The following is a 57,323-nucleotide window of genomic DNA, read 5'->3' as shown; positions in this document are numbered from 1 at the left end:
GGGCGCCCGGCAGTTCGGCCGGCGCCTGGCGGCGCAGCACCGCGTGAATGCGCGCGACCAGTTCGCGCGGGTTGAACGGCTTCGGCAGGTAATCGTCGGCGCCCATCTCGAGGCCGACGATGCGATCGACGTCCTCGCCCTTCGCGGTGAGCATGATGATCGGCGTGCGGTCGTTGCTGCCGCGCAGCCGGCGGCAGATCGACAGGCCGTCCTCGCCGGGCAGCATCAGGTCGAGCACGAGCAGGTCGAAACGCTCGCGCACCCAGAGCTTGTTCATCGCGGTCGCGTTTTCCGCGACGTAGACGTTGAAACCCTGTTCGCCGAGATAGCGGCGCAGCAGATCGCGCAGGCGAGGGTCGTCGTCGACGACGAGAATCTTGGAGGGGTTTTTCGTTTCCATGATCGGCATCTTATCGCGAATGGGAATTGACGCACGGCCGGGGATTTTCGTGCGTTACAGTCGGTTACAAAATTTACCCGTAGTGTCGCGCCGAGTAAAGGCAGGCTATAGAGATTCCTTTACTCGAAGCCGAAATTCGGTAGATACTCCCCTGCACTCCATCTTTCATCTTTGTACACCCGAATTCCGCAGGGTTTTTCAAGTACCAGAGGTAACCGGTTGCCGCGTGACGAAGGGAACAAATCGACCAAAGAAGCGAGGACGGTCATGCGATCTGCCCGGATTGCACTGATGCTGACGATCGCGCTTGCCGGTCCGTATGCGTCGAACTTCGCGTATGCGCAGCGCCCCGAGCAGGGCGCATCGTCGCGCAAGCTGCCGCGCGGCAAAGCGCCGCAGCCCGATCGCGCCGCCGATATGACGGTCCGTTCCGCCGTGCCTCCCGATCTCGAACAGCGCCGCCGCGACGGGCACATGACGCCCGAAGAGCGGCACCTGTTACGCCAGCACATCGAAGACGCCGTTCGCGAGTTGTACAAGCGCTGACGCGTGCCGTCGTTCGCCTTGCGCGGAAATCTCCGCGCGGAAAGAATTCGTAGCACTTTTTCCGTCAACTTTCGGCTGCCGAATGCCGTTGTACGGGCATCCGCACCGCCGGTGCGTTCCGGGAGTCCATGACGATGAAAGCGAACGCTGCCGCACCGGCGCCGTCGCCTGCCATGCAGTCGCCGCTCGATGCCGACGACGCGCTGTTTTTCCTGAGTCGCACCGGTTTCTCTCCCGCGCCCGCCGAGGTCGCGCGCATCGTCGGCATGACGCGCGCGCAGGTCGTGGCCGACACGCTCGGCAGCGCGCGACACGAACCCGTCACGACGTGGCCCGACTGGCTCGCCGAGCCGCCGCCCACGCGCGCGCAGCGTCAGGCGCTGACGCCCGACATGCGGCGCGACGAGCAGCGCGAGCGCAATCGCCGCTACGATGCGTTGCGGGCGGCCTGGGTCAACGAGATGGTCGCGACGCCGTCGCCGCTCACCGAACGCATGACACTGTTCTGGCATGGGCATTTCACGTCGGGGCAGGACAAGGTGCCGTACCCGCAGACGATGGCCGCGCAGAACGCGCTGTTTCGCCGCGAGGCGCTCGGCAACTTCGGCACGCTGCTGCATGCGGTCGCGAAGGACCCGGCGATGCTCCAGTATCTCGACGGCGCGAGCAATCGCAAGGGGCGGCCGAACGAGAATTTCGCGCGCGAGGTGATGGAGCTGTTCACGCTCGGCGAAGGGCACTACACGCAATACGACGTGACCGAAGCCGCGCGCGCGATGACGGGCTGGACCGTCGATCCCGACACGCTGCGCTTCGTGGTGCGGCCCGAATGGCACGATGCCGGCGACAAGACCATCCTCGGCGAAACCGGGCCGTTCGACGGCGACGACTTTCTCGACATCCTGCTGAAGCGGCCGGGCACCGCGCGCTTCATCGCCGGCAAGCTGTGGCGCGAGTTCGTGTCCGATACGCCGGAGCCCGGCACGCTCGATGCGGTGGCCGAACGGTTTCGCGCGAGCGGCTACGACATTCGCGCGGCGCTCGCCGCGCTGTGGTCGACCGACGCGTTCTGGGATCCGCGCAACCGCGGCGTGCTGGTCAAGTCGCCGGCGGAATTCGTCGTCGGGTCGGTGCGGCTGTTCGACGTGGCGTACGGCGATCCGCAGATGCTCGCGGACACCGTGCGCACGCTCGGGCAGAACCTGTTCTATCCGCCGAACGTGAAGGGCTGGCCGGGCGGCGCGCTGTGGATCAACAGCACCACGCTGCTGTCGCGCAAGCAGTTCGTCGAGCAGCTGTTCCGCGCGACCGAGACGGCCGGGATGCGACCGCCGGCTCGTACGATCGCGCCGCCGCCGAACGCGCGTGCGCATGCGATGCCGGTGGCCGACGCGGCGTCCGGCGCCGGCCCGCGCGGCACGCCCGCGAAGCCCGCGCGCGGCGGACTGCGTTTCGACCTCGAGCGCTGGCTGGCCCAGTATCGGGCGCGGCCGCAGGCGATCGCGGGATTGTCGACCGAACTGCAGTTGCAGCACGCGGTGCTGCAACTCTCGCCGGTCGCGGCGATCGACACGGATTCGACCGGCAGCGCGTATCTCGAGGCGCTGCTGATGGATCCGGCCTATCAACTGAAATGATGCGAACGACGACGAAGCGGACAGTCGCCGCGGCCAACGCGCCGGGCGGCGAACCAGAGGATGTGCGATGAACCGACGTGATTTTCTGACGCTGACGGGCGCCGCGGCGGCGGCCGGTGTGTCGATGTGGCAAGCGCCCGCGATGGCGGCCGCCGCGACGCAGGCGGGGCGCAAGGCCGCGGCCGGGTATGCGAACGTGCTGATCCTCGTCGAGCTGAAGGGCGGCAACGACGGCCTCAACACGGTGGTGCCGTATGCCGACCCGCTGTACTACCAGTTCCGGCGCAGCATCGGCATCAAGCGCGAGCAGGTGCTGCAGCTCGACGCGCAGACGGGGCTGCACCCGTCGCTCGCGCCGCTGATGCCGCTGTGGCGCGACGGACAGGTCGCGATCGTGCAGGGTGTCGGCTATCCGCAGCCGAACCTGTCGCATTTCCGTTCGATCGAGATCTGGGACACCGCATCGCGCTCGGATCAGTACCTGCACGAAGGCTGGCTCACGCGCACGTTCGCGCAGGCGCCCGTGCCGCCCGGTTTCGCCGCGGACGGCGTCGTGCTCGGCAGCGCCGAGATGGGACCGCTGTCGAACGGCGCGCGCGCGATCGCACTCGTCAATCCCGCGCAGTTCATCCGCGCGGCCCGGCTCGCCGAGCCGTCGTCGCTGCGCGAGCAGAACCCGGCGCTCGCGCACATCATCGACGTCGAGAACGACATCGTGAAGGCGGCCGACCGGCTGCGCCCGCGCGGCGGGATGCGGGAATTCAGGACGGCCTTTCCGGCTGGCGCGTTCGGCACGTCGGTCAAGACCGCGATGCAGGTGCTGGCCGCGTGCGAAGCGTCCGGGCCCGGCGCGCAGGATGGGGTCGCGGTGCTGCGCCTGACGCTCAACGGTTTCGACACACACCAGAACCAGCCGGGGCAGCAGGCCGCGCTGCTCAAGCAGTTCGCGGAAGGGATGAGCGCGATGCGCGCGGCGTTGATCGAACTCGGGCGCTGGAACGAGACGCTCGTGATGACGTATGCGGAATTCGGGCGGCGCGTGCGCGAGAACCAGAGCAACGGCACCGATCACGGCACGGCCGCGCCGCATTTCGTGATGGGCGGCCGCGTGTCGGGCGGACTGTACGGCGCGCCGCCGGCGCTCGGGCGGCTCGACGGCAACGGCAACCTGCCGGTCGCGGTCGATTTTCGCCAGCTTTACGCGACCGTGCTTGGGTCCTGGTGGGGGCTCGATGCGACGCGCGTGCTGCAGCAGCGTTTCGACACGCTGCCGCTGCTGAAGGCGTGATGCGGGCCGCTCAGCGGCGACGCGCGGCGCGCCACGCGATCCACAGCTTGCGGATCGGCGTGAGCGCGATGCGCTGGTGCAGCACCTGGTAGCCGTCGCGCGCGATTTCGTCGAGCAGCGCGCCGGCCAGCGCGATTTGTGCCCGCAGTGTGCGCTGCGCGCGGCGTTCGGTGGCGGGAATCGCCGCATCGGCCGCCGCGAGCGCGTCGCGCGCGCGGGTCGTCTGGAATTGCAGCAATTCGGTGAAGGCCGGACTGTAGCGGCGGTTCAGCAGATCGGCCGCGGTCACGTTGTAGCGCTGCAGTTCGTCGATCGGCAGATAGATGCGGCCGTGGCGCGCGTCGTTGCCGAGCTCCTGCACGAATTGCGCGAGCATCAGCGCGCGGCCGACGTCCGCTGCCCACGGCTGCGGGTCGGCCGGGTTCGCCGAGCTGGCGCGCGCGACCAGCGACGCGAAGGTGCCGCCGACCTGCGCGATATAGCGCTGCAGGTTCGCGAAGTCGAGGTAGCGCGCCTGTTCGAGGTCCATCCCGTAACCGTTGACGAGCGTGCGCAGTGCGTCGGCTTCGGCGGCGATCGCCGGATGATGCTGCGCGAGCGCCTTCGTGACCGGGTGCGACGGCTGCCCGTCGGCCAGTGCGGCGAGTTCCTTGTGCCACCACGCGAGCTTCGTGTGTCCGACGGTCGGATCGCTGGTTTCCTTGACGGTTTCCTCGAGTTCGCGGCGCAGCGCGAACAGCGCGGTCAGGCGCGGCTGCGTGGCGAGCGGCGCCTGGCGCAGCGCGTAGTAGACGCTCGAGCCGGCGGGGGCGGCCTTTTGCTGACAGTAGTCGTCGAAGTTCACGGGCGAGATCGGGTGGGGCAGGTTCGGGGGACGCGCGGCGGCGCGCTGCCGAAACGTCGAGCGCGGCATTCTAGCACCGCGGCACGATGGGCGCCGGCGGGGCGAGACAACGCCGCACGGATCGGGTAGAATCTCGCGCTCGCCTGATCGGGCGTGCCGGTTTTCGGGCCGGCGTGAAGTCCCGGGCGCGTGGAGCACGCATCTTGCGTCCCGCGCGATCAGGCGACGGAAATGCGCGTGAGTGGCGAAATTGGTAGACGCACCAGGTTTAGGTCCTGACGCCCGCAAGGGTGTGCCGGTTCGAGTCCGGCCTCACGCACCAGAAGTCGAACGTACCCTGTCAGGGGCCGTTCGCGAAAAAGCGCTGCCGGTCGGCTGACCGCAGCGCTTTTTTGTTGATGCCGGCTTCCTCGCCACACATCCGGACCTCGTCCGAGCAATCGGCCGCGTGTAATATCGTGCTCGCTTTTCATACAAGCAGCACGACGACACCGAGGGGCCACCGATGCAACACACCTTCCGTATCCCGATTTCCATTCTGGCGCTGATGCTGGCCGCGCCGGCCTTCGCCAATACGCCTGCCGACAATATCGCGTGGAGCGCCAAACCCGTGAAGACGGTCGCATCGTCGTCGGCATGCACCGCGTACTCGGGGCGCCCAATATCGGGCAACGGCCAGCCGCTGTCGACCGAGGGCGTGCTGAAAACGCTCGGCACGTTGGCGGCCGGCGCCGCGCTGGGTGCCGTCGCCGGCGGATATCAGGGCGCAGCCCCGAATCCGTGTCCGCTGCCTGGCCTGTGATTCGCTGGCAAGCGGATCGCGGAGCGCGCCGCTTCAGCTGAAGCAAACACGATACGAAGCGCCGCGCGTTGCCTGACCGCGGCGCTTCGTCGTGCCCGGTGCGCCTATTCCCAGAAGCTGCGGATCGCGACGGCCACGATCACCGGTACCGAGAACACCAGCGGAATCGCGAAATACTGCGCTTCGCGATCGACGACCCAGCTGTAGATCACCCACGCCGCACCGATCGCGAACGTGATGAGCCCGACCGTCACGGCGGCGATGTTCAGGACCAGCTTCGACGGCTGGCGGCGCGTTTTGGTGTTGTCGTTGTCGCGCGGGGACGATTTCATCGGAAGAGTGCGGCCTCGTGCCGGAACAGGGGTAAAGACACAGGAAACCCCATCCGCACGGATCGCGCAAGGGCCGGCGCGGGCCGGCCCCGTCACGTCCGTTCCCGCGCGTTACAACCCGAACGACGCGGCCAGTTCGTCGAGCAGTGCGCGCTGGAACGCAACGAACCGCGCGCCCGGCTGCTGCGCGATCGCCAGGTCGAGCATCGGATCGGTGACCGCGGTGCGGATGCCGGCCAGTTCCTCGACGATCGCGAGCCCGCAGAACGGCACGTACGCCTCCGAATAGCCGCCTTCGTGAACGATCACGAGCCGCCCGCCGCAATGGCGCTGCGCGGCCTCCTTTACCGCGCGCGTCATGAACCGGTAGCTGTCGGTATGCAACTGCATGCGCGCGAGCGGATCGACCGCGCTCGCATCGAGGCCGCTCGCGATGACGATCAGCTCGGGGCGGAAACGCGCGAGCGCCGGCAGCACGATTCGCTCGAACGCATACCGGTACGCGTCGTCGCCGCTGCCCGCGAGCAGCGGCACGTTCAGGTTCGCGCTGATGCCCGCGCCTTCGCCGCGATCGTCCGCGCCGCTGTAGCCGGGCGGGAAGCAGCGATCCTGGTGCAGCGAGATCGTCAGCGTATCGGGATCGTCGTAGTAGATCGACTGCGTGCCGTTGCCGTGATGCACGTCCCAGTCGATCACCGCGACGCGCTCGATGCCGTGCTTCGCGCGCGCGGCCTCGATCGCGACCGGGATGTTCGCGAGCATGCAGAAGCCCATCGGGCGGTCGCGCAGGCAGTGATGGCCGGGCGGCCGCGACAGCGAGAACGCATTCGCCGCGCGCTCGCCGACGACCGCATCGACCGCCACGATCGCGAGACCGGCCGACAGCGCGGCGATCTCGTAGCTGCCCTTGCCGAATGGCGCGAGATCGCCGAGGTCGCCACCGTTCGCGTCGCTCAGCGCGCGAAATGCATCGAGATAGTGCGCCGGATGAATGCGCAGCAGGTCGGCCGTCGTCGCGGGCTCGGCGCCACGCAGGTCGAGTTGCGCGGCCAGGCCCGACGCCTGCACGAGCGACAGGAAGCGGCGTTTCGAATCGGGCGATTCCGCGTAGCCCGCGCTCGACGGCGGCTGGACCCAGCCTCCGACTGGGAAGAACAGCGCGTGCGTGCCGCCGGTATGCCAGAAAGTGCGTTCGTCGGTGAAGAAGGCAGTGCGATTCATGGATGCGTGACCTGTCACGGTTGGGAGGAAACGGAAGAGCGCGCGCGGCGATCGATGTGGCGCAGCGCGGCGAACGACACGATCGCGACGGCCGTCGCGGCCACGAACAGCGCGCGCATCGAGCCGCCGGCGTCGAGCATCAGGCCGGCCAGCAGCGGGCCGGCGGCGAGCCCCGCGCCGATCACGAAATTGAGCGTCGCGACGAGGCGGCCCGACGTGTCGATCTGCGCGACTGTCGCGAGGATGAACGGCAGCACGAAGGTCCACGCGAACTTGAACGCGAAGATCGCCGCGCCGTAGCCGCCGGTGTCACGCATCGCGGCGAGCGCGACGAGCGATGCCGCGAGCAGCGCGTAACCGGCCGCCAGCATCGCGCGCCGCGCGAGCCGGCCGCCCGCGCACGACGCGAGCGCCGCGCCGGCGATGCCCATCACGCTCGCGATCGCGAGCACGTTGCCGGTCGTCTGCGGGTCGAGCCCGGCCTCGGCCGCCGCGCGGCTCGCGAACGTCCACACGCTGCCGATCGCGAGATAGAACGTCAGCACCGCGCCGATGGCGAGCACGACGAAGGGTCGCGGCGTGGGCGGCGCGTCGCCGCGCGCGGTATGCGCGGCTGCCGTCCGCGTGCCGAGCGACGACGGAAAGCCGCGCGACAGCGGCGCCGCGAGCAGCGCGAGCCCGGCGAGCGCGACATACAGCGCGCGCAGCCCGAACGCGGCGAACACGTGCGGCAACACGAACAGGCCGATCGCGCCCGCGATCAACTGGCCGACGACCCACAGGCCGTATACGCGGTCGCTGTTCTGGCTCGTCGCCGCGCTCGTCATGCAGAGCACCATCAGCGAGCCGCCGCCGAGCGCGGTGACGGCGCGCAGCGCGAGCAGCGCGGCGAAGCCCGGCATCCACAGCGCGGTCAGCAGGTTGCCCGCGCCGAACAGCACGACGGCGAACGCGGCGACGCGGCGCGCGTCGATGCGGCCGAGCCACAGGTACGACGGCGCGGTCGCGAGGCTGAACGCGCCGAGTTCCACGAAGAAGTAGGTGCCGATCTGCGACGCGGACAAGCCGAGCTGCGTCGCGAGCTGACCGGCAACGGCGGGCGCCACGAGCAGCAACAGCGGCGTGATGGCCGCGAACACGACGAGCGCGACCAGCGTCGAGCGCGCGAACGTCGACGCGCGGCCGTCGGGTGAGAGTGAGGCATCCGGGGACAGGGTCTTCATGGCGGGGTCTCGTTGAGTGAATCAGAACAGGTGGTACATGCCGACCATCGCGCCGAACTGCGACGCGCCGGCGAGCGGCGTGGGGTCGTATTCGTAGACGGTCTGCGAACTCTGGCCGCTGTTGCGCGCATAGCCGAGGTTCACGTAGGCGACGGTGCGTTTCGACAGTGCATACGTGGTGCTTGCGATGAACAGCGTCGGATGGCCGATCGCCGGCGTGTGCGAATCGGTGTGGTAGACGCCCGCGTTCAGGCCGATTCCGTTCGACGTCAGGTAGCGCGCGCCGCCCCAGACGATCGTGCGGGCCGCGTCGAGGTCGCCGGTCAGGCGCTCGACGCCTGCATAGACGGTGAGCGGCAGCGTGGCGAACGCATAGCGCGCGGCGAGCGTGCCGAGTTCGCGACGCCGCGCGGACACATCGTCGGCCGCCGATACGTCGCCGTGCGCCTGGTGCAGCACCGCGCCGACCGATAGGCCGTTGCTCGTGTACTGGCCGCCGAGCTCGAGCACGCGTCCGGCGCGCGTATTGCCGGCGACGCCGGCAGTCGCGGCGAGCGCCTCGACGTCGAAGCCGGCGAACGTCGGCGACTGGTATTTGACCGAATGGTCGATGAAGTTCGCGTTCATCGGCACGAGCACGCCCTGGCCGCTGTACGACCCGTACCAGAGCGGGTCGTAGAACAGCGTCTTGTCGAACAGCACGCTGAACTGGCGGCCGAGCGTGACGGTGCCGACCGGCCCCGCGATGCCGACGTATGCGCCGCGGAAGAACGCGTAGCCGGGCACGGTCGCGGTGCCGTCGTTGAGGTTGAGGCCCTGTTCGAGCTTGAACAGCGCGCGCCAGCTGCCGCCGAGATCCTCGTGACCCTTGATCCCGACCTGTGAAGGCAGGATGCCGTAGTTCTGCAACCGCACGGTCGAACGATGCCCGTCGGCGTGCGTCAGGTATTGCACGCCGGCGTCGAGCGCGCCGTACAGCGTGAGGGCGGACTGCGCGTGCGCGGCGGCGCCGCATGCGGCCAGCGTCGCGGCGGCCGCGGCCGTGCGGATGAAGCGGGGTGTCGTCACGTCGGGTTCTCCATACCGTGCTGCATCGGTTTGTCGTTGGTGTTGTCGCGACGCAGTGTCCGCAGCGGGAAAACCGTCGAACAGTCGTCCAGATGAACGGTGCGGAAAACCCGCGGTGCCCGGCATGAACGCGGCGCAATGGCGCCGTGCACCGTGCTGCGCAGCAGCAACGTGCGGCGCACCGTTCAAATGGATGGGGCTGGCGAGCGTTCCGGCGCCGTGGCCCGCCAAAAAAGCTGCTGGCTATAATCGGCCGGTGTCGTTGCGCATATCGGCAGCCCGACCGGGCAGGGGAGCGGAAAGTGAGGATCACGACGGATATCGGGCAGGATCTCGACGCGCTGCGCGACGTGCCGGCCGCCATCGTCCTCGACGAATTCGCGTGGCCGCCGCGGCCGTCCCGGCGTGCCGATTTCGACGGCGTCGCGCGCGGCGACGCGCCGCGGCGCGAACTCGGGCTGATGCTGCTCGATCTGTATGCGGTAGCCGCGCAGTCCGCCATCGGCGAATTCGAATGCCGGTTCTTTTCGCTGCTGCAGGCGCTCTTTCCGTTCGATGCCGCGTGGACCGGCGTCGCGACCCACGTGCCGACCGGTCCGGTGATGCACAACAGCTTTTTGTACCGGTTGCCGCACGCGTTCTTCACCGACTGGAAGCGCGTGCGGGATTGCGATCCGCTCGCGCACCGCACGTTGCACGGCGCGCACGGCCGCGCGGTGCGGCTGACGGTCGTCGAGCCGGGGCTCGATGCGCGGTTTCGCGACTGGTGCGTGAAGTACGGGCTCGCGCAATTGATGTGCGTGTGTACGCTCGATCGCCGCTTCGGCCTGACGACGTTCATGTCGATCTATCGCCAGGGCCTGAACCGGCCGTTCAGCGACGACGACGCGCGGTGTTTCGAGGAAGTGATCCCGCATCTGGCCGCCGCGCTGACGATCAATCGCGCGGCCCAACTCACGCGCGAGCGCGCCGACACGGTCGCGCCGGCGGCGCGTGCGCTGTGCGACAACTTCGGGGTGCTGCACCATGCCGATCACGGTTTCGACGACGTGCTGCGCACCGAATGGCCGTCGTGGGCCGGCGCGCGCGTGCCGGAGCCGCTCGTCGCGCACCTGCGGCGCCAGTCGGGCCAACCGTTCGTCGGCGACGCGCTGCGCATCCAGTGCGTGCCGGTCGCGGGGCTATTCCAGATCGAGGCGCGGCCGCGCTCGCTGCTCGACCGGCTGAGCCCGCGCGAACTCGCGGCGATCCGCTATTACGGCGCCGGGCGTTCGCACAAGGAGGTCGCGCAGCAGATGGCGATCTCGCCGACGACCGTGCGTCACTACCTGCGCTGCGCGTACCGCAAGCTCGGCATGCACGACAAGAGCCAGATCGCCGGCGTGCTGGGCGCGACGGGTGGCGCGACCGACGACGAGGCGATGGAAGCCGGCAGCATGCCGCGCTGAGGCCCACGAACGCACGAACGGATACGGCGCGATGCGCATTGCGTTGCCGGATTGGTTGTGTCCGCAACCATTGAGCGTTATGCTCGTCAGCTTCCAGGAGACGGAATGCCATCATGAACGACACGAATTCAGGGTCGGTGCGCGCGGCGGTGGTTGGCGTCGGCGCGATCGGCGGATTGCTCGCGGCCGCGCTGTCGAGAGCCGGCATGACCGTGAGCGCGTACGCACGGGGCACGACGCTCGACGCGCTGAATACGCACGGCGTGCGCGTGATCGACGAGGCGGGTGCAACCTCGTCGGTGCCGGTGCGGGCAAGCGACGATGCAGCCGCGCTCGGCGTGCAGGACTACGTGGTGATCGCGCTGAAGGCGCAGGCGCTGCCGGCGCTGGCCGCCCGTATTGCGCCGCTGGTCGGCCCCGATACGGTGATCGTCGCGGCGATGAACGGGCTGCCGTGGTGGTTCACGCACGGGCTGGAAGGGGCGATCGACGGCGTGCCGCTCGATGCGGTCGATCCGGCCGGCGCGGTGTCGGCCGCATTGCCGCCCGCGCAGGCGATCGGCTGCGTCGTGCACCTGTCGTCGAGTACCGACGCGCCGGGCGTCGTGCGTCGCGGGCGCGGCAACCGGCTGATCGTCGGCACGCCCGATCCGCGGCTCGACGTGGCCACCGCGCGGTTCGCCGCGGCGCTCGCGGCCGGCGGTTTCGACGTCGAGTCGACGCCCGCGATCCGGGCCGAGATCTGGACGAAGCTGTGGGGCAACATGAACATGAACCCGCTGAGCGCGCTGACCGGTTCGACGGCCGAACAGTTGCTCGACGATCCGTTCACGCAGGATCTCGCACTGCGGATGATGGAGGAGGCGGCTGCGATCGGCGCGAAGCTCGGGCTATCCACGGGAATGAGCGGCCCCGAGCGGATCGCGGTCACGCGCAAGCTCGGCGCATTCAAGACATCGATGCTGCAGGATTTCGAAGCGGGGCGCTCGCTCGAGATCGGGCCGATCCTCGGCGTGTTTCCGGAGCTCGGCCGCAAGCTTGGCGTGCCGACCCCGTACTGCGACGCGGTGCTCGGACTATTGCGTCAGCGCGCGGCGAACAGCGGGTTGTAGCGCGTTGCCGGCTGCCGCATACGCGCAGCCGGCAACGCGGCGGTGCGTGCTTCACGCGATGCCGCCGCATGATGCAAAACGGGTCGCCCGAATCGCGCGTGACGCGACTCGGGCGACCCGTCTGATTCGTCGGATCAATGCTGCCCGCGACACTCGGCCGTCCGGCGATGCCGGGGCCGACGCGCGGCTCAGTCGTCGCGCTCGGTTGCGTGCGCGACCACCTTGTCGAGCAGCCGCTCGAACGTCTGGCGTTCGCTGTCGGACAGGCACGCGAGCAAGCCGTCGTTCCACTTGCGCACGATCGGCATGATCTTGCGATGCAGCGCGCGGCCGTCGGTGGTCAGTGCGATCAGCACGATCCGGCCGTCTTCGTCGCTCGCGTTGCGCTCGAGCAGCCCCTGGCGCAGCAGCGCTTCGGCTGCGCGACTGGCCTGACTTTTGTCGAGATTGGTATGGCGCGCGAGATCCATGATCGAGAACGGGCCGAATGCGCCGACGGCGGCGATCACGCGCGCCTCGGGCAGCGAGATGTCGAGCTTGTGCCGGTACACCTCGCCGATCCCGCGGTCGGAGCGCTTCGTGAGCGCATGGAGGCGATAGGTTAGAAACTGATCGAGCCCGGCTTGACGGCCTTTCATGTCGAATCCTGAAGAAAAAGGGCGGGCCCGATTGTTCCTGTATCGCGCGCTCGGGTCAACGGTCAGTGTGCACCGTACTTCAGGCGTGTCAACTGTTCTGCTTCGTTCGCGAGCAGGTTGGCCGCGTCGCGGATCGCGACGTCGAGCGTGATCGGCCCGGGAGCCGGCGAAAAGCAGCCGGAGAAATGCTCGGACAGGCGCGGCAGCGCGGCCGGGTCGATCGCGCCGGACAGCAGCGACGCGCTCACACCGGCGGCCCGCGCGTGCCGGCAGGCGATGAACGGCGCCTTGCCGTGCAGCGTCTGCACGTCCGAGCGGCCTTCGCCGGTGATCAGCCACTCGGCGCCGGCCAGTGCGGCGTCGAGCCCGACCTGGCGCGCCACTACTTCGGCACCGGCCTCGAAGCGTGCGCCGAGCATGTGCAGCGCGAAACCGAGGCCGCCGGCGGCGCCTGCGCCCGGCAGCTCGCGGCCGCGGCGGTCGAGTGCGGCTTCGAGCAGGTCGGCGAAGCGGGCGAGGGCCGCATCGAGCGTCGCGACCTGTGCGGCCGTCACGCCCTTTTGCGGGCCGAACACGGCGGTCGCGCCATGCGCGCCCGTCAGCGGATTGTCGACGTCGGACATGCCGACGAATTCCGTTTCCTTCAGGCGCGGGTCGAGCCCCGACGCGTCGATGCGCGCGATGTCGGCGAGCCGCGACGGCACCGGCTCGACCGGCTGGCCGTCGGCGTCGAAGCACTGCAGGCCGAGGCCCGCGAGCAGCCCGGCACCGGCGTCGTTGGTGCTGCTGCCGCCGAGCGCGACGAAGAAGCGGCGCACGCCGTCGTCGAGCAGCGCGCGGATCGCCTCGCCCATCCCGCGCGTGCTGCGCGCGTCGACCGGCACGCTCATGCCGACCGGGTCGGTAATCCCGACGATCTCGGCCGTCTCGACGATCGCGGTGCGCGCATCGATCACGCCGACCGCCGCATCGCGTGCCGCCAGCGACGCGCCGGCCACCCGCAACGTGCGCCGCGTGCCGCCGCCCGCCAGCATCGCGTCGAGCGTGCCTTCGCCGCCGTCCGCCATCGGGCAGCACCGCACGACCGCGTCGGGCCGGGCGCGGCGAATGCCGGTGGCGATCGCGTCCGCGACCTGCTCGGCGGAAAGCGAGCCTTTGAACGAATCGGGCGCGATGACGACGACAGGCGCGGACGGGTGGTGCGGCATGGTGTCTCCGGAAGGCGTGATTGGTGTGAAGAATAAGTGGTCGAGCCACGAGGGTGGCTCATACGCTATCGGAGCTTACAGGATGGCGGGCCCGGGGTGGATACGCCGTTCGGCATAGCCGCGATCCGCGCGCATGGCCGTGCATCGGGCCGTCGGCAGGGCGGGGACACATGCGTGTCGTGCTGATCTGGCGGTACGAGGAAAATTGTTTGCTAGAATAGTCGATTCTTCCGGCCAAAGCCGTGCTCCGAGCCGCTTGCGCTAGCCATCCGGCGCGTGCAGGGATGGCGTGGCGCTCCGGCGCGGCGTGTGAGTGTGCGCACCTCACGCTGCAGGCAGGCACGGCAAGGAAAACCCGATTCGCTCGAATAATTTTAGGACGATTGAAGCCATGGCTAACGTTGTTGAGAATCTCGGCAAGCTTGAACGCCGTGTGACGATTTCTTTGCCGAAAGACACCGTGCAGAAGGAAATCGATGCCCGCATCCAGAAACTCGCGAAGACCGTGCGCATGCCGGGTTTCCGCCCGGGCAAGGTGCCGCTGAAGATGGTCGCCCAGCAATACGCGGGTCAGGTCGAAGCCGAAGTGCTGAGCGACAAGATCGGCCAGGAATTCTTCACGGTCAGCCGCGCGGAGAACCTGCGCGTCGCCGGCCAGCCGAGCTTCGAGCCGAAGCAGGAGCAAGCCGAGGACGCGTACGCGTTCGACGCGACGTTCGAGGTCTACCCGGAAGTGAAGATCGGCGATCTGGCGACGGCTGAAGTCGAGCGCTCGACCACGTCGATCGGCGACGCCGAAATCGACCGCACGCTGGACATCCTGCGCAAGCAGCGCGTGCACTACCACGCACGCGGCGAAGCCGGCGAGCACGGCGACGGCGGCGCGGACACCGCAGCGAAGAACGGCGACCGCGTGACGGTCGACTTCGTCGGCAAGATCGAGGACGTCGCGTTCCAGGGCGGCACGGCCGAAGATTTCCCGTTCGTGCTCGGCGAAGGCCGCATGCTGCCGGAATTCGAAACGGCGGCGCTGGGCCTGAAGGTCGGCGAACAGCGTACGTTCGACCTCAAGTTCCCGGATGACTACCACGGCAAGGACGTCGCCGGCAAAACGGCGCAGTTCACGGTCACGATGAAGAAGATCGAGTGGCCGCACCTGCCGGAAATCGACGCGGAATTCGCGAAGTCGCTCGGCATCGAAGACGGCGACCTCACGAAGATGCGTGCCGAGATCAAGGAAAACCTCGAGCGCGAAGCGAAGCGTCGCACGCAGTCGATCGTCAAGAACCAGGTGATGGACGCGCTGCTGAAGATTTCCGAACTCGACGTGCCGAAGGCGCTGATCGAGCAGGACCAGCAACGTCTCGTCGAAATGGCTCGCCAGGATCTGGCGCAGCGCGGCGTGCCGAACGCGAAGGACGCCCCGATCCCGGCCGAAATGTTCGCCGAGCAGGCAGAGCGCCGCGTGAAGCTGGGCCTCGTGCTAGCTGAACTCGTGAAGGCGAACGGCCTCGAAGCGAAGCCGGAACAGATCCGCGCGGAAGTCGACGAGTTCGCGAAGAGCTACGAAGACCCGAAGGAAGTGGTCCGCTGGTATTATTCCAACCAGCAGCGCCTCGCCGAGATGGAAGCGTTCGTCGTTGAAAGCAACGTCGTCGATTTCGTGCTGGGCAAGGCCAAGGTGACGGACAAGGAAGTGAGCTTCGAGGCACTCGCGAGCGCATCGGCGCAAGCGTAAGTGTCGCTCTAGCGGCGTGCCGGCTGTCGGAGCGACGGCCCGCACGCCGTTTTTACGTCAAGCGCACGGTTGCCATTAATATGGCGATTGAGCGGGCGGCTTCCTTCCGTTCAATTTTCCATTCGAACAAGGTTCATTGAATGATCACTCGCGCTGAATTGCTGGACATGCTTGCTTCGAACGCGCCGCAGGGTTTCGAGGCGCAAGCGCTGGGGCTGGTGCCGATCGTCGTCGAAACGAGCGGCCGCGGCGAGCGTTCGTACGATATCTATTCGCGTCTCCTGAAGGAGCGCCTGGTGTTCATGGTCGGCGAAGTGAACGACCAGACCGCCAACCTCGTGGTCGCGCAATTGCTGTTCCTCGAGAGCGAGAATCCCGACAAGGACATCAGCCTCTACATCAACAGCCCGGGCGGCTCGGTGTCGGCCGGGATGGCGATCTACGACACGATGCAGTTCATCAAGCCGGACGTGTCGACCCTGTGCATGGGCCTCGCGGCCAGCATGGGCGCGTTCCTGCTCGCGTCGGGTGCGAAGGGCAAGCGCTTCGCGCTGCCGAATTCGCGCGTGATGATTCACCAGCCGCTCGGCGGCGCGCGCGGCCAGGCATCCGACATCGAGATCCAGGCACGCGAGATCCTCTACCTGAAGGAACGGCTGAACAACCTGCTCGCGCAACACACGGGCCAGGACGTCGAACGCATCGCGCGCGACACCGACCGTGATAACTTCATGTCGAGCGAGGACGCGAAGGCGTACGGGCTGATCGACCAGGTGTTGTTGAAGCGCCCGTGAGTTTAAACGGGGTGCCGCCCCGATTCGGGCCGGCGCCCTCAAACGTCCCGAGTGCCCTGAGCATCTGCGGCAAGCGCATCCAGCCGGCTCCGGTCGCGCCCTAGGCGCGGCGTCCGGAGCAATCGGCGTATCATGTCATTTACCTGTCCGGAGGCTCTACATTCATGGCGGACAAAAAAGGTTCGAACAGCGAGAAGCTGTTGTATTGCTCGTTTTGCGGGAAAAGCCAGCATGAGGTGAAAAAACTCATCGCGGGCCCGTCGGTGTTCATCTGCGATGAATGTATCGACCTCTGCAACGAAATCATTCGCGACGAGGCGGCTGCCGCCGGCGTCGAGGCCAGCCTGTCCCGGTCGGATCTGCCGAGCCCGCAGGAAATTCGCGACATCCTCGATCAGTACGTGATCGGCCAGGAGCGCGCGAAGAAAATCCTCGCGGTGGCCGTGTACAACCACTACAAGCGCCTGAAGCATCTCGACAAGAAGGACGACGTCGAGCTGTCGAAGAGCAACATCCTGCTGATCGGCCCGACGGGCTCCGGCAAGACGCTGCTCGCGCAGACGCTCGCGCGGTTGCTCAACGTGCCGTTCGTGATCGCCGACGCGACGACGCTGACCGAAGCCGGCTACGTCGGCGAGGACGTCGAGAACATCATCCAGAAGCTGTTGCAGAACTGCAACTACGAGGTCGACAAGGCCCAGCGCGGGATCGTCTACATCGACGAAATCGACAAGATCAGCCGCAAGTCGGACAACCCGTCGATCACGCGCGACGTGTCGGGCGAGGGCGTCCAGCAGGCGCTGCTGAAGCTCGTCGAGGGCACGATGGCGTCGGTGCCGCCGCAGGGCGGCCGCAAGCACCCGAACCAGGATTTCATCCAGGTCGACACGACCAACATCCTGTTCATCTGCGGCGGCGCGTTCGACGGCCTCGAAAAGGTGATCACCGATCGTACCGAGAAGACCGGCATCGGTTTCGGCGCGACGGTCAAGAGCAAGCAGGAACGCGACGCGGGCGAGGTGCTGCGCGAAACGGAACCGGAAGACCTGATCAAATTCGGTCTGATCCCCGAATTGATCGGCCGTCTGCCGGTGGTCGCGACGCTCGGCAAGCTCGACGAAGCTGCGCTGATGAAGATCCTGGTCGAGCCGAAGAATGCGCTCGTCAAGCAGTATCACAAGCTGTTCGCGATGGAGCGCGTCGAGCTGGAGATCCGGCCGGGCGCGTTGCAGGCAGTCGCCCGCAAGGCGATCCGCCGCAAGACCGGCGCGCGCGGTTTGCGTTCGATCATCGAACAGGCATTGCTCGACGTGATGTACGAGCTGCCGACGATGAAAGGGGTCAGCAAGGTCATCATCGACGAGAACGTCATCGATGGGGACGGCAAGCCCTTGCTGATCTACGTGGACACGCCGAAGGTGGCGGGTTCGAACTGACCGGCTTGCCGACGATGTTCAGCGAAAAAGGCCGTTCATGAGTCCGTGGGCGGCTTTTTTTCGTTTATCTTGTGGGTAACTCTGACTCGACACGCGGTGGTTACTTTCTTACCGAATATTTCCCGCACTTGAAGGCTTGCAATTCGTTGTGGCGGCCTCAATTACCGAACAATTGATTCCACTCATGGGGAAATGAAATGTCAGGCACCCAACTTCTCCCGCCGGAACGCATCACGCTCCCGCTGCTGCCGCTGCGGGACGTCGTCGTTTTCCCGCACATGGTCATTCCGCTCTTCGTGGGCCGGCCGAAATCGATCAAGGCCCTCGAAGCAGCGATGGAAGGCGGCAAGCACATCATGCTCGTCGCCCAGAAAACCGCGGCCAAGGACGAACCGACCGAAAAGGACATGTACGAGGTCGGTTGTATCGCCAACATTCTGCAGATGCTGAAGCTGCCGGACGGCACCGTGAAGGTGCTCGTCGAGGGCCTGCAGCGCGCGAAGGCATTGTCCATCGAAGAACAGGAGACGCAGTTCTCCTGCGAAGTGATGCCGCTCGAGCCCGATCATGCGGATAGCGCCGAAACGGAAGCGCTGCGCCGTGCGATCGTGTCGCAGTTCGACCAGTACGTGAAGCTGAACAAGAAGATCCCGCCGGAAATTCTTACGTCGCTGTCGGGCATCGATGAAGCAGGCCGTCTCGCCGACATGATCGCCGAGCGCCTGCCGCTGAAGCTCGACCAGAAGCAGCACATCCTCGAGATGTTCCCGGTCATCGAGCGCCTCGAGCACCTGCTCGCGCAGCTCGAAGCCGAGATCGACATCCTGCAGGTCGAAAAGCGCATCCGCGGGCGCGTGAAGCGCCAGATGGAAAAGAGCCAGCGCGAGTACTACCTGAACGAACAGGTCAAGGCGATCCAGAAGGAACTGGGCGAAGGCGAGGAGGGTGCGGATCTCGAGGAACTCGAGAAGCGCATCAACGCCGCGCGCATGCCGAAGGAAGCCAAGAAGAAGGCCGACGCCGAGCTGAAGAAGCTGAAGCTGATGTCGCCGATGTCGGCGGAAGCGACCGTCGTGCGCAACTACATCGACACGCTGATCGGCCTGCCGTGGCGCAAGAAGAGCAAGGTCAACAACGACCTGTCGAACGCCGAGCAGGTGCTCGACGAGGATCACTTCGGCCTCGAGAAGGTCAAGGAACGGATCCTCGAGTATCTCGCGGTGCAACAGCGCGTGGACAAGGTCAAGGCGCCGATCCTGTGCCTCGTCGGGCCTCCGGGTGTCGGCAAGACCTCGCTCGGCCAGTCGATCGCCCGTGCGACGAACCGCAAGTTCGTCCGCATGGCGCTCGGCGGCGTGCGTGACGAAGCCGAGATCCGCGGTCACCGCCGTACGTACATCGGTTCGATGCCGGGCAAGATCCTGCAAAGCCTCGCGAAGGTCGGCGTGCGCAATCCGCTCTTCCTGCTCGACGAAGTCGACAAGATGGGCATGGATTTCCGCGGCGATCCGTCGTCGGCGCTGCTCGAAGTGCTCGATCCGGAACAGAACCACACGTTCGCCGACCACTACATCGAAGTCGACTTCGACCTGTCGGACGTGATGTTCGTCGCGACGTCGAACTCGCTGAACATCCCGCCGCCGCTGCTCGACCGGATGGAAGTGATCCGTCTGTCGGGCTACACGGAAGACGAGAAGGTCAGCATTGCCCAGCGTTACCTGCTGCCGAAGCAGAAGAAGAACAACGGGCTGAAGGACGGCGAGATCGAGGTCACCGAGCAGGCGATCCGCGACATCATCCGCTACTACACGCGCGAAGCCGGTGTGCGTTCGCTCGAGCGGGAAGTGTCGAAGATCTGCCGCAAGGTCGTGAAGATGCTGCTGCTGAAGAAGGCATCGGGCGCGATCAAGGTCGATGGCGAGAACCTCGACACGTTCCTCGGCGTGCGCAAGTACGACTTCGGCCTCGCGGCGAAGGAAAACCAGGTCGGTCAGGTGACGGGCCTCGCGTGGACGGAAGTCGGCGGCGACCTGCTGACGATCGAAGCCGCGGTGATGCCGGGCAAGGGCAACGTGATCCGTACGGGTTCGCTCGGCGACGTGATGAAGGAGTCGGTCGAGGCTGCGCGTTCGGTCGTGCGCTCGCGTTCGCGTCGTCTCGGCATCAAGGACGAAGCGTTCGAGAAGCAGGACATCCACATCCACGTGCCGGAAGGCGCGACGCCGAAGGACGGTCCGTCCGCCGGCGGTGCGATGACGACCGCGCTGGTGTCGGTGCTGACGGGTATTCCCGTGCGGGCCGACGTCGCGATGACGGGCGAAATCACGTTGCGTGGCGAAGTGCTGCCGATCGGCGGGCTGAAGGAAAAGCTGCTGGCTGCGCATCGCGGCGGCATCAAGCTCGTGCTGATTCCGGAAGAGAACGTGAAGGATCTCGCGGACATTCCGGACAACGTGAAGAACGCGATCGAGATCGTGCCGGTCCGCTGGATCGACAAGGTGCTGGAGCTCGCGCTCGAGCGTTCGCCGACGCCGCTGCCGCCGGAAGAAGAAGCGAAGGCTGCGGCGCCGGTCGGTGAGGCGGCGAAGGATGCCGGCTCGACGGAAGTCGTCAAGCACTGACCCTGAGCACCGTCGTTGCTGACGGTCGTTCACGAAACCCGCGGCGATGTCCGCGGGTTTTTTTTATGCGCAGCACAATCGTGCGAGCGCGTGGGTTAAAAAAAATTCACGCGCAGGCTTGGCAAAATGATCGGGGATGAATTAAACTTGCGGGCTCGCTGATTGTTGATGCGCAAACGCAGATCGCAGTCAGAACGAATCGGAAACGGGTGCTTAGCTCAGCTGGTAGAGCGGCGCCCTTACAAGGCGTAGGTCGGGGGTTCGAACCCCTCAGCACCCACCAGTTTCCCGATTCAGCCAGACCAAGGAGCGGTAGTTCAGTCGGTTAGAATACCGGCCTGTCACGCCGGGGGTCGCGGGTTCGAGTCCCGTCCGCTCCGCCAAACAAACAACAATGCCCGCCTTGTGCGGGCATTGTTGTTTGTGCGTTCGGTTTGCGCCCGCTGCCGGGCGCGTAACTGCGGAGCGGAGGAAGCCGCCTGCTCGGCTTCCGGCGGGACGAGAAGGGCTGCGCTTGCAAGCGCAGCTGCGGCCTGCGGGAGGTAGGCGAGTCCCGTCCACTCCGCCAGAAAATGAAAAAGCCCGCCTTGTGCGGGCTTTTTCATTTGTATCGTCGTGATTCCACTCCGCGCTCGAGCACAGCATTGCCTGCGTTTTATCCCGTCCCACCCCGTATGTTGTAATATCGGTCGTTTTGTCCAATTTACCCGTCACGCATGCTCGATTTCTTCCGTAATCACCAGCGCCTGATGATGGCGCTCCTGCTCCTGATCGTGTTGCCGGGGCTGGGTTTCGTCGGGATCCAAGGTTTCCGCGGTTTCTTCGACGACAGTGCGAACGTCGCGGCAGTCAACGGGCACAAGATCACGCGGGTCGAATTCGACGGCGCGTTCCGCCAGCAGATCGACCAGGCGCGCCAGGCGCTCGGCGGGCAGTTCGACATCAAGATGTTCGACACGCCCGAACATCGCAAGCAGGTGCTCGACGGCCTGATCCAGCAACGCGTGCTGGCCGACGAGACGCAGCGTCTGCACCTGACCGCATCCGACAACGCGGTGCGCGACGCGCTGATGAGCGACCCGATGATCGCGTCGCTGAAGAAGCCCGACGGCACGATCGACGTCGAACGCTATGCGCAGCTGCTGTCGTTCCAGGGGATGACGCCCGAGCAGTACCAGGAGCGCGTGCGCTACAGCCTGTCGCTGCAGCAGATTCCGGCCAGCATCGTGTCGAGCGCGTTCACGCCGAAGAGCCTCGCGCAACGCCTGTCCGAACTCGCCGCGCAGCAGCGTGAAGTGCAGGCGCTCGTGTTGAAGACGAGCGACTTCGCAGCGAAGGTCCAGCCGACCGACGCGCAGCTCACCGCGTACTACGACGCGCACAAGCAGAGCTTCGCGACGCCGGAAACCGCGACGATCCAGTACCTCGTCTATTCGCCGGCCGCCGCGGCCGCGAGCGCGCAGCCGACCGAAGCGGACATCAAGAAGTTTTACGACGACAACCCGACGCACTTCCGTACCGAAGCGCAGGTGCGCGTGAGCCACATCTTCATCGCCGCGCCGGGCAGCGCCAGCGCGGCCGACAAGGCAGCAGCAAAGGCGAAGGCCGAGCAACTGCTGGCCGACGTGAAGGCGCATCCGGACCAGTTCGCGCAGATTGCACAGAAGAGCTCGCAGGACGCGCCGTCGGCGGCGAAGGGCGGCGACCTCGGCTTCATCACGCGCGGCTCGACCGCGGGCGGCAAGGCGTTCGACGATGCCGCGTTCTCGCTCAAGCAGGGCGACGTGAGCGGTATCGTGCAGTCGGATCTCGGTTTTCACATCCTGAAGGCGACCGAAGTGAAGCCGGCGATCGTCAAGCCGTTCGCGGAAGTGAAGGACCAGATCGCGGTCGACCTGAAGCAGCAGTACGCATCGAAGGCGTTCTCGGACAACGCGGAGGGCTTCACGTCGACCGTCTACGAAAAGGCGAAGACGCTGCAGCCGGCCGCGGACAAGTACAAGCTGACGATTCAGACGGCCACCGTCACGCCGACGCCGAATCCGCAACTGCCGCCGACGAGTCCGTTGAACAATCCGAAGTTCCTGGCCGCCGTGTTCGCGAACGACGCGGTGAAGAACCAGAACAACACGCAGGCGATCGACGTCGGCAACAACACGCTAATCTCGGCGCGCGTGACCGAGCACAAGCCGGCCGCGGTGCCCGCGCTCGACGCGATCAAGGACGTCGTGCGCCAGAAGGTCATCGCCGAGCAGGCCGCGGAACTCGCGAAGAAGGACGGTGCAGCGAAGCTGGCCGAGCTGCAGAAGTCGAAGTCGACCGACGGGTTCGCGGCTGCGCAGAAGGTGTCGCGCACGCAATCGCAGGGCCTGACGCCGGCTGCGCTGAGCGCCGTCTACAAGGTTGATGCGAAGACACTGCCGGCTTACGTCGGGGTCGATCTCGGCGCGGACGGTTATGCGATCTATCGCGTGAACGCGGTGATCCCGGGTTCGGCGGTCGATCCGCAGCAACTGGCGGCCGCGCAGCAGCAGATGGCGCAGGTCGATGCGCAGAGCGAAGGCGAAGCGTACCTCGCCGCGCTGCGCGATCGTTCGAAGGTGAAGCTGTACGGCAGCACGACGGCCAGCCAGCAGCAGGACGGCGACAACTGAGCCTCGTTTCGCCCGCAACCATCAAAAAGCCCCGCTCGAAGCGGGGCTTTTTGTTTTCCGACGCTCGGCTGCGATCAGCCGTGCGGCTTGCCGAGCAGCGGCTTCAGTGCAGGCCACACATTGTCGAGCAGGATGCCCTGCGCCTGCTGCGCGGGATGCATCTGGTCGGCCTGGAACAGCTCGGGCTTGTTCTCGATGCCGGCCAGCAGGAACGGCACGAGCGGCACGCCGAGGTCTTTCGACAGCCGTGTATAGACTGCGTGGAACTTCTGCGTGTAGTCCGGGCCGTAATTGGGTGGCACGTACATACCGACCAGCACGACCTTCGCCCGCGCGCGCTGGGCGCTCGCGATGATGTCGCGCAGGTTCTGCTCGGTCGTCGCGAGCGGTACGCCGCGCAGCGCGTCGTTCGAGCCGAGTTCGACGACGACGATCGACGGCTTGAGCCGCTGCAGCACCGCGGGCAGCCGCGCACGGCCGCCGCTCGTGGTGTCGCCGCTGACGCTGGCGTTCGCGACGCTATAATCGATTCGCTCGGTCGTGAGCCGTTGCCGCAGCAGTGCCACCCAGCCGGTGTCGCGCGGCAAGCCGTATTCGGCCGAGAGACTGTCGCCGAGCACGACGATCACGGGCGGGCCCGATGCGGGCGCCGTCGCGGCGCGCGCGGGCACGGTGACGGCCAGCAGGGTGCCCAGCAGCGCGGCGGCCGCCGCGCGTCTTTTCCAGCGAAATGTCGTGTCCATGTTCAAGATTACCGATCCGATCATCGAAGTCCATGACGTGTGCAAGCGGGTTGCCGATGCAACGGGCGAGCTGACGATCCTCGACGGCATCACGCTCGCCGTGCAGCCGGGCAGCAGCCTCGCGATCGTCGGCGCGTCGGGGTCGGGCAAATCGACGCTGCTTGGCCTGCTTGCAGGGTTGGACAGCGCGACGAGCGGCACGGTTCGCCTGCTCGGCCGCGCGCTCGACCAGCTCGACGAGGACGAACGCGCGGCGCTGCGCAACGGCGCGGTCGGCTTCGTGTTCCAGTCGTTCCAGTTGATGCCGCATCTGACGGCGCTCGAGAACGTGATGCTGCCGCTCGAACTGCAGGGCGGCATCAGCGCGCGCGATGCGGCCGACCGCGCGCGGGCGCTGCTCGTGCAGGTCGGTCTCGGCGAACGCACCGCGCATTATCCGAGACTGCTGTCGGGCGGCGAACAGCAGCGTGTCGCGCTCGCCCGCGCGTTCGTCACGCGCCCGGCGATCCTGTTCGCCGACGAGCCGACCGGCAGTCTCGACGCGGCCACCGGCCACGCGGTCATCGACCTGATGTTCGAGTTGAACCGCACGCACGGCGCGACGCTCGTGCTCGTCACGCACGATGCCGAACTCGCGCGCCGCTGCGCGACGACCGTCACCATCGATGCCGGGCGCATCGTCGCGCCGCATGCGGCTTCGCGCGACGCATGAAGGTTCGTGCCGGCCGCGCGGCGTGGATCGCGCGGCCGGCACGGGCATGACGCCGTTGCGTCAGTGCTTCAACGCTTGAGCGCCGCGCGGGCGCGCTCGATCAGCGCCGTGGTCGACGAGTCGTGCTTCGCCGGATCGACCGATTCGGCCGACAGGTCGGCTTCCACCACCTTGCCGAGAATCTTGCCGAGCTCGACGCCCCACTGGTCGAACGGATTGATGTCCCACACCGTCGCCTGCACGAGCACCTTGTGCTCGTAAAGCGCGATCAGCGCGCCGAGCGTGCGCGGTGTCAGCGCATCGACGAGCAGCGTCGTGGTCGGGCGGTTGCCGGGGAACGTCAGGTGCGGCGCGAGCGCTTCCTTGCCGGGCCCGGCGACCTTGCGCGCTTCCTCGAGCGTGCGGCCGAGCATCAGCGCTTCGCTCTGCGCGAAGCAGTTCGCGAGCAGTTTCGGGTGATGGCTCGCGAGCGAATGCTCGGGCGTCAGCACCGCGATGAAGTCGATCGGCACGATCGTTGGCCCCTGATGCAGCATCTGGAAGAACGCATGCTGGCCGTTGGTGCCCGGCTCGCCCCACGTGACGGCCGACGTCGGGTAGTCGACGAAGGTGCCGTCCAGGCGCGCGGATTTGCCATTGCTCTCCATTTCGAGCTGCTGGAGGTACGACGGCAGGTAGTGCAGCGCTTCCGAATACGGCGCGACGAGATAGCTCTGCGAGCCGAAGAAATTCCGGTACCAGATGCCAATCAGGCCGAGCAGCACCGGCAGGTTGCGCTCGAGCGGCGCTTCGCGGAAGTGACGGTCCATGTCGTTCGCGCCGGCCAGCAGTTCGTCGAACTGTTCGGGGCCGATCGCGATCATGATCGACAGGCCGACCGCCGACCACAGCGAATAGCGGCCGCCGACCCAGTCCCACATTTCGAACACGTTGTCCGCGGCGATGCCGAACTTCACGACTTCGGCCGGGTTCGCCGACACGCCGACGAAGTGCTTCGCGAGCGCATCCTCGGGGCAGCCGCGCGCGACGAACCAGTCGCGCAGCGAGCGTGCGTTCGTCATCGTCTCGAGCGTCGTGAAGGTCTTCGACACGATGATCGCGAGCGTTTCCTCGGGATCGACCTGTTCGAGCACGCGCGCGAGATCGGCGCCGTCGACGTTCGACACGAAGTGCGTCGAGATCTCGGGCGTCGCGACGTGGTGCAGCGCATGCACGACCATCTTCGGGCCGAGATCGGAGCCGCCGATGCCGATGTTGATCACGTGGCGAATGCGCTTGCCCGTATAGCCCGTCCACGTGCCGCTGCGCACGGCGCGCGCGAACGTCGCCATCTTCGCGCGCTCGGCGCTCACCTGCGCATGGAACGGCGCTTGCGGGTCGGTCGCGCGCAGCGCGGTGTGCAGCGCGGCGCGGCCTTCGGTCGGGTTGACGATCTCGCCCGCGAACATCGCGTCGCGGCGCGCCTCGACGCCGGCGTCGCGCGCGAGCTGCACGAGCAGGCGCAGCGTTTCGTCGTCGATGCGATTCTTCGAGAAATCGGCCGCGAGACCGCCGCCCGGAATCGTGAAGCGTTCGGCGCGGGTCGGCGCGCGATCGTTTTCCGGCGCGAACCAGTCGCGCAGCCGCGCGTGGCGGATCTGTTCGAAGTGGGATTGAAGGGCAGTCCAGGCGGGGAGCGATTTCAGCGTCATGGCGGTTCGAGTGAAGCGTGAATCGGGAGGAATGCCGCGCCGGCTCATCGGGATCGGAAAGCCGGCGGACGAGAAGGCCCGCCGTGCGGCGGGGCAGTCAGTATAGCGGCGTTACGTGTCGGCGCGCGGCGACGGGTAAAAAAGGCGATTGATCAGCGTGCGTACCATCGGCGCGAGCTCGCCGGCGGTGAGCCCGGCCGGGCCGGTGCCGTTCGCGGTCAGCGTGTCGGCCGCGAGACCGTGCAGGTAGACGCCGGCCAGCGCGGCTTCGTACGGCGCGACCCGCTGCGCGAGCAGCGCGCCGATCAGGCCGCCGAGCACGTCGCCGGTGCCGCCCGTGGCGAGCGCCGCGTTGCCGGTCGGGTTGATCGTCACGCGGCCGTCGGGCGCCGCAATCACCGTGCCCGAGCCTTTCAGTACGACGATGGCCGCGTAACGTGCGGCGAGCGCTTGTGCGGCGGCGACGCGATCGCGCTGCACCGAGGCCGTGTCGCCGCCGAGCAGGCGCGCGGCTTCGAGCGGATGCGGCGTCAGCACGCACGGATTGCCGCGCGCGCCGCGCGTGGCGACGGCGGCCGCGAGGTCCGCGTGCGTCGCGACGAGGTTCAGCGCGTCGGCGTCGAGCAGCGTCGCGATGTCGTGCGCGAGTACGTCGCGCACCAGCGTCGCCGCGGCTTCGCGTGTGCCGAGCCCGCAACCGGCCGCGATCGCGGTCATCGCGCCGAGGTCGAGCGTGTCGGCCGGATGCAGCATCAGTTCGGGGAAGGGCGGATCGTACGGCGGCGCGCCTGCGCCGAGGAAGCCGACGTGCACCTTGCCGGCGCCCGCGAACAGCGCGGCGCGGGCGGCGAGGATCGGCGCGCCGCACATGCCGGTATCGCCGCCGAGCACCGCGAGGCTGCCGTACGTGCCCTTGTGGGACGCGAAGGCGCGCACGGGCAGCGCCGCGGCGAACCGCGCGGGCGCATTCAGCACGATGGCCGGCGCGGCGGGTGGCGTGACGTCGAGCGACGCGACGTGGATCTCGCCGGCGAGATCGCGGCCATCGCCCGTGTAGAGGCCGGGCTTCGCGCCGATGAAGGTGAGCGTGTGGGTGGCCGCGACGGCGACGCCCGCGCCGACGATCCGGCCCGTGTCGCTGTCGAGCCCGCTCGGCACGTCGAGCGCCAGCACGCGGCCGCCGCCGCGCGCATGGGCGGCGATGCGTGCGGCCTGCTCGGCGAACGCGCCGTCGAGCGCGCGGCCGAGACCGATGCCGAACAGCCCGTCGACGACCCACGCGTAACCATCCAGCGACGCGGGCGGGGTAGCCGACAGCGGCACGCCGGCCGAGCGCGCGAGACCGAGCGCCCATTGCGCGTCGTCCGGCTTGACCGGTACCGGCATCCACGCATGCGTCGCGACGCCGAGTTGCTGGAGCTGCGCGGCGGCGACCAGTGCGTCGCCGCCGTTGTTGCCGGGGCCGACCGCGAACCAGACGGGGCGATCGTCGCCGGCGACGCGCTCGGACAGCCAGCGCGCGGCGGCGGCGCCGGCGCGGCCCATCAGCGTGTGCGGCGGCAGCGCGGCGGTTGCGTCGGCTTCGGTCGCGCGCAGGTCGGCGACGCGCAAGAGCGCGATCGGATCGGAATCGGGAAGCGGGTGGGTAACGGTCATCGCGGGATCGTGGCGGCTGGCAAGGATGCCGCCACGAGTCGGCCCCGCGGCGGTCAGGTCGTGAAGCGGCCGGCGCTCAGCGCGGCGAGCGTGTCGGCGGGCCAGTGCTGGACGTTGCCGCCCAGATAGTCGGTCACCACTTTAGCAGACCCGCACGCGAGGCCCCAGCCGGCCGGGCCATGGCCGAAATTGACGAACACGCGTGGATGCGGGGTCGGACCCACGACGGGCAGGCCGTCCGGCGACAGCAGTTGCATGCCTTGCCACGACAGCGCGGCCGAAATCTTCGCGGCGCCGGGCACCCAGTCGTGGACGGCCTGGCCGAGCAGCGCGAGCGCGGCCTCGGACAGCGGCTCGGCGAGCGGCTTCGCGGTATCGGCGAGGCTCTGCAGCACGGCGCCGCCGCCGATACGCAACCGCTGGTGGGTACGCGTGATCGAGATGCGCTTGATCGCATCGACGACGCTCAGGTGCGGTGCGTGTTCTTCGTACGCGACCGGCGCGGTGAGCGTATGGGTGCGGACCGGATGCAGCGGCAAGCGCCAGCCGAGCCGTTCGAGCAGCGGGAGGCTGCCCGCGCCGGCGGCGACCACGATCGCGTCGGCGGACATCACGTCGACCTCGCGCGCCTTCGCCGTGTTCCGGTTGCCCGGCGGCACGAGCTCGACCGCCGCGCGGCCGTTGTCGATGCGGATCGCGGTGACGTCCGCGCCGAAGCGGAACTGCACGCCGTGCTCGTCGAGCGTCTGCTTGACCAGTTTCGCGAACAGCGGGCAGTTGCCGGTGCGCTCGGTTTCGAGCAGCACGCCGCCGGCAAAGCCGGGCTCCGCCGGCACCGACGGTTCGAGCGCCGCGCATTCGTCGGCGGTGAGCGTGCGGTACGGCTGGTCGAGCGTGCGCAGCAGGTCGAGCGCGGGCTGCAGCGCGTCCCAGTCGCGCGGATCGCGCACCACGTGCAGGATGCCGGGTTTCTGCTCGAATTCGAGCTCGAGGCGCGCCTCGATATCGGCGAGCGTGTCGCGCGACACGTCGATCAGCGGGCGCAGCCGCGCGTACTGCGCGGCGAACACGTCGGGCTCGCGCAGCGTGCCGAGCTGCTTGACGAAGCGGCGCACGCCGCCGTTGAAGCCCGGCTTGTAGACGATGCCGCTGTCGCGCGGCTGGCGCTGGCGCATGAACGTCGGGCCGAACCAGACGTCGAGCGGGCTCGGCAGCAGCGCGCCGCCGTCGCCGTAGGTCGCGCCTTGCGCGACGGTCGCGTGGCGTTCGACCACGCACACGCGATGGCCGGCCGCGCGCAGCTGGTAGGCGGTGGCGACGCCGCTGATTCCGCCGCCGATGACGATGACATCCATGGATTGCTTCGATGACGGGCGGCGCGCACGCCGCCCGGTGAGAATTCGCTGAGGGCCCGGGCCCGGTGAACCCGGAATGATAGCGCCAAAAGTGCGCGAGCCGGCGCCGGCCGAGCATGGGTCGTGCGGTTGCGCGACGGCGGCCGGCGTGCGACCCGCGCAGGCCGGTCCGGCGGCCGGCCGTGCGCGCCCCGCGCCCGGGCACCGGTGCGGTGCAGGCGGACTACCGATCGGCCGGTCTTGGGCGGCCGACTTCCGGGTATAATTACGGCCTTCCTTTCGCCCCACGTCGCCACCTCGCGCGACTCATCGACGTCAGTCCAGCCCATGGCTCACTTCTCGTGTTTTCCCGGCGCTTCGGCCCTCTCCGATTTCCGTCAAACCCGTCTGCTCGACACGCTCAGGCAAATCGACGCCAACATCGTCGCGGTGCGCGGCCAGTTCCTGCACTTCGTCAATGCGGCCGAGCCGCTGTCGGTCGACGACAGCGCGCGCATCGATGCGCTGATGCACTACGGCGAGCCGTTCCAGCCGGCGGGCGAGAAGGGCGCGACCGAGACCTTCGTCGTGCTGCCGCGCTTCGGCACGGTCTCGCCGTGGGCGAGCAAGGCAACCGACATCGCGCAGCACTGCGGTCTCACGCAGGTGCGCCGCATCGAGCGCGGCGTCGAATTCACGGTCACGCTGAAGTCGGGCCTGCTCGGCGGCAAGAAGGCGCTGTCGGACGACGCGCGCGCGGCCGTCGCGGCTGCACTGCATGACCGGATGACCGAAAGCGTGGTCGCGGCGCGCGACGACGCGAAGCACCTGTTCGACGAACTGCCGGCCAAGCCGCTCGCGAGCGTAGACGTGCTGGGCGTCGGCCGCGGCGCGCTGGAGCGCGCGAACGCCGAGCTGGGCCTCGCGCTCGCCGACGACGAGATCGACTACCTGGTCGACGCGTTCCGCAAGCTCGAACGCAACCCGACCGACGTCGAACTGATGATGTTCGCGCAGGCGAACAGCGAACACTGCCGCCACAAGATCTTCAACGCGCAGTGGACGATCGACGGCGAAGCACAGGACATGTCGCTGTTCGCGATGATCCGCAACACCGAGAAGCTGAGCCCGCAGGGCACCATCGTCGCGTATTCGGACAACTCGTCGATCATGGTCGGCGCCGAAGCCGAGCGCTGGTTCCCGCGCAAGGCCGGTGCGGCCGGCGAGCCGGGTGAGCGCTACGACCGCCACACCGAGCTCACGCACACGCTGATGAAGGTGGAGACGCACAACCACCCGACGGCGATCTCGCCGTTCCCGGGGGCGGCGACCGGCGCGGGCGGCGAAATCCGCGACGAAGGCGCGACGGGCCGCGGCGCGCGTCCGAAGGCCGGCCTCACGGGCTTCACCGTGTCGAACCTCGACCTGCCCGACGCCCGCCAGCCGTGGGAAAACGCGCGCGACGCCGCGCAGCCGGTGGCCGAGCGCAACCCGAACGAGCAGCACGGCCCGTACGGCCGTCCGGACCGCATCGCGTCGCCGCTGCAGATCATGATCGACGGCCCGCTCGGCGGCGCCGCGTTCAACAACGAATTCGGCCGCCCGAACCTCGGCGGCTATTTCCGTGTGTACGAGCAGAACGTCGGCGGCACGGTGCACGGCTATCACAAGCCGATCATGATCGCGGGCGGCCTCGGCAACATCGCGGATCAGCACACGCACAAGCACGACGTGCCGGCCGGCTCGCTGCTGATCCAGATTGGCGGCCCCGGCATGCGGATCGGCATGGGCGGCGGCGCCGCGAGCTCGATGGCGACCGGCGCGAACACGGCCGAACTCGACTTCGACTCGGTGCAGCGCGGCAACCCGGAAATCGAGCGTCGCGCGCAGGAAGTGATCAACGGCTGCTGGCAGCTCGGCGCGGAAAACCCGATCCTGAGCATCCACGACGTCGGCGCGGGCGGCCTGTCGAACGCATTCCCCGAAATCGTCGACGGCGCGGGCAAGGGCGCGCGCTTCGAATTGCGCAAGGTCGCGCTCGAGGAATCGGGCCTGTCGCCGCGCGAAATCTGGTCGAACGAGGCACAGGAGCGCTACGTGCTGGCGATCGCGCCGGCCGACCTGCCGCGCTTCGAGGCGATCTGCGCGCGCGAGCGCTGCCCGTTCGCGGTGGTCGGTGTCGCGACCGACGAACGCCAGTTGAAGCTCGTCGACGACGAAGCGACGGGCGCCGACGAATACCCGGTCGACATGCCGATGGAAGTGCTGCTCGGCAAGCCGCCGCGCATGCACCGCGACGTCACGCGCGTCGCGACCGAGCGAGCGCCGGTCGACGTGACGGGCATCGCGCTGTCGGCCGTCGCGCTCGACGTGCTGAAGCACCCGACGGTCGGCAGCAAGTCGTTCCTGATCACGATCGGCGACCGTTCGGTCGGCGGTACGTCGGTGCGCGACCAGATGGTCGGCCCGTGGCAGGTGCCGGTGGCCGACTGCGCGATCACCGCGCTCGACTACGCGGGCTTCAAGGGTGAGGCGATGACGATGGCCGAGCGCACGCCGCTCGCCGTGATCGATGCGCCGGCATCGGGCCGCATGGCCGTCGGCGAAGCGATCACGAACATCGCGAGCGCGCCGATCGCGTCGCTCGACAAGCTGAAGCTGTCGGCGAACTGGATGGCCGCGTGCGGCACGGCCGGCGAGGACGCCGCGCTGTTCGACACGGTCAAGGCGATCGGCATGGAGCTGTGCCCGGCGCTCGGGATCGGCATCCCGGTCGGCAAGGACTCGCTGTCGATGAAGACGAAGTGGGACGAGCAGGGCGTCGCGAAGGAAGTCGTGTCGCCGGTGTCGCTGATCATCTCCGCGTTCGCGCCGGTCGAGGACGTGCGCCGTCATCTCACGCCGCAACTGCGCCGCGTCGCCGACGCGGGCGACACCGTGCTGATCGCGATCGATCTCGGCCGCGGCAAGAACCGGATGGGTGGCAGCATCTTCGCGCAGGTCACGCAGCAGGTCGGCGACACGACGCCGGACGTCGACGACGCGGAAGACCTGAAGCGCTTCTTCAACGCGATCCAGTCGCTCAATGCGCAGGACAAGCTGCTCGCGTACCACGACCGCTCGGACGGCGGCCTGTGGGCGACGGTGTGCGAAATGGCGTTCGCGGGCCATGCGGGCGTGTCGCTGAACGTCGACATGCTGACGCTCGACCCGAACCACGAATCCGACTACGGCGACGCGAAGGACTGGGCGAAGCAGACGAGCGGCCTGCGCGACGACCGCACGCTGCGCGCGCTGTTCTCCGAAGAGCTCGGCGCTGTCGTGCAGGTGCGCGCATCCGACCGCGATGCGGTGCTCGGCGCGCTGCGCGAATTCGGTCTGTCGACGTGTTCGCACGTGATCGGCTCGGTCAACGATCGCGACGTGATCGAGGTGTACCGCGACGCGAAGAAGATCTTCGATGCGCCGCGTGCCGAACTCCATCGCGCATGGAGCGAAGTGAGCTGGCGCATCGCGCGCCTGCGCGACAACCCGGCCTGCGCGGATGCCGAATACGACGCGCTGCTCGACGCGGCCGATCCGGGCCTCTCGCCGGTGCTCACGTTCGACCCGGCCGACGACATCGCCGCGCCGTTCATCGCGACGGGCGCGCGGCCGCGCGTCGCGATCCTGCGCGAGCAGGGCGTGAACTCGCATCTGGAAACCGCGTACGCGTTCGATCGCGCAGGCTTCGATGCGCACGACGTGCACATGAGCGACCTGCTCGCCGGCCGCGCGACGCTGGCCGATTTCGCGGGTGCGGTCGCGTGCGGTGGCTTCTCGTACGGCGACGTGCTGGGCGCGGGCGAAGGCTGGGCGAAGACGATCCGTTTCAACGCGAACCTTGCCGACATGTTCTCGGCGTTCTTCGCGCGTCCCGATACGTTCGCCCTCGGTATCTGCAACGGCTGCCAGATGCTGTCGAGCATCGCGTCGATGATCCCGGGCGCGGAAGCGTGGCCGAAGTTCACGCGTAACAAGTCCGAGCAGTTCGAGGCGCGCTTCTCGTTCGTCGAGGTGGAGAAGTCGCCGTCGATCTTCTTCGCGGGGATGGAAGGCTCGCGGATTCCGGTCGCGGTCGCGCACGGCGAAGGCTACGCGGACTTCTCGCAGCAGGGCGACATCGATCGCGTCGCGGTCGCGATGCGCTACGTCGACCACCGCGGCGAAGCGACCGAACGCTATCCGTTCAACCCGAACGGGTCGCCGGCCGGCATCACGTCGGTCACGACGGCCGACGGCCGCTTCTCGGTGCTGATGCCGCACATGGAGCGTGTGCATCGTACGGTCACGATGAGCTGGCACCCGGAAGGCTGGGGTGAAGCGAGCCCGTGGCTGCGCGTGTTCCGCAACGCGCGCCGCTGGATCGGCTGATCGGATGATGTTCGACCCGAACGCGCCGGTCGAGGTCGTCACGCTGCGTGACGAACGGGCGAGCGAGGCCGATGCGATCGGCCGCGTGATCCGGGCGGCGTTCGCGGGCGAGCCGCAGGGCGGCGAGTTCGAACAGCGCATCGTCGACACGCTGCGCACGGACGGGGCGCTGAGCGTATCGCTCGTCGCGGAGCGCGACGGGCGTATCGTCGGGCACGTCGCGTTCTCGCCCGTCGCGATCGGCGGCGAGCCGGCCGGCAGCCAGCAGTGGTACGGGCTGGCACCGCTCGCGGTGCGGCCCGATTGCCAGCGGCAAAGCATCGGCGCGGGGCTCGTGCGCACGGGGCTCGACGCGTTGCGGCGGCTCGGCGCGCGTGGCTGCGTGGTGCTGGGCGAGCCCGCGTATTACACGCGTTTCGGGTTCGAACCGCACGGCGACATCGTGTTTCCAGGCGTGCCGCCCGAGTATTTCCTCGCGCTGCCGTTCGACGAATCGGCGCCGCTGCCGGCGGGCGACGTGCGTTATCACGACGTGTTCTATCCCGCCGCGTAGCGAACGCCGCAGGCGGGTAACACCTGGTATGGGAAAGCCGCTCTTCGGAGCGGTTTTTTATTGCGCGTCGGCCACGCACCATCGCGTCGCGCTACATCTGTTTCGTGCACGCCAAAAGAAAAAGCCGCTCCGAAGAGCGGCTTTTCGATGCGCGTATGACGCGCGCCGGCGTTACTGGATCTTCGCCTGCTGACGCAGACCTTCCTCGAACGCCTGCAGCTTCTGCTGCACGAGCTGCTGCGCGATCTGCGCCTTCACCTGGTCGAACGGCGGCGGCGCGATGTCGCGGATGTCGTCGACGCGGATGATGTGCCAGCCGAACTGCGTCTTCACCGGCGCGTCGGTCATCTGGCCTTTCTGCAGCTTCTGCGCGGCTGCCGCGAATTCCGGCACGTACGCCTTCGGGTCCGACCAGTCGAGATCGCCGCCGTTCTTGCCCGAACCCGGGTCCTTCGAGTATTGCTTCGCGAGGTCCTCGAACTTCGCGCCGCCCTTGATCTTCGCGATCAGGTCCTTCGCCTGCTGCTCGTTGTCGACGAGGATGTGGTGCAGGTGGTACTCGCGGTTGCCGCCCACGCCCTTGACGAGTTCGTCATAGCGCGCCTTCACTTCGGCATCGGTCGGCTGGTTCTTCTTCAGGAAGCTCTCGATCATCGAGCGCAGCACGACGGTCTGCTGCGCGACGGCGACTTGCGCCTTCACGTCCGGACGATTCGGGATGCCTTCGCGGATCGCTTCCTGCATCAGGATTTCGCGGTTCACCAGTTCCTGGCGCACGGCCTGCTGCAGTTGCGGGCCGTCGGTCTGGCCTTGCTGGACGAGCTGCGCGACCATCGCGTCGGCGCGCGACTTCGGAATCGGCGTGCCGTTGACGACGGCGATGTTCTGGGCGAATGCCGGTGCCGCTGCAAAAGCAGCCGCCGCGACCCACAGGCGGGGGGATTTCAGGATCATCGGGAATTCCTAATGAGACTAGATTGAAGATTCGTTGAATTCTTCGGGCGTGTAAGCCACGATCGCGAGCGCGTGAATGCCGCGCTGCATCGCATCAGCGAGCGCATCATACACCAGCCGGTGCCGCGCGACGCGCGGCTTGCCCGCGAACGCGGACGAGACGATCGTGACCGTGAAATGGCCGCCGGAGGCCGCGCCCGCATGGCCCGCGTGCTGCGCGCTGTCGTCGCGCACGGTGAGCGACAGCGGCGCGAGCGACGCGGTGAGGCGCGCTTCGATCAGCGCGATGCGTTCGTCGGCGGAGGCGTGGAGAAAGGCGTCGCTCATGTCATTCGTCCTTCAGGTACTTCGTGAGCCACAGGCTCTGCAGGATGATGAACACGACCATCGCGCCCGTCGTACCGAACAGCTTGAAGTTCACCCATTGCGATTCGGTGAAGTTGTGCACCACGTACAGGTTCGCGACGCCGAGCACCGCGAAGAACAGCGCCCAGGCGACGTTCAGCTTGTCCCACACGGGCACGGGCAGCGTGAGCTGCTTGCCCATCATCTTCTCGATCAGGTTCTTGCCGAACGCATAGCGTGCGGCGAGCAGCCCGATCGCAAACAGCCAGTACAACACAGTCGGTTTCCATTGAATGAATTTCTCGTCATGCAGGACGAGGGTGGCGCCACCGAACACGACGATCACGCCGAGGCTGACCCACAGCATCGTGTCGACCTTCCGGTGCCGGAAGGCGACCCAGGCGACCTGGGCCAGCGTCGCGACGATCGCGACGGCGGTGGCGGTGAAGATGCCCCAGACCTTGAAGGCGACAAAAAACAGGATGATCGGAAACAGATCGAACAGGAATTTCATGGCGCTCGCAGCTGCGTGACGGGCCGCTGGCGCGGCCCGTCACCGTTGTAGGGACCCGCCAGGCATCGCCGTCGCGGATCGGGGGCGGGCCGCCCCGGGCTGGCTGCCTCGGCGATCCGCCCGGCGCCGCTCATTCGTTTTCGGGTCGGGACTCGAAGTTTAACGCAGCCGAATTGATGCAGTACCGCAAACCGGTCTTGTCGCGCGGGCCGTCCTCGAACACGTGGCCCAGATGCGCGCCGCAATTGTTGCAGCGCACTTCGACGCGCACCATCCCGTGCGAGTAGTCGACCTTCTCGTCAATCACCTCGCCGTTGAGCGGCTTGAAGTAGCTGGGCCACCCGCAGCCGGAGTGGAACTTGGCGCCGGATTCGAACAGCGGCGTGCTGCAGACGACGCACTTGTAGATGCCGGCGTCCTCGGTGTCGGTGTATTCGCCGGTGAACGCGCGCTCGGTCGCCGCGTGCTGCGTGACCTCGTACTGCATCGGCGTGAGCCGGCGGCGCAGTTCGGCGTCGTCCTTCTGGTACGGGAAGGTCTTGTCGTCGGAATCGTGGGACATGGGGGTTCTCCTGATCGGTCGGTCGAGATGCGCGGGTTGCGGGCTCAGGACGAGCAGCTCACTTCGAGCGAGCCGGCCCAGTCGGGCGGCAACGCCGCGTACGCTTCATGCTCCGGTTGTTCGTCGAACGGACGGCGCAGGATCTGCGCGAGCCGCTCGACTTCCGAAAAATCCTTTTCCTTCGCGCGCCGGATCGCGACTTCGGCCAGATGGTTGCGAAGCACGTATTTGGGGTTCGCGCGGTTCATTGCAACCGCGCGCGCCGCGTCGTCGCGCGTTTCCTCGGACAGCCGCGCGCGGTAGAGGTTCGCCCAGGCGTCGAATGCTTCACGGTCGATGAAGAGGTCGCGCACGGGTGCGTCGCGGCTCGCGTCGTGCTTCGAGATCTGCGCGAGCCGGCGGAACGTCAGCGTGAAATCCGCGTGGCTCGCATGCATCGTCTCGAGCAGCTTGTTCGCGAGTTCGGCGTCGCCCTCGCGTTCGAGTTCGAGGCCGAGTTTCGCGCGCATCGCGCGTTCGAGCGCGGGGCCGAAGCGCTCCGGAAACTTCGCGAGCACGGCCTGTGCGTCGTCCACCGCGCGCTCGGCGCGCGCATCGTCGTCGGCGATGCCGTGCTGCAGCCCGATCAGCGGCAGCAGCGCCTGCGCGAGGCAGTAGCAGTTCCAGTGCGCGATGCGCGGCTGCATCCGGTACGCATAGCGGCCGCTGGTGTCCGAGTGGTTGCAGATGTGGTTCGCATCGAACGCATCGACGAAGCCGAACGGACCGTAGTCGATCGTCACGCCGAGAATCGACATGTTGTCGGTGTTCATCACGCCGTGGCAGAAGCCGACGGCCTGCCATTGCGCGACGAGGTCGGCCGTGCGCAACGTCGCCGCTTCGAGCAGCGCGAGGTACGGATCGTCCGCGTCGCGGCAGGCCGGATAGAAGCGGTCGATCACGTGGTCGGCAAGCTGGCGCAGCAGGTCGGGGCGATCGTTCGAAAAGAAGTGCTCGAAGTGGCCGAAGCGCACGAAGCTTTCCGACACGCGGGTGACGACGGCCGCCGTCTCGATCTCCTCGCGCACCACCGGCTGGTCGGAGCCGATCACCGTCAGCGCGCGCGTGGTCGGGATGCCGAGGTGATGCATCGCTTCCGAGCACAGGAATTCGCGGATCGACGAGCGCAGCACCGCGCGGCCGTCGCCCATGCGCGAATACGGCGTGCGGCCGCCGCCCTTGAGCTGCAGTTCGTAGCGCCGGCCGTCGGTGCCGGGCAGTTCGCCGATCGTCAGCGCGCGGCCGTCGCCGAGCTGGCCGGCCCACACGCCGAACTGATGGCCGGAGTAGACCGACGCGTACGGCATCGCGTGCGCGGGCCAGTCGCGCGTCGGGTTGCCGGCGAACAGCTCGGCGAAACCCGGCTGCGCGGCGATCGAGGGCGGCAGGTCGAGCAGTTGCGCGACGTCGTCGGAAAAGCCGACGACGTACGGCGCGGCGAGCGGCGCGGCCGGCAGCCGCGTATGAAACGCGTCGCCGAGCGTGACGAACGCGCGTTCGGCGGGCGCGCCGAGCGTCGCGGCGAGGTCGGGCAGGGTGTCAGCCGCATCGGCTGCGCTTCGGGAAAACGACATATTGAGCGCCTCTGGGTAAGCCGATATTGTAAGGCGGCGCCGCGCCGCCCGCATGGCGGCCCGCGCACCGTGCGCCACGCCCGTCCGGGGCCGCTGACGGGCGCACACCGGGATGGCTTCCGTACGGAAACCGTCCCCTGGCTGGTCACCGATTCGCATCCTCAGGGAGAACAAGACGATGGGTAAGCCGTTGCTGGGCCAGATGATGGATGTGCCGCTGCTGGTGTCGTCGCTGATTTCGCATGCCGCGCGGCACGCCGGCGACACGGAGATCGTGTCGAAGCGCGTGGAAGGCGACCTGCATCGCTATACGTACCGCGATTGCGAACGCCGCGCGAAGCAGCTGGCGCAGGCGCTCGCGCGGCTCGGCGTCGAGACCGGCGACCGCGTCGGCACGCTGGCGTGGAACGGCTACCGGCACCTGGAAGCGTATTACGGGATCGGCGGGATGGGCGCCGTGTGCCACACGATCAACCCGCGCCTGTTTCCCGAACAGATCGCGTACATCGTCAATCACGCGGAAGACCGCTACGTCTTCTTCGACATCAATTTCGCGCCGCTCGTCGATGCGATCGCGCCGCAATGCCCGCACGTGAAGGGCTGGATCGCGATGACGGACGCCGCGCACCTGCCGTCCGGCGCGACGCCGTTCCTCTGCTACGAAACGCTCGTCGAAGCCGAGGACGGGCGCTACGACTGGCCGCGGCTCGACGAGCAGCAGGCGTCGGGGCTCTGCTACACGTCGGGCACGACCGGCAACCCGAAGGGCGTGCTGTATTCGCATCGCTCGACCGTGCTGCATGCTTACGGCGCCGCGCTGCCCGACGCAATGAACCTGTCCGCGATGGACGCCGTGCTGCCCGTCGTGCCGATGTTCCACGTCAACGCGTGGGGGCTGCCGTACGCGGTGCCGCTGACGGGCGGCAAGCTCGTGCTGCCCGGCAAGGATCTCGACGGGAAATCGCTGTACGAGCTGATGGAGGCCGAGCGCGTGACGTTCTCCGCGGGCGTGCCGACCGTGTGGCTCGGCCTGCTGAACTACATGCGCGAGGCCGGCGTGCGTTTCTCGACGCTGAACCGCACGGTGATCGGCGGCTCCGCGTGCCCGCCCGCGATGCTGCGCACGTTCGAGGACGAATACGGCGTGCGCGTGATCCATGCGTGGGGGATGACCGAACTGTCGCCGCTCGGCACGCTCGCGAAGCTCAACTGGGCGCAGTCGCAGCGGCCGCTCGACGCGCAGCGCCGGCTGCTCGAGAAGCAGGGGCGCGTGATCTGCGGCGTCGACATGCGGATCGTCGGCGACGACGGCCGCGAGCTGCCGTGGGACGGTGTCGCATTCGGCGAACTGCAGGTGCGCGGGCCGTGGGTGATCGACCACTACTTTCGCGGCGATGCGTCGCCGCTGGCGGACGGCTGGTTTCCGACCGGCGACGTCGCGACGATCGACCCCGACGGCTTTCTGCAGATCACCGACCGCAGCAAGGACGTGATCAAGTCGGGCGGCGAGTGGATCAGCTCGATCGACATCGAGAACGTCGCGATCGCGCATCCCGGGGTGGCCGAAGCCGCGTGCATCGCGTGTGCGCACCCGAAATGGACCGAGCGGCCGCTGCTCGTCGTGGTGCCGCGCGAAGGCGCGAACCTGACCCGCGACACGCTGCTCGCGTTCTACGAGGGCAAGGTCGCGAAATGGTGGATTCCGGACGACGTCGTGTTCGTCGAATCGTTGCCGCACACCGCGACCGGCAAGCTGCAGAAGCTGAAGTTGCGAGAGACGTTCCGCGATTACGTGTTGCCCACGGCGGTGTGCGCGCCGTAAGGCCCAAGCCCGGGTCGCGGCCGGCCCGCGTATCCGTCGCCCGATGCCGGTCGCCCGATCCGTCCCCGGATCGGGAGCAAAATTCAAATTGAACGACCGTGCTTTTTCGTTGTATGCTGCCTCCGTTCATCCGGACATGCGGCCGTTCGACCGCGCACAATGAAAGCGCAGCCAATCCGGCGCGCGATGCATGGAGGCAGGCAGATGGCAGTGGATTACTCGACTCGCGACGGCGTGGCCGTCATCACGCTCAACAATCCGCCCGTCAACGGGCTCGGCCTGTCGACCCGCCAGGGCGTCATGGACGCGCTCGATCGCGCCGCGCGGGACCCGTCGGTCACGGCCATCGTGCTGACCGGCGCGGGCCGCGCGTTCTCGGGCGGTGCCGACATCACCGAATTCAATACGCCGAAGGCGCTGCAGGAGCCGACGCTGCACACCGTGATCCGCGCGGTGGAGGCGAGCGCGAAGCCGGTCGTCGCGGCGCTGCACAGCGTCGTGATGGGCGGCGGCCTCGAGCTCGCGCTCGGCGCGCATTACCGCGTCGCGGCGCCCGGCGCGCAGGTCGCGCTGCCCGAGGTGAAGCTCGGGCTGCTGCCGGGCGCGGGCGGCACGCAGCGCCTGCCGCGCGCGGTCGGGCTCGAAACCGCGCTGAACATGATCGTGTCGGGCGCGCCGGTACCGTCGGAGCAGCTCGCGAAGAGCGGGCTGTTCGACGAAATGGCCGACGGCGACCTGCTCGACGCGGCCGTCGCGTTCGCCCGCAAGGTCGGCGCGCAGAAGGGGCCGCATCCGCGCGTGCGCGATCGCAAGATCGTCCACGAGAACGCGGCGGGCTTCATCCAGTTCGCGCGCAATTCCGCGCGGGCCGCCGCGCCGAATTACCCCGCGCTGCACAAGTGCATCGACGCGATCGAGGCCGGCGTGCTGAACGGTTTCGACAAGGGCAGCGTCGCCGAGCGCGAGGGTTTCGTCGCGCTGATGATGACGCCGGAAAGCCGCGCGCTGCGCCACGCATTCTTCGGCGAGCGGGCGGCAAGCAAGATTCCCGACGTGCCGGCCGATACGCCGCTGCGCGAGATCCGCCGGGTCGGCGTGATCGGCGCGGGCACGATGGGCGGCGGGATCGCGATGAACTTCATCAACGCGGGACTGCCCGTCACGCTGCTCGAGACGAAGCAGGACGCGCTCGAGCGCGGTCTCGCGACGATCCGCAAGAACTACGACGCGCAGGTGAAGAAGGGCAAGCTCACGCAGGAGAAGCTCGATGCGCGCCTGGCGCTGATCACGCCGACGCTGTCCTACGACGACCTGAAGGAGGCCGACCTGATCGTCGAGGCCGTGTTCGAGGAACTTGGCGTGAAGGAGCAGGTGTTCAGGAAGCTCGACGAAGTCGCGAAGCCGGGCGCGATTCTCGCGTCGAACACGTCCACGCTCGACGTCGACAAGATCGCGGCGTTCACGAAGCGCCCGCAGGACGTGGTTGGCATGCACTTCTTCAGCCCCGCGAACGTGATGAAGCTGCTCGAGGTCGTGCGCGGCGCGCAGACCGCGAAGGACGTGCTCGCGACCGTGATGGCGGTGGCGAAGAAGATCCGCAAGACGGCGGTGGTGTCGGGCGTGTGCGACGGCTTCATCGGCAACCGGATGATCGAGCAGTACATCCGCCAGGCGCTGTTCATGCTCGAGGAAGGCGCGCTGCCCGCGCAGGTCGATCGCGCGATCGAGAAGTTCGGCTTCGCGATGGGGCCGTTCCGGATGAGCGACCTCGCCGGCAACGACATCGGCTGGGCGATCCGCAAGCGGCGCTACGTCGAGCAGCCCGATCTGCAGTATTCGAAGATCGCCGATCGCCTGTGCGAACAGGGCCGCTTCGGCCAGAAGACGGGCGCCGGCTGGTACGACTACGTGCCGGGCGACCGCAAGGCGAAGCCGTCGTCGCTCGTCGACGAGATGGTCGTCGCGTATTCGAAGGAGCGCGGCGTCGAGCGGCGCAAGATCGGCGACGACGAGATCGTCGAGCGGCTGGTGTTCGCGCTCGTCAACGAAGGCGCGAAGATCCTCGAGGAGAAGATCGCGTCGAAGGCGTCCGACATCGACATGGTCTACCTGACCGGCTATGGCTTCCCGCTGTGGCGCGGCGGGCCGATGCTGTACGCGGATACGGTCGGCCTCTATAACGTCGAGCGCGCGATCCGCCGCTATGCGGCCGCACCGAACGGCGACGCGTGGCAGCTCGCGCCGTCGATCGCGGAACTGGCGAAGGCCGGCCGCGGGTTCAACGGCTGACGCCGCCGCATCGCATCGCGGCGCGACCGATCCTGTCTGGAGACACGCAATGAAACGCACCGACGACGTCCTGCTCGTGATCGACGTGCAATACGACTTCATGCCGGGCGGCGCGCTCGCGGTGCCCGACGGCGATGCGGTCGTGCCGGTGATCAACGCGCTCGCGCAACGCTTCGACCAGGTCGTGCTCACGCAGGACTGGCACCCGCGCGAGCACGTGTCGTTCGCGGCGAACCATCCGGGCCGCGAGCCGTTCTCGACGCTCGCGCTGCCGTACGGCGAGCAGGTGCTGTGGCCCGTGCACTGCGTGCAGGACACCGACGGCGCGGCGCTGCATCGCGACCTCGACATCCCGCACGCGCGGCTCGTGATCCGCAAGGGCGGCGACGCGCAGGTCGACAGCTATTCCGCGTTCGTCGAAGCCGACCGCACGACACGCACGGGGCTCGCGGGCTATCTGCGCGAACTCGGGGCGAAGCGCGTGTGGTGCTGCGGGCTCGCGACCGACTATTGCGTCGCGTGGTCGGCGCTCGATGCGCGCGCGGCCGGTTTCGAAGCCGCGGTGATCAACGATGCGTGCCGTGCGATCGACCTGAACGGGTCGCTCGCGCACGCATGGCAGCAGATGCAGGCAGCGGGCGTCGTGCATGCGACGTCCGCGGGCGCGCGCCCGGCGGCGTAGCGCATTTCCCATCCGAATCAGCAGGACCGAAGGAGACTCGCATGACCGAAGCCGTAATCGTATCGACCGCACGCACGCCGCTGGCGAAATCCTGGCGCGGTGCCTTCAACATGACGCACGGCGCGACGCTCGGCGGCCACGTGGTCGCGGCCGCGCTCGAACGCGCGAAGCTCGACCCGGCGCGCGTCGAGGACGTGATCATGGGCTGCGCGAACCCCGAAGGCGCGACGGGCGCGAACATCGCGCGGCAGATCGCGCTGCGCGCCGGCTTGCCGGTCAGCGTGCCGGGGATGACGGTGAACCGTTTCTGTTCGTCGGGGCTGCAGACCATCGCGCTGGCCGCGCAGCGGATCATCGCGGGCGAAGGCGAGGTCTATGTGGCCGGCGGCGTCGAGTCGATCTCGTGCGTGCAGAACGAGATGAACCGGCACATGGTCCAGGAAGGCTGGCTCGTCCAGCACAAGCCCGAGATCTACTGGAACATGCTGCAGACCGCGGAAAACGTCGCGAAGCGCTACGGGATCTCGAAGGAGCGGCAGGATGCCTACGGCGTGCAGTCGCAACTGCGCGCCGCGGCCGCGCAGGAAGCCGGGCGTTTTCGCGACGAGATCGTGCCGATCACCGTGCTCGCGGGCATCGCCGACAAGGCGACGGGCCGCCTGTTCACGCAGGAAGTGACGGTCTCGGCCGACGAAGGCATCCGCCCCGACACGACGCTCGAAGGCGTGTCGAAGATCCGTTCGGCGGTGCCGGGCGGCGTGATCACCGCGGGCAATGCGAGCCAGTTCTCGGACGGCGCATCGGCATGCGTCGTGATGAGCGCCGACGCCGCGCAGCGCGAAGGGTTGCAGCCGCTGGGCGCGTTCCGCGGCTTCGCGGTGGCCGGCTGCGAACCGGACGAAATGGGCATCGGCCCGGTGTTCGCGGTACCCAAGCTGCTGAAGCAGGCCGGGCTGACGGTCGACGACATCGGGCTGTGGGAGCTGAACGAGGCGTTCGCGGTGCAGGTGCTGTACTGCCGCGACACGCTCGGGATCCCTGAGGACCGCCTGAACGTCAACGGCGGCGCGATCGCGGTCGGCCATCCGTATGGCGTGTCGGGCGCGCGCCTGACGGGCCATGCGCTGATCGAGGGCAAGCGGCGCGGCGTGAAGTACGCGGTCGTCACGATGTGCATCGGCGGCGGGCAGGGCGCGGCCGGCCTGTTCGAAATCCTCTGATCTTTGACCGGCGGCGGCCGCGGTGGCGCTTCGGCGTTACCGCCCGCCGCCGCAGTGAATCGGCGCGGCGCGCGCGCCATTCGCAACCAACGGGAAGCACAAGGCATGCACCCGGCAATGCCGTTTCCCCGGACTTGTCAAACGAATTGCCCCACCTATACTTGCTCTGACATTTGCCTTTCGGCACGATGGGCCAGATCGCGCGTCGCGTGATCCGTGCCGAGACGATTCGAACCAACGCAGCAGACCGACCGGGGACCGAATGAGTACGACCTATGCAGCCGGGGAACCGCCGCGCGTCGTCAGCGCGGCCGCGAGGCTCTACGCGAAATGCCTGCTGGTCGGATTCGCGTTGCTGCCCGCCTATCTGATTGCCTATCTGTGGTTCTTCAGCGACCGGGGCGTCGTGTTCGAGAACCACGCTTTCCATGAAATCGCGATCGCGGCGGCGACACTCGAAGGCGCGTTCGTCACCTACGTGACGTGGGTGTGCTACCGGTCGTCAGGCGAGCCGCTGCTGCGCTGGCTGACGCTCGGTTTTCTCGGCTTCGCGATGATCTATGCGCTGCACGGGGCGTTCACCGGGATGGCGCACCACAATATCTGGCTGTTCCTGCTGTACGGGCCCGCGTCGCGGTTCGTGATGTCGGCGCTGCTGCTCACGGGCCTGCTGTCGTATTCGCGTCCGCCGGACCGGCTCGACAAGCGCACGAGCATGCGGACGTGGTTGCCGTGGATCGTGTTCTTCCTGATCGTCAACGTGGCGGTTGCGTACATCGCCTATTCGCCGGTCGCGGGCGCGCTGGGCACGCGGCTGTCGATGGAAGGCGGCGCGCTGGTGTTCTCGCTGCTGAACGTGTGCCTGCTGCTCGCGCGGCGCATCCGCTCGCCGCTGATGGTGATCTACGGCGTGTCGATCATGGCGTTCGCGCTATCGTCGCTCGCGTTCATCCTCGGCAAGCCGTGGAATCACATGTGGTGGCTCGCGCATGCGATCTTCGCGGGCGGATTCTTCCTGCTCAGTTACGGCGTCGTGCAGGCGCTGCAGACGACACGCTCGTTCTCGGCGATCTACAGCCAGGAAGACCTGATGAGCCGGCTGTCGGAATCGATGGCGCGTACCGAGAGCGCGCTGCAGGAACTGCGGCGCACGAACCAGAAGCTCGAATACATGGCCGCGACCGACCCGATGACGGGCGCGTCGAACCGCCGGCAGTTCATCGCGCAGGTCGAGCGTGAGATCGTGCGGGCCGAGCGAGACGGCACGCCGTTCTGCCTGCTCGCGCTCGATCTCGACAATTTCAAGAACATCAACGATGCATACGGGCACCAGATCGGCGACGAGGTGCTGCGCGGCGTCGTGCGCCAGTGCCTCGAGGCAATTCGGCCGGCGGGCGCGCTCGCGCGGGTCGGCGGCGAGGAGTTCATGGCGCTCTTGCCGGAGATGCCGCTCGAAGGCGCGCGGATGACCGCCGAGCGCGTGCGTTCGTCGATTTCGAGTTCGCCGTTCGGGCTCGACTTCAAGCGCGTGCAGGTGACGGTCAGCGTCGGCGTCGCGCAATACGGCGTCGACGGCAGCACGGTCGATGCGCTGCTGCGGGTGGTCGACGAGCGGCTGTATCAGGCGAAGCGGGAAGGGCGCAACCGCGTGGTGTCGCGCTAACCGGATCTGCACCGAAAGCCCCGGCGGCGGGAGTGCCGCCGGGCTTTTGCGGGCCGGTGTCGGTGTCGGCCTGCTCACGCGCGGCGACGCGCTAGCGCGACGCTACCGCCGTCGCCTGCTTCGACTGGTCGTCCTGCATCGACTGCGACGCCTGCCACCAGTACTTGCCCGCACGCTGCTGCGGATCGCGGATCGCGAGATACGTCGTACTCCAGAGCTGCGCCGCGTTGGCTTCGGTCGCATCCGCACTGCGCGTGCCGAATGCGTCGGTCTGGTACTTGCCGTTCACGTAGGACCACGTCCACATTTCCGACGTGCGCATGTCGCGCCCGTTCGAGATCACCTGCCAGATCGTCTGCCGCGCCTGCGTGAGCAGCGTGCGTGTCGTAGCCGACAGGTCCTGGCGCGCCAGCTGGCGATCGAGCCCGGCCACCCACATCGCCTGCTGCCACGACCAGATCACCGTGCCGTGATACGCGGAGCTCGTGAACTTCGGCCACAGCGACGAGCTCGCATACGCGGGGTTCGCGATCAGCATCCCGACATCCGTCACGAGCCCGGTCGGGAACGGCCGCGTGACGTCACTGACGATCCGCTGGAGCTGATCGTCCGGCGGCGTACCGAACAGCAGCGCGAAACCGCCGTCCGAATTCATCACCGGAATCGGGTTGCCCTGCTGGTCGAGCGACAGCGCGTAGAAGGCCAGCGGTGCGTTGGGCGCGGCGCCGGCCGGCACGCCAGCGGACGGCGCATAGGCCGACACGTCGGTGGCCGCCTGCGCGGCCGGCACGCTGACCTGGAACAGCGGCGGCGCCTGCGTTTCCCACGTGACCGCCTGGTTCGCCGTGTTGGCGAGCGTCGCGCGTTGCTGGGCATCGAGGTACGGATCGAGCAGGCCGCGGGCGAGGAACGCGTTCGCCGCGCGCAGCGCGGCCGGCACGAGCACCGCGTTCACGTCGTACGGGTACACGCCGCCGCCGAGACCGTCGGTGCTGTCGCGCCAGTTGCCGACGATTTCGCCGGGCCGCAGGTGGATCAGGTTCGCGACCGACGGCTGCTGCGCGAACGGTTGCGCGGTCGTCGCGACGTGCAGCAGATTGACGACGAGGCGGCTGCCGTTGGTCTGCCCGTCGCTGCCGCGCTGCGCCAGATACGCGGCGGCGCGGGCCTGGCCGCGCGCATCGTCGATCAGCCACGCGGCCGCGATCGGTGCGAGCAGGTAGTCGCTGTCGATCATCTTGTAGTCGTAGGTCGGTGTCGCATCGTTCGGCCGCCCGTTCTTCTGGTTGTCGACCAGCGCGAATTCGCCGATGCCTTCCTCGTGCGCGACCTTGCCGTCGGCCGACAGGCGGCTCAGCACCGACGACAGGCCGGCCTCGATCGCCGCGGGTTCGAGCACGGGCATCAGCATGCGGACCGAGATCAGCGTGTCGCGGCCGAAGTACGTGTCGTACTGCCACGAGCCGGCCAGCAGCTTGTCGTTGAAGCTCAGGAATTCGAGCACGTTCTGGCTGACCGGGTCGGGATTTACCGACGGTGCGAACAGGTCGGCGTGCGTGATCGGCGACAGCGGCGTCTCGCCCGATAGCGCATCGATGTGCAGCTTCAGCGTGTGCGAACCCGCGGGTGCGTTGAGCACGAGCTTGCCGCCCGCTGCCGGCGCGATGCTGCCGCCGTCGCGCAGCGTGATGCGCAGCGCATAGCCGGGCGCGCCGTCGAGCCGGTCGCGTTGCCATTGTGCGGTGCTGCCCTGGACCGTCGGCGCGGTGAGGATCTGCTGCGGGATCGTCGCGCCGCCGTTGAAGTCGCGCAGGAAGCGCACGTTGCTGAGCACGCCCTGCCGGATCGTCAGCGTACCGGTGTCGACCGACACGTCGGCGCCGATGCCGTACAGCGGGCGGCCGTGCGTGTCCGGCGCCGACAGCGCCGACGGCGGCGTGTCGAGGGTCCAGTTCACCGGCTGCGCGGTGTCGTCGAACCACAGCCCGGTGCCGCTGTTGCCGGCGGGGAACACCACCAGCAGGCGCGGCTTCGTCGACGAGCGCACCAGCAGGTGCGCGGCGACCTTGTCCTGCCGGTAGAACGCGTTGATCTGGCCGCCGGTGTCCATGCGGAACGACAACGCGGCGGTGTTCGATGGCGGGGTGGTGGACTTGACGTCGTCGTCGTTGCAGGCCGACAGCAGGCCGGCGCAGACGAGCCCGAGACACAGCGACTTCGCAAGGCGATGCATGTTGATGTCCCTCCTGATGACTGGCGATTTTTTATCTGGATGTTCTAAGCGGCGGATCTTTTGTCCGTTTGGTCTCGCTTTGTATTCACTCTGCCGAATAATCGAAATGAATCGGGGTGTTGCGCTTCTTCGAAAGGAAAATAGGTTGGCAAATTAACAGAATGGCTGATAAATGCCGAACGCTGAAAACGACAGGGGCGAGCGTCGATTTCCTACGGGAAGGCCGATACGAAGGGCCTTCGCGCAGGTGAGCTGCGAATCCGGAGCGGCGAGGAAAACGATACGTAAGCCGTCGTAGGCGATTCTAAATTTACGGGAAAGTCGAAGTCAATAATGTTTTGTTTTTCGCGTATTGAATTGGAAAATTGGTCGCAATTATTACCCGCATCGCCGGTAAAACTTGCGATTTGACGAATTAGGAATTAACGCACTCCGGATATCCGGTGACAAAACGATCGGCAATACTCCATCGGGCCGGCGATTGATGCCGGACAGGAAACGAATCGCCGCGTTATGTCGGTCGGTGTCGTGACGGGCCGACATGTGCCGCAACCGCGCGGGCGACCTTCTCAGCAATCCGTGTTCCTGCGTCTGTCCGTAGTGCGAGGCGTCGTCGTCTGATCTCAAACCGGCCGCTGGCGGACGCAGTACGGCGGGCCGTCGCCTTCGGAGCCGCGCCGGCAGAAGCCGCTTGCCGAAGAGAACGCGAAGCTCGCGCGGCTCGTTCGTGGCCGATCCGTCGCCCGAAGCCCGCTACGAGCGGGCAATTTCTCGCACTCGGTATTTATAATCGCGCACGGCGGAGCCCTTCCAATCGCAGTGAGCGCGAATATCGGCCCAACTGATTTAGTATGAGCAATCTGCGCTCGGCGGGAGGGGCGCTCATTCCCAGTGAGGAGACCCATGCACCCCCGTCGGACTGCCCCTTACGTCATCGTGGCAATTGCTTCCATGATCGCGTGCGCGCTCATGGCGCTATGCGTGCTGCAACTCTTGCAGAGCCGCGACGACGCGATGGAGCGTGCAAGGGAAACGTCACGCAACCTCGGACTTGTCGCCGAGCGCGACATCGAACGCAATTTCGAGTTGTACGACCTGTCTTTGCAGGCCGTCATCCATGGGTTGCAGCGCCGCGATGTGATGGACGCTTCGCCCAGCTTGCGCCGTGCCGTGCTGTTCGATCACGCGATGACCGCGGAATTTCTCGGTTCGATGCTCGTGATGGATGCAGGCGGCAATATCGTCCTGGATTCGGGCTATGACGAGCCGCGCAAGGGCAATTTCGCCGATCGCCGATACTTCACGATCCACCGCGACAATCCGAACGTCGGACTCTATGTCAGTGACCCATTCGTATCCCGTTTGCGGGGAGGCATGCTCAGTATCGCGCTTACGCGGCGGATTTCGAACCCCGATGGATCGTTTGGCGGCATTGCCGTTATTGCGGTCAATCTTGAATATTTTCATCAGCTCTTCGCCGGGCTTTCGCTTGGCAAACATGGCTCGATTTCGCTGATCGGCGAAGACGGCAAGATGGTGATGCGTCAGCCGTACGATGTGCATACCATCGGCCGCGACCTCAGCAAGGCCGCAACGTTCCGGCGTTTCCAGACCGCGCGAGAGGGCTCCTTCTCTGAAACCTCGTCGATCGACGGCGTGCGCCGCCTCTACTACTTCAAGCATTTGCCGAAACTGCCGCTGATCATCATGGTCGCGGAGGCCGAGCAGGACATTTACGCCGCCTGGCGGCAACGTGCGATCACGATCGGCGGACTGGTCGCGACGTTCGGGGTGGCGTTCATCGCGCTGTCGCTGCTGCTCGGTTCGCAGCTGCGGCGCCGTATGCGAGCCGAGTCGGAACTCGTGCTGCTCGCCCGGACGGACGGTCTCACCGGCCTGAGCAATCGCCGCAGCTTTGGCGAGGTACTGGACAACGAGTGGCGTCGCGCCCGGCGTGCGCGTTCCGTTTTCTCGCTGCTGTTCGTGGATGTGGACCGGTTCAAGGCTTACAACGACACGTACGGTCATCAGGCCGGGGACGATGCGTTGGCGGCGGTCGCGCGGTGCATCGGCGAGAACATTCGCCGGCCGGCCGATACGGCGGCTCGTTATGGCGGGGAGGAGTTCGTCGTGTTGCTCCCCGACACGTCGCAAACCGGCGCGGCGCAGATCGCCGAGCGGATTCGTGCGGCCATCGACGAGTTGGCCCTCGAGCACGCTGGCAGCGAATACGGGCGTGTTACCGCGAGCATTGGCCTGGCGAGCTGGACGCCCGATCAGGAAGGGCAGCCTGATGCCGTGATCAAGGCGGCTGATGAGGCGCTGTACTACGCGAAGGCGACTGGTCGGAACAAGGTCGCCGCGTTGCAGCCGGCGGAGTGAGGGGGCTGCATCGTGCGTGCCGTCAGACGCGTGCCAGCGGTGACCGAACCCGACGGACGCACCTCAAGAACAGTCCATTGCCGTCGGTAAGTTTGGTAGGCTTGTCGCCTGCCTTCGCTTGTCGGATCTTGATGTCGGTAAGTGGCACGGTGAAAAAGCGGGTATCGTCCCGGAAGATTTCAAACGATGCCCGCTTTTTTCGACCGGGTGCGATTCCGAGCGAACGAGAGCGAACGGCAGGCGGGCGCAAGGTGCCCGACTGGCAAGGGTTCAGGCCAATCGCCGAACCAACACGAACAGGAGCAACCGAAGTGATCAGACATATCGTCATGTGGAAGTTGAAGGAATCGGCCGAAGGCGCGACGCGTGCGCAGAACGCGCTGAAGCTGAAGGAAAAGCTCGAAGGCTGCCGCGATCTCGTGCCGGGCACCTTGCAGATCGACGTCGGCCTGGCGACGCCGGGCCTCGACGCGACCGCCGACATCGTGCTCGTCTCCGATTTCACCGACAAGGCCGCGCTGGACGCGTACCAGGTGCATCCGGTTCACCAGGAAGTGAAGAAATTCGTCGTCGCGGTGGCCGAATCGCGCGAATGCGTCGACTACATCGTCGACGTCGCACGATGAGCGACGCGGCAACCCCGACGGAAGGCCCGTCGATCGAAAGCCCGTTCGTCGATCTGCTCGGCGTGCAGCTCGTGTCCGCGAAGGATGGTGCGAGCGAAATCGTGCTGCCGCTCGAGGAGCGCCACATGAACACGTGGAGCATCGCGCACGGCGGCGTGACGATGACGCTCGCCGATATCGCGCTCGCGATGGCGGCGCGCAGTTTGACCGACGACGGCGTCGGCGTCGTCACGGTCGAGATGAAGGTGAACTTCATGCAGCCGGGCCGCGGCGAGCTGCGCGCCTACGGGCGCGTGATGCACCGCTCGACGACGATGGCCTATTGCGAAGGCGAAGTGCGCGACAGCGACGGCAATTTCGTCGCGAAGGCGCTCGGTACGTTCAAGTACATGCGGCGGCTCGCGGTCGGCCGCGACATCAAGCGGCAACGCTCGCGCACGGCGCCGGACGCGCAGCCCGGCCCGAGCGACGCGTAAACGCTCCCGCCATGCACGGCCCTGTCTCTTCGATGAGGCAGGGCCGTTTCGTTTTGCAGCCCGGATGCCGGCACACCGCGCGCCGCGCCGGTCCGGCCCCCGCGTGGCATCATGTCACGCTTGTCCGCTTTGTCCGTTCACGGCGCCACGCCGGCGCCGTCCATACCGATGCCGCTGAATCCGAAGATCGCCCAGGTGCTCGACATGATCGAGCGCGCGAAACGTCCGTCGTATCACCATCAGACGCCGCAGCAGGCCCGCGCCGCATACGAGAAGAGCGCGCCGATCCTCGACGTCGCGCCGGCGCCGATGCATTCGGTGGAGGAATGCGTGGTGCCGACGCGCGACGGCCGCACGATCGGCGCGCGGCTGTATCTGCCGGTCGCGCCGAGCCTGGCGGAGCCGCTGCCCGCGCTCGTCTATTACCACGGCGGCGGCTTCACGGTCGGCAGCGTCGACACGCATGATGCGCTGTGTCGGATGTTCGCGCACGATGCGCAATGCGCGGTGCTGTCTGTCGGCTACCGGCTCGCGCCCGAACACAGGTTTCCGACCGCGGTGAACGACGCGGACGACGCATTGCAGTGGCTGCATCGCGAAGCCGCCACGTTCGGCATCGACGCCGCGCGGCTGGCGGTCGGCGGCGACAGTGCGGGCGGCACGCTCGCGACGGTCTGCGCGGTGCTCGCGCGCGACGCGGGCATTCGTCTTGCGCTGCAACTGCTGATCTATCCGGGCGTGACGCGTTACCAGGACACCGAATCGCACGCACGGCTCGCCAACGGCTACCTGTTGACGCAGGACACGATCCAGTGGTTCTTCACGCAGTACGTGCGCGATCAGGCCGATCGCGACGACTGGCGTTTCGCGCCGCTCGACGGCACGCGCGATGCGCCGTCGTTCGCGGGCGTCGCGCCGGCGTGGATCGCGACGGCCGAATACGATCCGCTGAGCGACGAGGGCGCCGCGTACGCGGACAAGTTGCGCGTGGCCGGCAACGCGGTCACGCTGGTCTGCTATCCGGGGATGATCCACGAATTCTTCAAGATGGGCGGCTACGTGCCGGAGGTGCGGGCCGCGCATGCCGATGCGGTCGCGGCACTGAAGGCTGCATTCGACGAGGTTTGACGGCGAGCGCCCGAAGGCGCGCACGCCGCGGGAGGATGGCGATGACGAATGGCGCGGGCGGGGTGGAAACGGGCGACTGGACGGTCCTGGGCGGCGATGCTGCACGCATCCGCGACGCGGTGTTCGTGCGCGAGCAGCAGATTCCGCCGGAATGGGAGCTCGACGACGACGATCCGCTGTCGCTGCATGCGGTCGCGTACCGGACCGACGCGGCGACCGGGCTGCGCCGCGCGGTCGCGACGGGGCGGCTGCTGCCGTCCGGCACGATCGGCCGCGTCGCGGTGTTGGCCGACATGCGCGGGCAGGGCGTTGGGTCGGCCGTGCTCAATGCGCTGCTGGACGCCGCGCGCCGCCGCGGTGAAGCCGTCGTGCGGCTGTACGCGCAGGATTCGGCGGTGTCGTTCTATCTGCGGCACGGCTTCGCGGCGGTCGGCGAACCGTTCGTCGAAGCCGGCGTGCCGCACGTCGAGATGACGCGCGCGCCGTAGCGCGCCACGTGTGCGCTCAGCGCGGCCGCGCCGCGTCGATATCGAACGTGAACGCGCGCTCGAACGCGCCCGGGCGGACGGTGCGGTGCGAGCCGTCGTCGTCGCTGCGCTCCTTGACCTCCACCGTCAGCCGCACGCCTTCCTTCATCGTGACGCGCAGCGCGGTCGTGCCGCGCGTGCCGTATTCAGGCGTCTCGATGAACGCGGCCGACAACGCGCGCTCGCGCTCGATCGGAATGCCCGTGTGCGGCAATGCATCGTCGTCCGCGACGTGCGGGTCGCGCAGCAGCGCGATCAGTTCGTCGAGCGACGGGGTCGGATTGTCGGTCAACAGCGTGCCGAGCTCCGCGCGCTTGCGCACCACTTTCGGCCAGGGCGTATCGAGCCGTGCATTCGACAGCGCATGCACGCCCGGCGCGATCGCCACGGGCGCGGCGACACGGCTTTCGCCCTCGGGGGCGCGGTTGCAGAACCACGCGAGCTCCCGCCGGCGCCAGTCGCCGACGAGCAGGTTGAAGCCGTTGTACACGGCCGCATGCTCGGCGAGCTGCGCGAGATAGTCGAGCGGCGCGACAGGCGTGCCGCCGAGAAAGTCGGAGACCAGCTTGCCACGGGTCGGTGCGCCCGCGCGGATGTCGAACGGCGCGCGGTAGTTGGTCAGCGCGGCGAAACGGCCGTCGCGCGAGACGCCGAGCCACGTGCCGCCCGCTTCGAGATCGCGGCCGGCCAGTACGCCCGGCACGTCCTCCCACCACGAGAGCGGCGCGCTGGTCCGGCGAAAGAACTCGTCACGATTCGCGACGAGGGTAAAGACGGGACCGGCGGCGGCATCGGGCTGCCAGTCGAAGGCAATCAGACACATCGGGCGAATCTCTCGCAGGAAACGTCGGGCGCCGGCTGCGACTCGCGAGCCGGCGCCCGAACGGGTTGTCAGTGCATCAGACTTCGGTCGGCCACGCGTACGGCAGCGCGTCGAACGCGAGCGCCGGGCCGTCGGCCGAACCGAGGTGCACCGTGCCGCCGTCGAGCGCGGCGAGCTTGATCTCGACGAGCGCGTCGACGCCGCCCGCCGGCGCGGCCGCCGCGTTGACGATCATCCCGCACGGCTGGCCCGGGTCGTCGCTGTGGAACAACTCGACGCCGGCATGCACGGTATCGGTTTCGCCCGCGACGTGCGCGAGCGCGGTGCGGCGCTTGATCGTGCCGCGGTATTGGCTGCGCGCCACCACTTCCTGGCCCGGGTAGCACCCTTTCCTGAAGTTAACGGCACCGATCACGTCGAAGTTGACCATTTGCGGTACGAACTGTTCGACGGCCGGCTGCGTGATGCGCGGCTCGCCCGCGCGAACGTCGAGCCAGTCCCACACGGCGGGCGACACGACCGGCAGCGTGCCGGCCAGCGCGGCGAGGCGCGCGTCGACCTCGGCGCGCGGGCCGATCCACAGATAGCGCTTGCGGCCAGCCGCATCGGGCACGCGGATCAGCGCGCCGGCCGGGCCGTCGACCTTCACGTGCACGCCGTCGGGCAGCGCATCGAAGATGCCGGACAGCGCGTCGCGCACGTCGCCCGCGAAGCCGGCCACCGCGAGCGTGTCGCTCGCGTCCGTCAGCTTCGCCTTCGCGCGCAGCACGAACATCGACAGCCGCTTCTGCACGGCCGGCTGCACGTCCTTCGACACGAGCAGGCGCACATCGTGGCCGGCGCGCCACGTGAGGAACGACGCGAGCAGGCGGCCCTTCGGCGAGCAGTACCCGGACAGCCGGGCGCTGCCGGCATCGAGATGCTCGATGTCGTTGGTGAGCTGGCTGTGCAGGAACGTCGCGGCATCGTCGCCGGCCACGTCGATCACGCCGAACTGCGGCAGCGGCATGCAGGCGGCCGGCGCATCGAAATCGGCGGCGGACGGGCGGGGGAAAACGGGGAGCGAGGCAGATGCGGCCTGGGCAGCCGGTGAAGCGAACGGTGTGCTCATGGAATGAGGGAACAGTCAACCCTGACTTTGACGGAGGCGAGCAAGTATTATATGGGTCTTACCTGAGTCACGTTTCCATGTCCCTACTGAAGAAATGCGCCGCGACGATCGTGGCGCTGGCCGTCGTCGTGGCCGCTGCCGGCGCGGGCGGCGGGTATTACTGGGCAACCCGGCCGCTGTTGCTGGGCTCGGCATCGCTCGACGTCACGATCAAGCCGCGCAGCAGCGTGAAGAGCGTCGCGCTGCAGCTCAAGCGCGGCGGCGTGCCGGTCGAGCCGTTCGCGTTCGTCGCGATGACGCGCGTGCTCGGGCTGTCGAGCCGGCTCAAGTCGGGCAACTACGAATTCAAGACCGGCATCACGCCGTACGACGTGCTGCAGAAGATCGCGCGCGGCGACGTGAACGAGTACGTCGCGACGGTCATCGAGGGCTGGACCTTCAAGCGGATGCGCGCCGAGCTCGACGCGAACCCCGATCTGGCGCACGCGACGGCCGGCATGAGCGACGCCGAGCTGCTGCGCGCGATCGGCGCGTCGGACGGCGCCGTGCAGCGCGGCAGCGGCGAGGGGCTGTTCTTCCCCGATACCTACCTGTTCGACAAGGGCACGAGCGACCTGAACATCTACCGGCGCGCGTACCGCCTGATGCAGACGCGCATCGACGAGGCCTGGGCCGCGCGCACGCCGGGGCTGCCGTACAAGACGCCTTACGAAATGCTGACGATCGCGTCGATCGTCGAGAAGGAAACCGGCCACGCGGCCGACCGCGCGTTCGTCGCGGCCGTGTTCGCGAACCGGCTGCGCATCGGCATGCCGCTGCAGACCGATCCGTCGGTGATCTACGGGCTCGGCGACGCGTACGACGGCCGGCTGCGCAAGCGCGACCTGCAGGCCGACACTCCTTACAATACCTACACCCGACGCGGGCTGCCGCCCACGCCGATCGCGTTGCCGGGTGTCGCCGCGCTGCAGGCGGCGATCAATCCGGCCCCGACGAGCGCGCTCTATTTCGTCGCGAAGGGCGACGGCACGAGCGTGTTCTCGGACACGCTCGGCGACCACAACAAGGCCGTGGATAAATACATACGAGGTCAATAATGGCGAGCGGTAAATTCATCACGTTCGAAGGCATCGACGGGGCGGGGAAGACCACCCACCTGCAATGGTTCTGCGAACGTCTCCAGGGCCGGCTGGCGGCGGCCGGCCGGCAAGTGGTCGTCACCCGCGAGCCGGGCGGCACGCAGCTCGGCGAGAAACTGCGTGAAATCCTGCTGAACCAGCCGATGGATCTCGAAACGGAGGCGCTGCTGATGTTCGCCGCACGGCGCGAGCACCTCGCGCTCGTGATCGAACCGGCGCTCGCGCGCGGCGACTGGGTCGTGTCCGACCGCTTCACCGACGCGACGTTCGCGTACCAGGGCGGCGGCCGCGGGCTGCCGCGCGACAAGCTCGAGACGCTCGAGCGCTGGGTGCAGGGCGGGTTCCAGCCCGACCTCACGGTGCTGTTCGACGTCGCGCCGCAAGTCGCGAGCGAGCGCCGCGGCGCCGTGCGCATGCCCGACAAGTTCGAAAGCGAGTCCGACGCGTTCTTCTCGCGTACACGGGCCGAATACCTGCGGCGCGCGGAAGAGGCGCCGCACCGCTTCGCGATCGTCGACGCGACGCGATCGATTCCCGAGATCCGCCAGCAGCTCGAACGCGTGCTCGCCGCGCTGTAACCCGCAAGGAACGCACCACATGATCTATCCGTGGCAAACCGACGACTGGAACCGCCTGCAGCAATTGCGCGCGCAATGGCCGCATGCGCTGCTGCTGCACGGTCAGGCCGGGATCGGCAAGCTGCAGTTCGCGCAGCATCTCGCGCAGGGTTTCCTGTGCGAATCGCCGCAGCCGAACGGCGAGCCGTGCGGCACCTGCGCGGCCTGCAACTGGTTCTCGCAGGGCAACCATCCCGATTACCGGATCGTGCTGCCCGAGGCGCTGGCGGGCGAGGCGCCGGGCGCGGCGGACGACGCGAAGCCGGCCGACGCGGACGAAGGCGGCAAGAAGACCCGTGCGCCGAGCAAGGAAATCAAGATCGAGCAGGTGCGCGCGCTGCTCGACTTCTGCGGGGTCGGTTCGCACCGCGGCGGCGCGCGCGTCGTCGTGCTGTATCCGGCCGAGGCGCTCAACGTCGCTGCATCGAACGCGTTGCTGAAAACGCTGGAGGAGCCGCCGGCCGGCGTCGTGTTCCTGCTCGTGT

Annotated in this window: 47 protein-coding genes, 3 tRNA genes and 1 pseudogene (1 of these 51 running past the window's edge); 30 read left to right on the top strand and 21 right to left on the bottom strand. The window is 67.6% G+C overall.

Going from position 1 to position 57,323, the window contains the following annotated elements; all coding sequences use genetic code 11:
• Nucleotides 1–409, bottom strand: the 5' portion of a protein-coding gene (ompR, locus tag JMF86_RS09520; RefSeq protein ID WP_006478565.1) for a two-component system response regulator OmpR. It extends 326 nt beyond the left edge of the window; the window shows 409 of its 735 coding nt (coding positions 1–409); the start codon lies at nt 407–409; the stop codon falls past the left edge of the window.
• Between the two features lie 258 nt (nt 410–667).
• Between ompR and JMF86_RS09515 the strand changes: the two genes are divergently transcribed.
• The 3 genes from JMF86_RS09515 to JMF86_RS09505 all read left to right on the top strand — a co-directional run bounded on the left by JMF86_RS09515 (nt 668) and on the right by JMF86_RS09505 (nt 3,871).
• The gene (locus tag JMF86_RS09515) at nt 668–946 is read left to right on the top strand and encodes a hypothetical protein (protein WP_006478566.1); all 279 of its coding nucleotides are present in this window, start codon (nt 668–670) and stop codon (nt 944–946) included.
• A 134-nt stretch (nt 947–1,080) separates the two neighbouring features.
• Nucleotides 1,081–2,583 (top strand): DUF1800 family protein, encoded by a 1,503-nt coding sequence (locus JMF86_RS09510; protein WP_011549599.1) that lies wholly within the window; start codon nt 1,081–1,083, stop codon nt 2,581–2,583.
• Between the two features lie 67 nt (nt 2,584–2,650).
• Complete coding sequence (locus JMF86_RS09505; RefSeq protein WP_011549600.1) at nt 2,651–3,871, top strand: DUF1501 domain-containing protein; 1,221 nt, start codon at nt 2,651–2,653, stop codon at nt 3,869–3,871.
• A gap of 10 nt (nt 3,872–3,881) precedes the next feature.
• Here the strand turns inward: JMF86_RS09505 and hpnD are convergent, their stop codons facing one another.
• The gene (gene hpnD, locus JMF86_RS09500; RefSeq protein ID WP_027810329.1) at nt 3,882–4,715 is read right to left on the bottom strand and encodes a presqualene diphosphate synthase HpnD; all 834 of its coding nucleotides are present in this window, start codon (nt 4,713–4,715) and stop codon (nt 3,882–3,884) included.
• A 235-nt stretch (nt 4,716–4,950) separates the two neighbouring features.
• On the opposite strand from hpnD, the gene JMF86_RS09495 reads away from it, so the two are divergent.
• Nucleotides 4,951–5,037 (top strand) — tRNA-Leu (locus JMF86_RS09495).
• A gap of 183 nt (nt 5,038–5,220) precedes the next feature.
• Nucleotides 5,221–5,517, top strand: coding sequence for a hypothetical protein (locus JMF86_RS09490; protein WP_011549602.1), 297 nt, complete (start codon nt 5,221–5,223; stop codon nt 5,515–5,517).
• Between the two features lie 104 nt (nt 5,518–5,621).
• Here the strand turns inward: JMF86_RS09490 and JMF86_RS09485 are convergent, their stop codons facing one another.
• The 5 genes from JMF86_RS09485 to JMF86_RS09465 form a co-directional block, all read right to left on the bottom strand.
• A complete protein-coding gene (locus JMF86_RS09485; RefSeq protein ID WP_011549603.1) occupies nt 5,622–5,849 on the bottom strand; it encodes a hypothetical protein in 228 nt (75 codons plus the stop codon).
• A 111-nt stretch (nt 5,850–5,960) separates the two neighbouring features.
• On the bottom strand, nt 5,961–7,070 hold the full coding sequence (locus JMF86_RS09480) for a class II histone deacetylase (protein ID WP_077179218.1): 1,110 nt from the start codon (nt 7,068–7,070) through the stop codon (nt 5,961–5,963).
• A gap of 14 nt (nt 7,071–7,084) precedes the next feature.
• A complete protein-coding gene (locus JMF86_RS09475; RefSeq protein WP_011549605.1) occupies nt 7,085–8,293 on the bottom strand; it encodes an MFS transporter in 1,209 nt (402 codons plus the stop codon).
• Nucleotides 8,294–8,314: 21 nt separating this feature from the next.
• A complete protein-coding gene (locus JMF86_RS09470) occupies nt 8,315–9,361 on the bottom strand; it encodes a porin (protein WP_011694308.1) in 1,047 nt (348 codons plus the stop codon).
• Entirely contained in the window at nt 9,358–9,531 is a 174-nt protein-coding gene (locus JMF86_RS09465; RefSeq protein WP_226292123.1) for a hypothetical protein, read from the bottom strand. Before JMF86_RS09465 ends, JMF86_RS09470 begins: the two co-directional genes overlap by 4 nt.
• 132 nt (nt 9,532–9,663) lie before the next feature.
• Between JMF86_RS09465 and JMF86_RS09460 the strand changes: the two genes are divergently transcribed.
• Both JMF86_RS09460 and JMF86_RS09455 read left to right on the top strand, forming a co-directional pair.
• Nucleotides 9,664–10,809 (top strand): helix-turn-helix transcriptional regulator, encoded by a 1,146-nt coding sequence (locus tag JMF86_RS09460; RefSeq protein ID WP_011549607.1) that lies wholly within the window; start codon nt 9,664–9,666, stop codon nt 10,807–10,809.
• 113 nt (nt 10,810–10,922) lie between these two features.
• Nucleotides 10,923–11,921: a 2-dehydropantoate 2-reductase gene (locus JMF86_RS09455; protein ID WP_006478573.1), complete on the top strand. Its 999-nt coding sequence runs from the start codon at nt 10,923–10,925 to the stop codon at nt 11,919–11,921.
• A gap of 188 nt (nt 11,922–12,109) precedes the next feature.
• Here the strand turns inward: JMF86_RS09455 and JMF86_RS09450 are convergent, their stop codons facing one another.
• Together JMF86_RS09450 and JMF86_RS09445 are read right to left on the bottom strand one after the other, a co-directional pair.
• Nucleotides 12,110–12,559, bottom strand: a complete 450-nt coding sequence (locus tag JMF86_RS09450) for a MarR family winged helix-turn-helix transcriptional regulator (RefSeq protein ID WP_077179217.1) — start codon at nt 12,557–12,559, stop codon at nt 12,110–12,112.
• A gap of 62 nt (nt 12,560–12,621) precedes the next feature.
• The gene (locus JMF86_RS09445; protein WP_011549608.1) at nt 12,622–13,767 is read right to left on the bottom strand and encodes a glycerate kinase; all 1,146 of its coding nucleotides are present in this window, start codon (nt 13,765–13,767) and stop codon (nt 12,622–12,624) included.
• A gap of 391 nt (nt 13,768–14,158) precedes the next feature.
• On the opposite strand from JMF86_RS09445, the gene tig reads away from it, so the two are divergent.
• From tig to JMF86_RS09410, 7 genes are all read left to right on the top strand, one after another.
• On the top strand, nt 14,159–15,505 hold the full coding sequence (gene tig, locus JMF86_RS09440; RefSeq protein WP_011549609.1) for a trigger factor: 1,347 nt from the start codon (nt 14,159–14,161) through the stop codon (nt 15,503–15,505).
• Nucleotides 15,506–15,645: 140 nt separating this feature from the next.
• Nucleotides 15,646–16,299 (top strand): ATP-dependent Clp endopeptidase proteolytic subunit ClpP, encoded by a 654-nt coding sequence (clpP, locus tag JMF86_RS09435; RefSeq protein WP_006496351.1) that lies wholly within the window; start codon nt 15,646–15,648, stop codon nt 16,297–16,299.
• Nucleotides 16,300–16,463: 164 nt separating this feature from the next.
• Nucleotides 16,464–17,735, top strand: coding sequence for an ATP-dependent Clp protease ATP-binding subunit ClpX (gene clpX / locus JMF86_RS09430; RefSeq protein WP_077179216.1), 1,272 nt, complete (start codon nt 16,464–16,466; stop codon nt 17,733–17,735).
• Between the two features lie 197 nt (nt 17,736–17,932).
• A complete protein-coding gene (gene lon, locus JMF86_RS09425; protein ID WP_011549610.1) occupies nt 17,933–20,356 on the top strand; it encodes an endopeptidase La in 2,424 nt (807 codons plus the stop codon).
• Nucleotides 20,357–20,563: 207 nt separating this feature from the next.
• Nucleotides 20,564–20,639: transfer RNA gene (locus tag JMF86_RS09420), tRNA-Val, on the top strand.
• Between the two features lie 23 nt (nt 20,640–20,662).
• Nucleotides 20,663–20,739, top strand: a tRNA-Asp gene (locus JMF86_RS09415).
• 333 nt (nt 20,740–21,072) lie between these two features.
• Entirely contained in the window at nt 21,073–23,010 is a 1,938-nt protein-coding gene (locus JMF86_RS09410; RefSeq protein ID WP_027814542.1) for a SurA N-terminal domain-containing protein, read from the top strand.
• A 74-nt stretch (nt 23,011–23,084) separates the two neighbouring features.
• On the opposite strand, the gene JMF86_RS09405 is transcribed toward JMF86_RS09410, so the two are convergent.
• Nucleotides 23,085–23,753, bottom strand: a complete 669-nt coding sequence (locus JMF86_RS09405) for an arylesterase (protein WP_027805868.1) — start codon at nt 23,751–23,753, stop codon at nt 23,085–23,087.
• Here JMF86_RS09405 and JMF86_RS09400 point away from each other — a divergent pair.
• Nucleotides 23,752–24,465: an ABC transporter ATP-binding protein gene (locus tag JMF86_RS09400; RefSeq protein ID WP_201316964.1), complete on the top strand. Its 714-nt coding sequence runs from the start codon at nt 23,752–23,754 to the stop codon at nt 24,463–24,465. The two genes, JMF86_RS09405 and JMF86_RS09400, sit on opposite strands and share 2 nt — an antisense overlap.
• A gap of 68 nt (nt 24,466–24,533) precedes the next feature.
• On the opposite strand, the gene pgi is transcribed toward JMF86_RS09400, so the two are convergent.
• The 3 genes from pgi to JMF86_RS09385 form a co-directional block, all read right to left on the bottom strand.
• On the bottom strand, nt 24,534–26,156 hold the full coding sequence (gene pgi / locus JMF86_RS09395; RefSeq protein WP_077179215.1) for a glucose-6-phosphate isomerase: 1,623 nt from the start codon (nt 26,154–26,156) through the stop codon (nt 24,534–24,536).
• Between the two features lie 111 nt (nt 26,157–26,267).
• Complete coding sequence (locus JMF86_RS09390) at nt 26,268–27,812, bottom strand: NAD(P)H-hydrate dehydratase (RefSeq protein ID WP_011549615.1); 1,545 nt, start codon at nt 27,810–27,812, stop codon at nt 26,268–26,270.
• Nucleotides 27,813–27,865: 53 nt separating this feature from the next.
• On the bottom strand, nt 27,866–29,167 hold the full coding sequence (locus JMF86_RS09385) for an FAD-dependent oxidoreductase (protein WP_011549616.1): 1,302 nt from the start codon (nt 29,165–29,167) through the stop codon (nt 27,866–27,868).
• 327 nt (nt 29,168–29,494) lie between these two features.
• Here JMF86_RS09385 and purL point away from each other — a divergent pair, with 327 nt between their 5' ends.
• Both purL and JMF86_RS09375 read left to right on the top strand, forming a co-directional pair.
• Nucleotides 29,495–33,559 (top strand): phosphoribosylformylglycinamidine synthase, encoded by a 4,065-nt coding sequence (gene purL / locus JMF86_RS09380; protein ID WP_011549617.1) that lies wholly within the window; start codon nt 29,495–29,497, stop codon nt 33,557–33,559.
• A 4-nt stretch (nt 33,560–33,563) separates the two neighbouring features.
• The gene (locus tag JMF86_RS09375) at nt 33,564–34,112 is read left to right on the top strand and encodes a GNAT family N-acetyltransferase (protein WP_011694305.1); all 549 of its coding nucleotides are present in this window, start codon (nt 33,564–33,566) and stop codon (nt 34,110–34,112) included.
• A 171-nt stretch (nt 34,113–34,283) separates the two neighbouring features.
• Here the strand turns inward: JMF86_RS09375 and JMF86_RS09370 are convergent, their stop codons facing one another.
• The 5 genes from JMF86_RS09370 to JMF86_RS09350 form a co-directional block, all read right to left on the bottom strand.
• Nucleotides 34,284–35,066 (bottom strand): peptidylprolyl isomerase, encoded by a 783-nt coding sequence (locus JMF86_RS09370; protein ID WP_011549619.1) that lies wholly within the window; start codon nt 35,064–35,066, stop codon nt 34,284–34,286.
• An 18-nt stretch (nt 35,067–35,084) separates the two neighbouring features.
• The gene (locus JMF86_RS09365) at nt 35,085–35,393 is read right to left on the bottom strand and encodes a BolA family transcriptional regulator (RefSeq protein WP_006478588.1); all 309 of its coding nucleotides are present in this window, start codon (nt 35,391–35,393) and stop codon (nt 35,085–35,087) included.
• Nucleotide 35,394: 1 nt separating this feature from the next.
• Nucleotides 35,395–35,925: a septation protein A gene (locus JMF86_RS09360; protein ID WP_006478589.1), complete on the bottom strand. Its 531-nt coding sequence runs from the start codon at nt 35,923–35,925 to the stop codon at nt 35,395–35,397.
• Between the two features lie 130 nt (nt 35,926–36,055).
• Complete coding sequence (gene msrB, locus JMF86_RS09355; protein ID WP_011549620.1) at nt 36,056–36,487, bottom strand: peptide-methionine (R)-S-oxide reductase MsrB; 432 nt, start codon at nt 36,485–36,487, stop codon at nt 36,056–36,058.
• Nucleotides 36,488–36,531: 44 nt separating this feature from the next.
• Complete coding sequence (locus JMF86_RS09350; RefSeq protein WP_011549621.1) at nt 36,532–38,100, bottom strand: YdiU family protein; 1,569 nt, start codon at nt 38,098–38,100, stop codon at nt 36,532–36,534.
• 178 nt (nt 38,101–38,278) lie between these two features.
• Between JMF86_RS09350 and JMF86_RS09345 the strand changes: the two genes are divergently transcribed.
• From JMF86_RS09345 to JMF86_RS09325, 5 genes are all read left to right on the top strand, one after another.
• Nucleotides 38,279–39,922: a 3-(methylthio)propionyl-CoA ligase gene (locus JMF86_RS09345; protein WP_041489604.1), complete on the top strand. Its 1,644-nt coding sequence runs from the start codon at nt 38,279–38,281 to the stop codon at nt 39,920–39,922.
• A 204-nt stretch (nt 39,923–40,126) separates the two neighbouring features.
• Nucleotides 40,127–42,211, top strand: a complete 2,085-nt coding sequence (locus tag JMF86_RS09340; protein WP_011549623.1) for a 3-hydroxyacyl-CoA dehydrogenase NAD-binding domain-containing protein — start codon at nt 40,127–40,129, stop codon at nt 42,209–42,211.
• A 49-nt stretch (nt 42,212–42,260) separates the two neighbouring features.
• Nucleotides 42,261–42,893: a bifunctional nicotinamidase/pyrazinamidase gene (gene pncA, locus JMF86_RS09335; protein WP_023475610.1), complete on the top strand. Its 633-nt coding sequence runs from the start codon at nt 42,261–42,263 to the stop codon at nt 42,891–42,893.
• 41 nt (nt 42,894–42,934) lie between these two features.
• The gene (locus tag JMF86_RS09330; protein WP_011549625.1) at nt 42,935–44,113 is read left to right on the top strand and encodes an acetyl-CoA C-acyltransferase; all 1,179 of its coding nucleotides are present in this window, start codon (nt 42,935–42,937) and stop codon (nt 44,111–44,113) included.
• Between the two features lie 262 nt (nt 44,114–44,375).
• On the top strand, nt 44,376–45,776 hold the full coding sequence (locus JMF86_RS09325) for a sensor domain-containing diguanylate cyclase (protein ID WP_011549626.1): 1,401 nt from the start codon (nt 44,376–44,378) through the stop codon (nt 45,774–45,776).
• Between the two features lie 91 nt (nt 45,777–45,867).
• On the opposite strand, the gene JMF86_RS09320 is transcribed toward JMF86_RS09325, so the two are convergent.
• Nucleotides 45,868–48,009 (bottom strand): hypothetical protein, encoded by a 2,142-nt coding sequence (locus JMF86_RS09320; protein WP_011549627.1) that lies wholly within the window; start codon nt 48,007–48,009, stop codon nt 45,868–45,870.
• Nucleotides 48,010–48,912: 903 nt separating this feature from the next.
• Between JMF86_RS09320 and JMF86_RS09315 the strand changes: the two genes are divergently transcribed.
• From JMF86_RS09315 to JMF86_RS09295, 5 genes are all read left to right on the top strand, one after another.
• On the top strand, nt 48,913–50,391 hold the full coding sequence (locus JMF86_RS09315; protein ID WP_011549628.1) for a sensor domain-containing diguanylate cyclase: 1,479 nt from the start codon (nt 48,913–48,915) through the stop codon (nt 50,389–50,391).
• 311 nt (nt 50,392–50,702) lie between these two features.
• The gene (locus JMF86_RS09310; protein WP_012328683.1) at nt 50,703–51,017 is read left to right on the top strand and encodes a Dabb family protein; all 315 of its coding nucleotides are present in this window, start codon (nt 50,703–50,705) and stop codon (nt 51,015–51,017) included.
• On the top strand, nt 51,014–51,493 hold the full coding sequence (locus tag JMF86_RS09305; protein WP_006483907.1) for a PaaI family thioesterase: 480 nt from the start codon (nt 51,014–51,016) through the stop codon (nt 51,491–51,493). Before JMF86_RS09310 ends, JMF86_RS09305 begins: the two co-directional genes overlap by 4 nt.
• A 168-nt stretch (nt 51,494–51,661) precedes the next feature.
• Nucleotides 51,662–52,621, top strand: a complete 960-nt coding sequence (locus JMF86_RS09300; RefSeq protein ID WP_041489545.1) for an alpha/beta hydrolase — start codon at nt 51,662–51,664, stop codon at nt 52,619–52,621.
• A 41-nt stretch (nt 52,622–52,662) separates the two neighbouring features.
• Nucleotides 52,663–53,109, top strand: a complete 447-nt coding sequence (locus JMF86_RS09295; RefSeq protein ID WP_011549631.1) for a GNAT family N-acetyltransferase — start codon at nt 52,663–52,665, stop codon at nt 53,107–53,109.
• Nucleotides 53,110–53,125: 16 nt separating this feature from the next.
• Here JMF86_RS09295 and JMF86_RS09290 read toward each other — a convergent pair whose 3' ends face one another.
• The gene (locus JMF86_RS09290; RefSeq protein ID WP_006478602.1) at nt 53,126–53,971 is read right to left on the bottom strand and encodes an NRDE family protein; all 846 of its coding nucleotides are present in this window, start codon (nt 53,969–53,971) and stop codon (nt 53,126–53,128) included.
• A gap of 76 nt (nt 53,972–54,047) precedes the next feature.
• A complete protein-coding gene (locus tag JMF86_RS09285; protein ID WP_011694302.1) occupies nt 54,048–55,082 on the bottom strand; it encodes a folate-binding protein YgfZ in 1,035 nt (344 codons plus the stop codon).
• Nucleotides 55,083–55,159: 77 nt separating this feature from the next.
• Between JMF86_RS09285 and mltG the strand changes: the two genes are divergently transcribed.
• From mltG to JMF86_RS09270, 3 genes and pseudogenes are all read left to right on the top strand, one after another.
• Entirely contained in the window at nt 55,160–56,179 is a 1,020-nt protein-coding gene (mltG, locus tag JMF86_RS09280) for an endolytic transglycosylase MltG (RefSeq protein WP_011549633.1), read from the top strand.
• A complete protein-coding gene (tmk, locus tag JMF86_RS09275; RefSeq protein WP_011549634.1) occupies nt 56,179–56,799 on the top strand; it encodes a dTMP kinase in 621 nt (206 codons plus the stop codon). The genes mltG and tmk overlap by 1 nt, the downstream gene beginning before the upstream one ends.
• A 19-nt stretch (nt 56,800–56,818) precedes the next feature.
• Nucleotides 56,819–57,323, top strand: a pseudogene (locus tag JMF86_RS09270) (DNA polymerase III subunit delta'); the annotation flags it as partial.

Source organism: Burkholderia sp. E168m15 (genome assembly GCF_016586105.1).
Taxonomy (GTDB): domain Bacteria; phylum Pseudomonadota; class Gammaproteobacteria; order Burkholderiales; family Burkholderiaceae; genus Burkholderia; species Burkholderia orbicola.
The sequence above is the reverse complement of the archived record's forward strand: the minus strand, read 5'-3'. Positions and strand labels throughout refer to the sequence as shown.

What these genes read in the sequence shown, in the direction of transcription:
- JMF86_RS09515 (WP_006478566.1), top strand. Translation starts at nt 668, where the DNA reads ATGCGATCTGCCCGGATTGCACTGATGCTGACGATCGCGCTTGCCGGT.
- JMF86_RS09510 (WP_011549599.1), top strand. Translation starts at nt 1,081, where the DNA reads ATGAAAGCGAACGCTGCCGCACCGGCGCCGTCGCCTGCCATGCAGTCG.
- JMF86_RS09505 (WP_011549600.1), top strand. Translation starts at nt 2,651, where the DNA reads ATGAACCGACGTGATTTTCTGACGCTGACGGGCGCCGCGGCGGCGGCC.
- JMF86_RS09490 (WP_011549602.1), top strand. Translation starts at nt 5,221, where the DNA reads ATGCAACACACCTTCCGTATCCCGATTTCCATTCTGGCGCTGATGCTG.
- JMF86_RS09485 (WP_011549603.1), bottom strand. Translation starts at nt 5,849, where the DNA reads ATGAAATCGTCCCCGCGCGACAACGACAACACCAAAACGCGCCGCCAG.
- JMF86_RS09480 (WP_077179218.1), bottom strand. Translation starts at nt 7,070, where the DNA reads ATGAATCGCACTGCCTTCTTCACCGACGAACGCACTTTCTGGCATACC.
- JMF86_RS09475 (WP_011549605.1), bottom strand. Translation starts at nt 8,293, where the DNA reads ATGAAGACCCTGTCCCCGGATGCCTCACTCTCACCCGACGGCCGCGCG.
- JMF86_RS09455 (WP_006478573.1), top strand. Translation starts at nt 10,923, where the DNA reads ATGAACGACACGAATTCAGGGTCGGTGCGCGCGGCGGTGGTTGGCGTC.
- JMF86_RS09450 (WP_077179217.1), bottom strand. Translation starts at nt 12,559, where the DNA reads ATGAAAGGCCGTCAAGCCGGGCTCGATCAGTTTCTAACCTATCGCCTC.
- JMF86_RS09445 (WP_011549608.1), bottom strand. Translation starts at nt 13,767, where the DNA reads ATGCCGCACCACCCGTCCGCGCCTGTCGTCGTCATCGCGCCCGATTCG.
- tig (WP_011549609.1), top strand. Translation starts at nt 14,159, where the DNA reads ATGGCTAACGTTGTTGAGAATCTCGGCAAGCTTGAACGCCGTGTGACG.
- clpP (WP_006496351.1), top strand. Translation starts at nt 15,646, where the DNA reads ATGATCACTCGCGCTGAATTGCTGGACATGCTTGCTTCGAACGCGCCG.
- clpX (WP_077179216.1), top strand. Translation starts at nt 16,464, where the DNA reads ATGGCGGACAAAAAAGGTTCGAACAGCGAGAAGCTGTTGTATTGCTCG.
- lon (WP_011549610.1), top strand. Translation starts at nt 17,933, where the DNA reads ATGTCAGGCACCCAACTTCTCCCGCCGGAACGCATCACGCTCCCGCTG.
- JMF86_RS09410 (WP_027814542.1), top strand. Translation starts at nt 21,073, where the DNA reads ATGCTCGATTTCTTCCGTAATCACCAGCGCCTGATGATGGCGCTCCTG.
- JMF86_RS09400 (WP_201316964.1), top strand. Translation starts at nt 23,752, where the DNA reads ATGTTCAAGATTACCGATCCGATCATCGAAGTCCATGACGTGTGCAAG.
- JMF86_RS09405 (WP_027805868.1), bottom strand. Translation starts at nt 23,753, where the DNA reads ATGGACACGACATTTCGCTGGAAAAGACGCGCGGCGGCCGCCGCGCTG.
- pgi (WP_077179215.1), bottom strand. Translation starts at nt 26,156, where the DNA reads ATGACGCTGAAATCGCTCCCCGCCTGGACTGCCCTTCAATCCCACTTC.
- JMF86_RS09390 (WP_011549615.1), bottom strand. Translation starts at nt 27,812, where the DNA reads ATGACCGTTACCCACCCGCTTCCCGATTCCGATCCGATCGCGCTCTTG.
- JMF86_RS09385 (WP_011549616.1), bottom strand. Translation starts at nt 29,167, where the DNA reads ATGGATGTCATCGTCATCGGCGGCGGAATCAGCGGCGTCGCCACCGCC.
- purL (WP_011549617.1), top strand. Translation starts at nt 29,495, where the DNA reads ATGGCTCACTTCTCGTGTTTTCCCGGCGCTTCGGCCCTCTCCGATTTC.
- JMF86_RS09375 (WP_011694305.1), top strand. Translation starts at nt 33,564, where the DNA reads ATGATGTTCGACCCGAACGCGCCGGTCGAGGTCGTCACGCTGCGTGAC.
- JMF86_RS09370 (WP_011549619.1), bottom strand. Translation starts at nt 35,066, where the DNA reads ATGATCCTGAAATCCCCCCGCCTGTGGGTCGCGGCGGCTGCTTTTGCA.
- JMF86_RS09365 (WP_006478588.1), bottom strand. Translation starts at nt 35,393, where the DNA reads ATGAGCGACGCCTTTCTCCACGCCTCCGCCGACGAACGCATCGCGCTG.
- JMF86_RS09360 (WP_006478589.1), bottom strand. Translation starts at nt 35,925, where the DNA reads ATGAAATTCCTGTTCGATCTGTTTCCGATCATCCTGTTTTTTGTCGCC.
- msrB (WP_011549620.1), bottom strand. Translation starts at nt 36,487, where the DNA reads ATGTCCCACGATTCCGACGACAAGACCTTCCCGTACCAGAAGGACGAC.
- JMF86_RS09350 (WP_011549621.1), bottom strand. Translation starts at nt 38,100, where the DNA reads ATGTCGTTTTCCCGAAGCGCAGCCGATGCGGCTGACACCCTGCCCGAC.
- JMF86_RS09345 (WP_041489604.1), top strand. Translation starts at nt 38,279, where the DNA reads ATGGGTAAGCCGTTGCTGGGCCAGATGATGGATGTGCCGCTGCTGGTG.
- JMF86_RS09340 (WP_011549623.1), top strand. Translation starts at nt 40,127, where the DNA reads ATGGCAGTGGATTACTCGACTCGCGACGGCGTGGCCGTCATCACGCTC.
- pncA (WP_023475610.1), top strand. Translation starts at nt 42,261, where the DNA reads ATGAAACGCACCGACGACGTCCTGCTCGTGATCGACGTGCAATACGAC.
- JMF86_RS09330 (WP_011549625.1), top strand. Translation starts at nt 42,935, where the DNA reads ATGACCGAAGCCGTAATCGTATCGACCGCACGCACGCCGCTGGCGAAA.
- JMF86_RS09325 (WP_011549626.1), top strand. Translation starts at nt 44,376, where the DNA reads ATGAGTACGACCTATGCAGCCGGGGAACCGCCGCGCGTCGTCAGCGCG.
- JMF86_RS09320 (WP_011549627.1), bottom strand. Translation starts at nt 48,009, where the DNA reads ATGCATCGCCTTGCGAAGTCGCTGTGTCTCGGGCTCGTCTGCGCCGGC.
- JMF86_RS09315 (WP_011549628.1), top strand. Translation starts at nt 48,913, where the DNA reads ATGCACCCCCGTCGGACTGCCCCTTACGTCATCGTGGCAATTGCTTCC.
- JMF86_RS09305 (WP_006483907.1), top strand. Translation starts at nt 51,014, where the DNA reads ATGAGCGACGCGGCAACCCCGACGGAAGGCCCGTCGATCGAAAGCCCG.
- JMF86_RS09300 (WP_041489545.1), top strand. Translation starts at nt 51,662, where the DNA reads ATGCCGCTGAATCCGAAGATCGCCCAGGTGCTCGACATGATCGAGCGC.
- JMF86_RS09295 (WP_011549631.1), top strand. Translation starts at nt 52,663, where the DNA reads ATGACGAATGGCGCGGGCGGGGTGGAAACGGGCGACTGGACGGTCCTG.
- JMF86_RS09290 (WP_006478602.1), bottom strand. Translation starts at nt 53,971, where the DNA reads ATGTGTCTGATTGCCTTCGACTGGCAGCCCGATGCCGCCGCCGGTCCC.
- JMF86_RS09285 (WP_011694302.1), bottom strand. Translation starts at nt 55,082, where the DNA reads ATGAGCACACCGTTCGCTTCACCGGCTGCCCAGGCCGCATCTGCCTCG.
- mltG (WP_011549633.1), top strand. Translation starts at nt 55,160, where the DNA reads ATGTCCCTACTGAAGAAATGCGCCGCGACGATCGTGGCGCTGGCCGTC.
- tmk (WP_011549634.1), top strand. Translation starts at nt 56,179, where the DNA reads ATGGCGAGCGGTAAATTCATCACGTTCGAAGGCATCGACGGGGCGGGG.